Here is a 57230-nt window from a genome sequence, read left to right as displayed (position 1 = left end):
CCCTGGAGCACGGTCGGCAGGACCGCTTCCCGGAAGTCTCCGAGACCCGCGTCTCCGAGGCGCTGACCGCCGCCCGTGCGGTCTCCTATCGCGCCGGTGTCAGGGTGATTGACCCAAGGGGCCTTGAGATTCTCGGCCGCGACAGCGGGCGCACCCTTTACCGCTTCGACGTCCGCCCGCCGGAGGAGTACGCCGCCGGCCACATCGCCGGCTTCCGCAGCGCTCCCGGCGGACAACTGGTGCAGGAGACCGACGTTTTCGCCCCCGTGCGCGGGGCGCGGATCGTTCTGGCCGACGACCGCGGCGTACGGGCTCACATGAGCGCCTCCTGGCTGGCCCAGATGGGATGGGAGGTCTACGTTCTCGAGGGCGGCTTCGAGGCGGGGCTGGTGGGCGGGGCCTGGCGTCCTGCGCTTCCCCCCCTGCCCGACAGCCAGACCATCAGCGCGGCCGAGCTGCAATCTCAGCTCGGCGAGGTGGTCGTCCTCGATCTTGCGCCGAGCCCGGTTCATCGCCGAGGCCACATTCCCAGCGCATGGTTCGTCATCCGCAGTCGGCTCGAACAGGGCCTGCATTCGCTGCCCAGGGGACGGCGGATCGTGCTCACCTCGCCCGACGGCGCCCTCGCGCGCCTGGCGGCCGACGACGTCACAGCGCTGACCGGGATCGCCCCGCTCGTGCTTGAAGGCGGCACGGCGGCCTGGATAGCCGCGCGACTTCCGCTCGACGAAGGGCTCGGCCAGACCGCCAGCGCGCCGGACGACGTTTATCGCCGCCCATACGAGGGCACCGACAACGCCGCTGAAGCCATGCAGGCCTATCTAGACTGGGAGTTTGGCCTGGTCGATCAACTGGCGCGCGACGGCGCGCACGGCTTCTACGTGATCTGAGGACCAACCATGTCGCTCACGCTCTACTTCGCCGGCGGTTCATGCTCCCTGCCCGCGCTCGCCGGGCTGGAGGAAGCCCGAGCCAACTTCGACGCGGTCCGCCTGGTCCTGGCCGAGGGAGACCAGCGCTCGTCGGAATATCTTGCTCTGCACCCGCGCGGTCGCGTCCCGGCCTTGGCCATCGACGGACAGGCGATCGGTGAGAACGCGGCGGTTCTCACCCTCATCGCCCAGAGTTTTCCCGGCGCACACCTGTTGCCGGTGGGCGATCCGATCGCGGTCGGCCGCGCCTATGAGCTGATCGGCTGGTTCTCCAGTTCCGTCCACGTGTCGTTCGCCCAAGCCTTCCGTCCAGAGCGCTTCACGCGTGATGAGACCGCCTGGCCCGCGCTGAAGGCCGGGGCGCGGGAGAATGTCCTGGCCGCCTTCGTCGAACTCGAGGAGCGGCTGAGCCACGCCTCTCCGTGGCTGCTCGGCGAGACCTTCAGCCTCCTCGACCCCTACGCCCTGGTTTTCCATCGCTGGGCGCCACGGCTGGAGATCGCGGTCTCTGAGTTTCCCGCCTTCGACGCCCACGCTCGTCGCACGCTGGCGCGGCCGTCCGTCGCCCGGGCCGTGGCCCGCGAGACCTCTCCCGATCGCTTACTGGTGAGGGCCTGACATCAGCGGCGCTGATAGATCAGATGAGAACTACTCGTTCCCGATCTCGCAATTCCCAGCGTTACACTAGGAATTGAACCTGATCGGAGACCGGCATGCCCGTCGAATTCATCGGCTACATCGGCGCAAATCATTCATCGGAGATCCATCCGCCCAGCGGACCGGTCCTCGACACCGACTATGTGGAGAAGATCGCCAAGGCGCATGACGCCGGCGGGTTCGACCGCGCCCTGGTGGCGTTCGGCTCCACGTCGCCAGAAAGCATCGGCATCGTCCAGCACGCCGCCAGCGTGACCGAGAAACTCGGCTTCATGATCGCCCATCGTCCTGGCTTCACTGCGCCCACGATCGCGGCGCGCCAGCTGGCCACGCTCGACCACTTCAGCAAGGGCCGGATCGCGGTGCACATCATCACCGGCGGCTCCGACGACGAGATGAAGAAGGACGGCGACCACCTGACCAAGGCCGAGCGCTATGCTCGCACCAGCGAGTACCTCGACATCGTCCGCCAGGAATGGACCAGCGAGAAGCCGTTCAACTACAAGGGCCAGTACTACAACGTCCTGCAGGCGTACGGGGCCGTGAAGCCGCTCCAGAAGCCGCACATCCCGATCTATTTCGGCGGCTCGTCCGACGAAGCCATCCCGGTCGCGGGCAAGCACGCCGACATCTTCGCCCTGTGGGGCGAGAGCCAGGCCCAGGTTCGCGAGACCATCGCGCGCGTCCGCGCCGCCGCCGCCAAGCACGGCCGCCAGGTCCGCTTCTCGCTCTCGCTGCGTCCGGTCCTCGGAGCAACCGAGGAGGCCGCTTGGAAGCGAGCCGACGACATCGTCGCCCGTACGATCGAGCTGCGACAGGCCGCCGGCCTGCCGATCGACGGCCATGCGCCGCCGAACGTCGGCGCTCAGCGGCTGCTGCAAGCGGCCGCCCAGGGGCACCGGATCGACAAGCGGCTCTGGACAGGCGTCGCCGCCGTGACAGGGGCCTCGGGCAATTCGACCGGTCTGGTCGGTACGCCGGAACAGGTCGCCGAAGGCCTGCTCGACTACTACGACCTCGGCGTCACCACCTTCCTGATCCGCGGCTTTGACCCTTACGACGACGCGGTGGGCTATGGTCGCGACCTGCTGCCGCTGGTTCGTCAGCTGGTGGCCGAGCGCGACGCCCGCCCTGCCACCGCCGCCGCCAGCTGAGGACCGCGCCATGGCCGACGGAAGCGTTCAGTCTGCGACCGATCCTGGCGAGAGCTGCGATGTGGTCCGTCTTTGGCCGCGGGTCGATGAGGCAGCGTTCCGCGACGGCCTGGCCAAGCTGGCCTCGGGCGTAGCGATCGTCGCCTGCTGGACCCCGGACGGTCCCCGCGGGCTGCTGATCAGCTCGCTGACCGGGCTCTCCAGCGACCCGCCGCGGATTCTGTTCTGCGTTCGCAAGGCGGCCAGCGCGCACCAGGCGCTGCTGCGGGCCGAGGCTGTCAGCCTGGCGGTGCTGGCGAGCGAAGACCGCCAGGAGGCGGAGCGCTTCTCGCGGTCGGAACTGACCGGCGAGCGGTTCGCGCCGGAGCGCTGGGATCTCGCGCCGCAGTCGCCCCCGGCCTATCGCTCGGCGCTGGTGTCCCTCGCGGGTCCGATCTGCTGCCGCATCGATGCGGCCAGCCACACGGTCTTCATTCTCGACGTCAGCGGCGCGCGGACGCTCCAGGGCGACCCGCTGCTCTACTTCGATCGCGATTTTCACAAGTTGGCGTAGCTGGCGCCCCCTCTCCGCCCGGCGGAGAGGGGGTTCGCATTGCAGCTAAGCTACCGGCGCGGCCGTCAGGGCGCGAACGGCGTCCAGCACCGGTTCAGCCTCGGTGCGCACCAGCCAGTCCGGGCTGACCTCAGCGAAGCGCACGATCTTGTCCTGGCCAATGACCACGACCGTCGGCTGCGGCAGCTCCCAGGTTCCCAGGCCCGTGGTGTCGCCGATAAACGAGCCCTTGGCCTTGGCGGCGGCCTTGGCCGCTTCGTCCGGCTCATAGAGGACGCCGAAACGCCGGCCGAGTTCGTTGCCGTCCGAGGCCACCTGGAAGGTCAGCCCGTGGCGACGCTTGATCTCCACGAGCTTTTCCGGGACCTGCGGACTGACCGCGACCAGGCTCGCGTCCAGGGCCGCCAGCTCAGGCGCCAGGCGCTCCTGATAGTACGGCAGGGCGATATTGCACGCCGGGCAACCGGCGAAGCGGAAGAACACCAGCACCAGCGGGCCATTGGCGAGCAGTCCTTCGAGCGTAAGCGTCGCACCATCAACTTCGCGCAGCGTGAACGGTGCGATGAGGTCGCCCGCCTTCACCCATCGGGCCGGATCGGCCGCATCCACCAGCTTTTGTCGCTGGTCGATATTGGCCTGGAGCGCGGCCGGCTCCCAGGTGCGCACGCGCTCCTCGTGAAGGGCCGCTAGGCGGACCCTGAGACTGTCTTGCTGAACCATCGGATGCTCCTTTTTTCAGAGAGGCTTGGGCTTGGCGGCGGGCGGCGGCGGCGCCATGGCGCGGGCGCGGGCGAAGATCTCGCCCATCCGCCAGTGCTCGTTCACATAGACGTCGGCCCACTCGCCCCAGCCGGATTCGCGCCGGTACTGACCGAGCAGGTGCTGCACCGCGCCGGGCTCCACTTCGCGGCGCTGCTCGCAGTCGGGATCGACGTAGAGCGCGTCTGTCGGGCAGTAGAGTTCGCAGAGGAAGCAGGTCTGGCACTGATCGGGCTGTGCGATCACCGGCCGCCCGGCCGGTCCTGGCGCGAAGACGTTGCTGGGGCAGACCGCAACACAGGCGCCGCAGGGTTCGCAGCGCTCCTCAAGTAGCAATGAAATCACAGGACCGCCCCCGGCATCTGGGCTTCGAAGCGGGTCCAGACGCTCTCCAGGCCGCCGGACCTCTGACGCCGCGCGAACTCCGGGCGGCTTGCCGGCGCGTCCGTCCGCTGGTGCATGCCGCGGCTTTCGGCCCGCGCGAGAGCTGAGGCCTTGCTCCAGCGCGCCGCGGCCAGCATCCCGGCCGCTTCCCGTATCGACTGGCGCGCTGCGCCCTGTGCGCTTCCATGGGCGGCGAGCTCGGTGAAGGCGCCGTCAAGCCGTTCCAGCGAACCCGACAAACCGACCTCGTCTCGGAACATGTTCCGGTCGATGGCGCCCATTTCCTGCCGCGCTAAGGCGATCACAGCGCCGACATCGAAGCTACGCGCGCCGTTGGCCGGGCGCAGGCCGGCTCGCCCACCGGCATAGGCCACCCGCTGAGCGCCCTTCCCCCCGGCGAGCGCACGCGCGGCCGCCGCCGCCCCCGCCAGCTGTCCGGAGCTCAGCGCCCAGGCCGAATTCTGATTGCCGCCGCCCGACGTCGCCCCGGCCACCAGCTCGCGCGTCGCCGCGTCGCCGGCGGCGTAGAGCCCCTTCACCTTGGTCTGGCAGTCGCCATCTCGCAGGCGCAGGCCGCCGATCCCGCGAACGGTCCCCTCCGCATGGAGCGTAACCTCAAAGCGGTCGCGATAGGGATCGATGCCCTGGCGCGCGAAAGTCAGGACGAAGTTCGGCTGCACTTGCGGCATCCGCTCCCGGATATCCTGCGGCACGCGGTCGAGCCGGCAGAACACAGGCCCCTTCAGCAGGGCCTGACCGAGCGCTCGGTTCATGTCTGGTCCCGGGCTGACGTCCAGTTCGCGATCGTCGGCGTCGAAGTAGCGGCCGAAGGTGTAGGCCATCGAGCGGGTCATGGTCGTGCCCGCAGGGGCCACCGTGTAATAGTTGGTGAATTCCATGCCGGAGAGGTCGGCGCCGGCCTCCGCCGCCATCAGCAGCCCCTCGCCGGTGTTGTTGCCGGCTCCCAGCAGACGGGAGGCGAAGGCGCAGCCGCCGCTGGCCATCACAACCGCCCCGGCCCGCACGATCCAGTCGCGGCCTTCCTGACGCCGATGGCCGGCAGCTCCGGCGACGGAGCCGTCGTGGTGGGTCAGCAGCTCCAGCGCGGGGCTCTGATCGAGGATCGTGACTCCGAGATGCTCGACCAGGCCGCGCATGGCCCGCATGTATTCCGGGCCGCGAAGCCCGCGGTACTGCACCTCCCCGCGGTCGCTGACCGAGAAGCGGTAGTAGGGCGCCAAGGTCGGCAGGCTGCGCCAGGTGATGTCGAGAATTCTGGCCATCCAGGCGCGATCCGAAAGGCCGAAGCCGCGCTCGTCCCGCTCAGCGATCGCCTGTTCGCGGGCCGACGGGGGATCGGGCGGCACCCACCAGTGCGAAGGTCCCGCCGTCGCGGTGACCCCGCTGGTCCCGCAATAGCCCTTCTCCGCCATCACGACCCGGGCCCCCGCCCGCGCGGCCGCCGCGGCGGCCCAGCAGCCGGCGAGCCCCCCGCCGATGACCAGCACGTCGGCGTCCAGGCGCAGGGGCTCGTTCATTGGGCCAGCGCCTTGTTGAACGAAGGATCGAAGCCCCCGGCGACCGGCGGGTTCGCCTTGATCTCCCCCGCAGTGCGGAACACCTGCAGCACCTGGGCCATTTCATCGATCACCGCCGCGTCGATCGGCACTGGCTGGCCTCGGGTGTTGCGAACCGTATAGGCCGCGATCGCCAGTTCCAGGCCGGTCTCCTTGGCCAAGAGCTTGGCGTATTCGTCCTTGTGATCGCCGACCCAGCGCTTGGCCCGGGCCAGCCGGCCGAGGAAATCGTCCAGTTCCGCCCGCTTGTCGGCGATGGCGCGCTCGCCGGCGACCTCGAAGCCGTAGCCGCTAAGCAGGCCGCGGCCGTCGGCGAGCACACGCGCGTCATCGTGGGTCTGCGCGAGGGCCACATAGGAGCCCCAGGTCACCCAGGCGTCGATCGCGCCCGTCGAGAACGCCGCCTTGGCGTCGCCTGGGGCCAGGAACACCAGGTCGACGTCGCTCCGCTTCAGCCCTTCGCGCTCCAGCACCTTCAGCAGCAGGAAGTGGCCGATCGAGCCCCGCCCAGTGGCGACCTTTCGCCCCTTCAGCTGCGCCGGGGACGTCAGCGGCGAGTCGGCCCGCACCAGCACCGCGGTCGAGCTGCCGCCGCCTGACGAGCGCGAGGCCTGCACCGCCTTGATCGGCGCGCCGCCCGCAAAGGCGAACAGGAAGGGCGCATCGCCCACCGCGCCCAGATCGACGGCGCCCGCACCGAGCGCTTCGAGCAGGTGCTGGGCGGCGGGAAACTCGCTCCATTCAACCCGGTAGGGCGCGCCGTCCAGGACCCCGGACGCCAGGACTAACGCCTTTGCCCCGCTTCTGGCTTCCGACCTTGAGCACCGGGCCCTTGTCCCCGGCTGGCGAGCAGGCCGGGAGCGCCGAGCCCAAGACCAGGCCTGCGCCCAGCCGAAGTAGATTTCTGCGGTCCATGCGGCCCTCCATCAGAAACGCCGCTCGAACCGGGCGTAGTAGTAGCCCCCGGTGATGCCGAACGGAGAGAAGCTCCCGAACAGCCCGGTGCCGGTGTCAGGGTTCAGCAGCCCGATCTTGTCGGGGTGCTCGTCGAACAGGTTGTTGGCCCCGATCCCCAACGTGGTGTCCGCGTCGAGGTCGAAGCTGACGTCGAGGTCTGCGATCCACTTGGCGCTGAACGTCCGGTCGTTGACCGGCTGGGATCCGGCCTCGGTGTATTCGCCGTAGCGCGTCTGGCGCAGGCTCACCTTCCAGCGCTCAAGGCTCCAGATTTCTGAGAGCGAGAACTTGTCTCGCGGGGTGCCGACCGTCAGGTCGGCCTGCTTCTGGCGATCGAACAGGGCGTAACCGAGATTGGCCAGGACGGCCGGCGTCGGCTTGATGCTGACGATCTCTGTCTTGTTCCAGGCATAGGCTGCGGACAGCCGCAGGTCGCCGAGATCCTCCAGGTCGAAGCTGTACTCCGCCACCGCATCGACACCGCGGGTCCGCGTGTTCACCGCGTTGGTGTAGTAGGAGACCGACAGATCCCGTTGCAGGCCGTTGGCGGCCAGGATCGCGCCGACCACGGGCCCGCGGATCACCCCGGTGTCGACGATCCGGTCATCGATGTCGATCTGGTAGGCGTCCACCGTCACCCGCATCCGCGTCAGCGGCTCGGCGGTGATCCCCACGCTGTAGTTGATCGAGGTCTCCGGCTCGAGTGGCTCGGCCCCCAGGGCCAGAGCCGCCGGACTGAAGGTCGGCAGAACCTTGGTGGGCGAGGACACGTAGGGCATGCCGGGCAGGCAGTTGGCGACCACCCCGGCCGGCGGGGGGCATTGGATGCTGGAGAAGGTCGAGGAGGCAAAGATCGTCTGGGCGAGCGAGGGCGCGCGGAAGCCGTTCGAGACCGTCGCCCGCACCGCATAGCCAGGCGCGAACTCCCATCTGGTCGAGAGCTTGCCGCTGACGGTCGAACCGACCCCGCCGGTATAGTACTCGGCTCGCGCCGCAGCCCCGACGTACCAGCCATCGACCACGTCGGCCCCGGCGTCGACATATGCCGCATAGCTGTTGCGGCTGGTCTTGCCCGCATCCTCCGGCGTCGTCCCCGCGTAGGACGACAGGCCGGGGGCCGGCGGACGGCCCGCGAACGGCTGCCCCGTCGGGATCACGTACGGCCCGATGATGTAGGACGCCTCGTCGCCGGGCTGGATCTCGAACTGCTCGAAGCGGTGCTCGGCTCCCAGCGCGAAGGTCAGCGGACCGGCCAGGCCGAACTCGTACTCCCGCGCCACGTCGAAGTTCGTGGTCACCTGGTCGAAGACGTGGGTCGAGAGATGGAAATAGGTCGGGCTGGCGGGCCCGAGCGTCGCATTGATGGTGTTCTGGCCGTCGAGCTGCGCGTTGTCGTGGGCGATGGTGGTCGACAGGTCCCAGCGCCACTCGCCCCGCTCTCCCCTCGCCCCGAACGCCACCTGGGTGTCGAGTTGGAAGATCCGGCGCAAGGCGTTGAAGCCCAGCGGATAGACCTCGGGCAATGACGTAGTGGTGTTCGGCCTGGTGGTGTTGTTGGGCAGGAAGCTGCCGGTGTTCTTCTTCGAACTGCGATGGCTCAGGGTCCCGAACGCATAGAGCGTCGTGTGGTCGGAGACCGGCAGCTCGGCGTTCACCGAGGTGGCGATCACGTCCTCCTCACCCGGGCCGTAGCTCTGTCCCCAGAAGTCCCGGACGACGCTGGCGTCGCGCGGGTCGGCAGCGCCGCCGGGCAACGCTGGATAGATGTACTTGGCCGTCGATGGGGTGGCGCGCGAGGCCGCCTGGCTGTTCTTCCAGTTGAGCCCGAAGTCGATGAAGCCGTCCTGGCCAAGCGGCCGCGCATAGGTCGCCGAGACGCCGATCGTCTCTCCGTCGCCCAGATAGTTGCGGCCGGCGTTCACCCCGAGCAGGCCGCCGGAATCGTCGCTCTTCAGGATGATGTTGATGACGCCGGCGATGGCGTCCGAGCCGTATTGCGCGGCCGCGCCGTCGCGCAGCACTTCGATGCGGGCGATCGAGGCGGAAGGAATGAGGTCGAGGTCCACCGGCACGCCGCCCCGGCCCACCCGGGCCAGGTTGTTGATCAGCGAGGTGTTGTGCCGCCGCTTGCCGTTGACCAGGAACAAGGCCTGGTCGCCGTTCAGTCCCCGCAGCGTCACCGACCGAACGGTCCATGAGGTCCCGCCGCCGTTGATCCCCGGGAGGTTGAAGGACGGCAGCAGGGTGTTGAGGACTTCCTTCAGCCCCTGTTTTCCGGTGTCGGAGAGCTGCTCGGCCGACACCACGTCGATCGGGGCCGGGCTGTCGATGATCGTCCGGGCCTGCCCCCGCAGGCCGGTGACCACCAGTTCGGAAACGGCCCCGTCGTCGGCGACGTCCGCAGCCGCCTGCAAGACATTGGGCGCGGCGACCTGCGCCATGGCGGAAGTGGAGGCGAACGCCGCCGACGCGATCAGCGCCGCGCGAAGAGTACGATTGTGCATGAGGACTCCGGCGGCTCTGACGGCCGCCTGTTTGGTTTTGGGGAGGAAGTGGGCGCCGCCCCCTCGGCCGGCGCCCGGATCAGGCCGCTAGCGCCGGACGCGGTGCGGAATGTCGTCGCTGGCGATCAGCACGCGCTCCATGACCCGCGGGAAGTCTCCATAGTCGCGGACTGCGAAGTGCAGGCCTGCGCGGTTGTCCCAGAAGGCGATCGAGTTCTTCCGCCAGCGGAAGCGCGCGTGATACTCGGGCCGCTTCACCTCTTCGTAGAGTCGGGCCAGCAGGGCGTCGCTCTCGGCTTTGTCCAGGTCGACGATCCGCGGCTTGAGACCGAAGTTGATCCAGAAGATGTCTTCGCCCGTCTCCGGGTGCGTGCGCACGATCGGGTGGGCCACCAAAGGATAGCTGACGCCCGAGCGGCGCAGGGCGTCCTGGTAGTCGTGGATCACATAGAGGTCGTCGATCTTGGCCTTCAGGTCGTCCGGCAGGCCGCGGTAGATCGCCGCCCCGTCCGCCCAGATGGTGTCGCCGCCGACCTCGGGGATGGTGACCGCCCGCAACACCGCACCGAACGACGGATCGATCCGCCAGCTCGTATCGGTGTGCCAATGGCTCTCGTTGCTCGCGGAGTATTTCTTGAAGTTCTCAGCTGCGATCGGTTGGACGACGCGATGGGTCTCCACGCCGCCGGTGGGGTGGGCGTAAAGCTCGCCGAAGTTCAGGGCGAAGGCGACCTGCTGATCGCGAGTGATCTCCTGGTCCCGGAAGAACAGCACCTTGTGCTTCAGGAGCAGGGCGCGCAGCGTTTCGCGCTGCTGCGAGGTCAGGGGCTTGCTCAGATCCACGCCGCCGATCTCGGCGCCGATCGTCGGATTGACGAGATCGACAGTCAGCGGCTGGTCGCGGGTTTCAAGTACGGCTGTGCTCATTGGGGACGCTCCCTCGTGATGGACGCCGAGCACAGGAACAACAGCGCCGCGAAGCTAGCGACCAACAATTTCTGCCGAACCGAAGAGTTTTTTATATATCCATTTCAATAATATGGCCGATGAGGCGAGTTCATATGAGGCAATTGACGCACGATCATATGTCTCATTGAAGCAATGTATAAGACGCCGCCGTCGGCGCAGGACCGAGACACCTCACGATATGTCCGTTATATTTGAAATATGCGCCCAGACGAGCGGCGATATAGACCGCTAATGCGGAACACCGACCACGCAATTCACGGTCGCGATTCAATTACGACAATGCATCGACTGGTCCCGCTAGAGGAAAGTCCGCGTCGCCAACTCAACTCCTACTTCATTTATAGGAATGACATCCCCGCGATCGCTGGCCCGTTCGCTATTGATCTCCCCGACGGGGGAATCCTGGGAATCTCGAAAGCCAGTCCGGGAGCTGGAACCCTCGCCGGGCATCACTCTCTTCGATGACTGGAACAGGCTCGGGCGGCGGCAACGCCCCCAGCATGAACGCCCGCCAGATCTGCGCCGGCAGTCCGCGGCCGCTGACTCCGGTCATCGGCGACTCGTCGTCATTGCCGACCCAGACCCCGACCACCAGGTCGCCGCTGAAGCCGATGAACCAGGCGTCGCGATTGTTCTGCGTCGTCCCGGTCTTGCCGTAGACCGGGTAGGCCAAGCCCTCGCCGAGGCCGGCGCCCCGCTCGGCCGCAGCGTTGAGCAGGCTCAGCATCTGGTTCTGCTCGATCAGCGTCTGATCGCCCCCACTCCCCGCGACCGCCTCAAGCCCCGTGGGCCTGACCGGATATGCGCCGGCGGCGACCGCGGCGTAGGCTGACGTCATCTCGAGCAGCGTGACCTCGTTCGCGCCAAGGGCCAGGCTTGGCAAAGGCTTCAGCTCGCTGGCCACCCCCAGGTCCCGCGCTGCCCGCACCACCTGGTCGCGCCCGACGATCTCGGAGATGCGCACAGCCGCGACGTTGCTCGATTGGGCGAAGGCGTCGCGGAAAGTCATTGCGCCCTGGTATCGGCCGCTGGCGTTCTTCGGTCGCCACTTCCCGACCGCAATCGGTTCGTCGGCGACCAGCGTGTCGGGCATGGCCCCCTGCCTGAGCGCGGCTAGGTAGACGAACAGCTTGAAGGACGAGCCCGGCTGGCGATGCGCCTGCACAGCGCGGTTGAACTGGCTGCGGCCATAGTTGGCGCCGCCCACCATGGCGACGACAGAGCCATCGGGCCGCATCGCCACAAGCGCCGCTTCGCGGGCGTTGCTGCGCCGGCTGCTCGCCTTCAGCACACTGGCGACCGCCCGCTCGGCGTGCGCCTGCAGCTTGAGGTCCAGGGTCGTCGGGACCACGACCTCGCCGTAGGCCGGAACGCCGGGGTCGGCCTGGCCCGCCACCCAGTCGCGGAAGAACTCGGCGACCGGCTCGGACTGACTGGCTTCGGCCAGCTGAGCGGGGGGCGCCGCCGCAGCGGTCGCGGCGTCGATCATCCCGCTCTCCACCATGGCGGCGAGGACCAGGCGGCCCCTCGCCTGCGCCGCCGCGAGGTCTCTGGTCGGCGCAAGAGCGGACGGAGCTTTCAGCAGGCCGGCCAGCATCGCGGCCTCGCTGAGCGTCAGGTCTTGCGGCGACTTGTCGAAATACGTGCGAGCCGCCGCCCCAAGCCCATAGGCGCCGCGGCCGAAGTACACACTGCTGAGATATCTCGAGAGGATCTCGTTCTTGGTCAGGTGCTGCTCAAGCGCCAGCGCCACCGCCATTTCCCGAAGCTTGCGGCCGTAGGTGCGGTCGTCGCCGACATAGCTCTTGGCCAGCTGCTGAGTGATCGTGCTGCCCCCCTGCACAACCCTTCCCTGCGTCGTGTTCGCAAGGGCGGCCCGGATCATGCCGGAGGGGTCCACGCCGCCATGGGTGTAGAAGTCGCGATCTTCGACCGCGATGAACGCGCCAGTCACCAGCGGCGGCAGCGCGGCGGCGTCGACTGGGGCCTCCTTGTAGATTCCCTGCCGCGCAAACGGCGTTCCGTCCGCGGCCAGAAACACCATGGCCGGCCGCATTGGCGGCGCCAGCGGCTGATCGAACGCCAGGGTCCGCGCCACGGCGTTCACATAGGCCGCGGGCGCGATGGCGCAGGCGCCCAGGCCGAGAAGCAAAATGAGCAACAAGCGTCGGCGAGGCGCTATGGCTGGCTCAGCAGAATTGGCGGCGTCCATGCGACCCTCGAGCTTGGTCGCCACTCCCATGCGAACCATTCGTGAGCTGTTGAATAGCCGCACGATGCCGACGGAATTCAGCCTGCAGGACGTCAAAAGCGAGGCCGCGGATTACGCGTCAGCAATCGGCGCGCCCGGCGAGCGGTCGCCTGTCGGGCTCAGATGACGATCGTACCGCTCGCCAATCCATAGACGCCGACGATAGCGCCGAGCGCCAGCAGGGCCGCGAGCACCAGCTCAAGCCGCGTGAACACCGGCTTCTTTTGCTCCCGCATCGCGTAGACGAAAAGCGCGGTGCTGGGCAGGTAGAGCAAGGCTGAGAGCAGCACGAACTTGCTCCCGCCGGCGATGATCATCAGGCAGATGTAGATCGCTGCCAGCACACTGCTGATCAGGTTGCCCCTGCGCGACTTTGCATCATGCTCATAGGTCTGCCCGGTCCAGGCCAGTAGGACTCCATACCCGGCGACCAGCAGGTAGGGGATGAGCACCATCGTGCTGGTCATCTTCAGGGCCATGACAAAGGCCTCTTCGGCGAACCACGAGATGATCAGGAATATCTGGATGACGCCGTTGCTGAACCAGAGCGCGGTGGACGGCGCTCCGGCGGCGTTCGCCTTGCCCAGATAGGCCGGCAGGGTGCCGTCCTTCGCCGCGACGTGCATTACCTCAGCCGACAGCAGGCACCAGGACAGGTAGTTGCCGAGCACCGAGATCAACAGTCCGATACTGACCAGCAGCCCGCCCCAGGGTCCGATCAGATGCGTCATCACGCCGGCCATCGAGGGCGTGGCGAGCTCCGATAGTTCCGGTCGCAGCATGACCCCGAAGGACAACAGCGTGACCAGCACCAGGAGCGAGAGCACGCCCAGGAAGCCGAGTACCGTGGCGATGCCGACGTCTTCGCGGCGCTTGGCGTAGCGCGAATAGACGCTGGCGCCTTCGATGCCGACAAAGACGAAGACCGTCACCAGCAACGTTGCGCGCACCTGGCCGGCCAGCGTCCCCAGGCTTGGGATCTCGCCGCCCCAGAAGTTGAACGCGAATATCTCCGCGCGAAAGCCGGTGATGATCACCAGCAGGAAGAGCCCGATCGGGATCATCTTCGCGTAGGTCGCGATGGTGTTGAGCGTCGCCGCGCTCTTTACGCCGCGCAGCACCAGGAAATGAACCGCCCAGACCAACAGCGAAGCGCTGAAAATCGCGACCACTGTCGTGCCGTCGCCGAAGATCGGGAAATAGACGCCAAGGGTGGACTTGATCAGGATCAGGCACGCCGTGTCGGCAAAGCACGCGCCGATCCAGTAGCCGATCGCCGAAATGAACCCGAGGTACTGGCCGAATCCGGCCTTCGCATAGGCGAAAATGCCTGCGTCCAGATCAGGCCGGCGCTGCGACAGGGCCTGGAACACGAAGGCCAACATCAGCATTCCGCCGCCGGAGATGCACCAGGCGATGATCGCCCCGAAGCCGCCGGTGGAGCGGGCGAACGTGGCTGGAAGGGCGAAGATGCCCGCCCCGATCATCGAACCGATCACTAGGGCGGTAAGCGCCTTGAGCGACAGTTTCTGGTCCGACGTCACATTCTGGTTGGCGGCCATGTCCGGATCAGAAGGCCTTTGCGATCTCGGCGCCCAGGTCCAGGGACGTGAAGCGGGACCGCTCGCGGTTCGACAACCGATTGACGAACGCTGCCTCCCACGAGAGCGCGAATCCGCTTCCCAGGTCTCGTTCGGCGATCAGCACGATCGCCGCCGTTACGTCGTTGCGGTTGGAATTGGCGCCGCCGTTGAAGTCGGAGAAGGCGACGTCGCCCTCGATCGTGATTTCGTGACCGAACTGCGGTTCGGCCAAGGTGTGACCGACCATCGCCGTCAGGCGGGTCCGACGCAGCTCCGGCACGTCGGAGTCTTGGTACTCGGCCGAAACTTCGGTCTCCAACGGACCGGCGCTCATGCTGTAGGTCAAGTCGCCGATCTCGAGGTGAAAGTCCTGCTCGGAGAACTCGTTGTCGTAGGTCCCAAGCACAATGAATTCGGCCGTGAACGTCCCTGGCCCAAGCGGGTGCTCCGCGAAGACGAAGCCTTCGAGGCGTCCCTCCCCAGGTCGTCGTCATAGTTGCTGGAGTAGTAGTCGCCATCGATCAGCGCGCCGCCGCCGATGCTCCATCCCGCTACAGAGACAGGCGTGATGCTCATCCCCAGAGCCGGTGTCAGATAGCCGGTATCGGTCCGGTCCGAGCGCGTCGCGGCGGCATTGGTCGAATAGGCGCCCCCGAGCGAGACGTCGAAGGTGATGGCTCGGCCGCGCGCTTCTTCCACGGTCGGCAACTCGTCGACGTCGTGCGGGTGGCGATGCATCGCGTCGTCGATGTCGTACCGGGCGCTCGGATCAATCTCCTGCGCCCGCGCGTCCCCCGCGTCGGCCACCAGGGCCGCCGCGGTGAGGCCGCCGGCAAGGAGCTTGACCAGCCGCACGATGCTCAGAAGTCCACGGCGTCGCGCTGCAGCGGGCAAGTCATGCAGTGTCCGCCGCCTCTCCCGCGGCCGAGCTCGCCGCCCGAGATGGTGATCACCTCGATGCCGGCCTTGCGCAGCAAGGTGTTGGTGTAGGTGTTGCGGTCATAGGCGTAGACCACGCCCGGCGAGGCGCAGACCAGGTTGGCGCCACTGTCCCATTGGGTGCGCTCACGCATATAGGCCGTGCCGCCGGTCTCGACGACGCGCATCTGCTTGACGCCCAGCGCCTCGCCGATGGTCTCGACCAGCGAGCCGCTGTCGCGGCGCAGGTCCAGCTCGCCCGGCTTGCTTCCTGGCCGGTAGGAGTAGGCGTGGATGTGGCTGACGATGTCCGGATAGAGCAGCACGCAGTCGCGGTCGGCGAAGGTGAACACCGTGTCCAAGTGCATTGCGGCCCGCAGCTTGGGCATCGCTGCGACGATCACCCGCTCGGCGGTGCCTTCCTCGAAGAGCTTGTTGGCGAGTTGGCCGATCGCCTGGCGCGAGCTGCGCTCGCTCATTCCGATCAGCACGTTGCCGTTGCCGATCGGCATGACGTCGCCGCCCTCCAGGGTCGCCAGCCCCCAGTCCTCGGTCGGGTCGCCCCACCAGACCTTCACCTTGCCGGCGAAGTCCGGATGGAACTTGTAGATCGACGTGGTGAGGATCGTCTCCTCGTGACGGGCCGGCCAATAGAGTGGATTGAGCGTCACCCCGCCGTAGATCCAGCAGGTGGTGTCGCGGGTGTAGAGCGTGTTCGGCAGCGGCGGCAGCAGGTACTCCGCCACCCCGGCGGCGTCGCGTATCAGTTGTAGCATTGAGCCGCCGATGTCCTCCGGGAACTCCTCGGTTGAGAGCCCGCCAATCAGCACCTCGGCCAGCTCACGATCCGGCAGGGCATCGAGATAGCTGCGCACCTCGTTCAGCAGCTCGGCCCCCACCTGGTTGGCGACCACCTGGTTGTCCAAGATCCACTTCCGCCCCTCGGGAATGCCGACGACGGTAGCCAGCAGATTGTGCATCTCCAGAACTTCGACGCCGCGATCGCGCATCTTGGTCATGAAGTCGAAGTGGTCGCGCTTGGCGTTCTCGACCCACAGGACGTCGTCGAACAGCAGGTCGTCACAGTTGCTGGGCGTCAGGCGCTGGTGGGCCCGCCCGGGCGCGCAGACCATGACCTTGCGCAGCTGCCCGACTTCGGAATGGACGCCGTACTCGCTTGTCATGAGATCTCTCCAGTCAGATGGTGATCGTTCCCGAAGCGAGGCCGTAGACGCCGTAGATCGCACCAGCGACAGCGATCGCCACGAGCACCCAGTCGAAGCCGCTGAACACTCGGCGGCCCTGCTCGCGGCGGGCCCAGAGGTAGAGAAGCGTGCCAGGTGCGTAGAGAATGGCCGACAGCAGCAGGAATTTCAGGCCGCCCGCCAGGATCATGAACGTCGTGTAGAGGGTCGCGATCCCGGCGAAGAACAGGTCGCGATTGCGCTCTTCCGGCCGGGTCTCGTAGGTCGTGCGTCCCTGGGCGAGCTTCATCCCGAACGCGGCCACGAACAGGTAGGGGATCAGCGACATGGCGCTGGTCAGGTTGAGCATCAGCGCGAAGGCGTCCCTCGACCAGTAGGTGGTGATGACGAACAGCTGGACGACGATGTTGGTCATCCACAGGGCCGCGGCCGGCGCCTGGTTCTTGTTCTCGGTCGCGAACACCTTCGGCATGTCATCGTGCTTGGCGGCGACGAACAGCACCTCGGCGGCGATCAGCGACCAGGCCAGATAGGCCCCGAGCACCGAGATCAGCAGGCCGACGCTGACGAACACCGCGCCCCAGGGTCCGACCACGGTCTCCAGCACCGCCGCCATGGAGGGCTGGCGCATGTCGGCGATCTCGGCGCGGGCGAGCACTGCGTAGGGCAGCAGCGTGACCAGCACCATCAGTGCGGTCACACCGATGAAGCCGATGATCGTCGCCCTGCCGACGTGAGAGCGTTCCTTGGCGTAGCGGGAATAGACGCTGGCGCCCTCGATCCCCAGAAACACGAACACCGTCACCAGCATGGTGGCGCGCACCTGCTCGAACAGGCTGGTCTGCGGCATGTCGATCCCGCCCCAGAAGTTCTGGCTGAACATCCCGGCCCGGATCGAGAAGGCCATGATCAGGATGAAGACCAGGATCGGGACGATCTTGGCCACCGTGACCACGGTGTTGACGAAGGCGGCGTTCTTCACGCCGCGCAGGATCATGAAGTGGAACAGCCAGATCCCGGCCGAGGCGACGACGATCGCCGCCACCGTGTTGCCGTCGCCGAACACCGGGAAGAAGGCGCCCAAGGTGGCCTTGATCAGCACCCAGTATGAGACGTTGCCGATGCAACTGCCAATCCAGTAGCCAAAGGCCGACAGGAAACCTGGATAGTCGCCAAATCCGGCCTTGGCGTAGGCGAACACACCGGCGTCGAGGTCGGGTTTACGCTCGGCCAGCGCCTGAAAGACGCGGGCCAGCATGTACATGCCGCCCCCCGCGATTGCCCAGGCGATCAGCGCGCCTACTGGCCCGGTCGCAGCGCCGAAGGTGCGCGGGAGCGAGAAGATCCCGGCCCCCACCATTGAGCCGACCACCATGGCGGTCAGCGTCGGCAATGACATCTTCTGAACTTGCATGGCCGACCACGCTCCCGGGCGCACCGCGTGCTGGGCCGCCCCTTCCTCGTGGCTGGGATTGTCGAGCGGGACGCTGGCTCTGCAAATCGGGCGAAGGCCTGAGTTCCCGACCCGAGGACGTACTAGCTTGGGTTGGGCGCAGGCGGGCGCATCGTCACCGAGCTCGCTTGAGCCGCCCTATAGGAACCAGGTCTTGGGCAGGTTCCACGCCACCTCACACCAGACCACGCTGATCAGCAGGTGGATCCCGACGAGCCCCCATCCCGCCCGGCGCAGTCTCGTGACCGCCCCGCAAGAGAGGACGATATCGATCACGGCGTAGATGTGATTGGGGCTGACCGGCGCGCGCCAGACCTGCAGCACCACGAAGGTCGCCGCCACCGCCCCGATCACATGACCAGGCGAGCAAGCAGCAGAAGGCGCAAATTGAACCCGACGAGCGAGCGACGCTGCCGATCGGCGCTGGTCATCGCGCTATGACCTCAGGTCCCGCCCGCCAGATCCGATAGCGAACCTCGACGTCGGTGGGCGCGAATATCACCAGCGGCACGCGGCTGTTGTACCTCAGCAGCGGCTCGTCGCCGGCACGGACGAACTGCTTGGTGCGCGCGTTGTTCGGACAGGCCATCATGGTGTTGGCTGGCGGGCCGCTGGCGGTGACGACGTAGTAGTTGAACCCCCACCCTTCCGCCGTGCGTTCCTCGATCCGCGCCGGCAAGATCTGGCGATTGCAGTCGACCAACATCGTGCGGCCGACGACCACTCCCACGCGCAGGGCGTTCTCGTCACGCTCCAGGGGAAGGCGGATGACCCGCCGCACCTGCCCGGCCGGCGCCGGCGGAAACGCCGCCAAATCGCTGACCGGCGGGCGAGGTCTCGACTCTGCCTGCGCCTGGGCTGCGAGCGACATGAGGGCTGCGCAAGCTAAGAGGCAGAGCGACCCGCTAAGCCTCCGTGGACTGAAGCTCGATCGGATCATGGCGTGCTCCCTCTTGGAAAACACAACGACGAAGCTTCCGAAATGTTGCCCGCTGAGGGCTGGCGTGATCGCCCTAGAAACGTTTGGGCATTCTACCCGATAGCGTTGTGCGCCCGCCCGCGGTTCACTCCGAACGCCTGGGAGAGCCATCGCCGCCGCTTGCCAGCCAATAGTGCGCAGCACGTCGTGGAGACATGCCGACAATGACCAACTTCTACTGGTTCAGCCTTCCGATCATCGCGTCCTCTGCCCTGCTCGCCGCCTGTACGCCACAACCCTCGCCGAACAGCTTCAGCCGCACTGAAACCATGCGCCCGCAGACGGTTGAGGGTGGCACGCTTCAGAATATCCGCCCGGTCAACATTCGGCCCGGCGAGACCCGACTTGGCATGGCGACCGGGGCCGTCCTGGGCGGCCTTGCGGGCAGCCAGATCGGCGGTGGGACGGCCGCGAACGTCGCCGGCGGCGTCGCCGGCGCTGTGGCCGGGGGCGCTCTGGGCAGCGCGCTTCAGGGCTCGCAGAGCACCGCGGGCCTCGAACTGACGGTTCGGCTCGACTCTGGCGCCACGATCGCGATCGTGCAGCCAGGCTCCCCAAATGACTTCCGGATCGGCGATCGCGTCCAGGTGATCGGCAACGGCGAGAACACGCGCGTCAGCCGCTAGCTTCCACGCGACCTCACTCGGTAGATGGCCGCCGCCCCACGGCGGCCATCTGTCGTTCTGAAGCGCGGTCGTGCTCAGCGCCGCAGCACCCTTAGGCGCGGCTGGGTTTGAACCCGCACTTCGTTGAACACCGTTATCTCAAATGGTAGTCTGAGGTGCTTCGACGGGGCGTTCGGCGCCGTCTGCGGCGGCCGTTCCGCCGCCTCCCAGTGACCTGGAGGTCACTCATGGACAATCCCACGACCGACCCGGCCTCGCCGCCCGGGCCGGGGCTTCATTGGTCAGCCCGGCGCGGTCGCGCGGCGGGGCTTGGCGGCGTCACGGGACGAATGGAGCTGCGCATCGTCGATCAACCTGTCGGCGTGCTGGATATCGAGGACGGGGTAGTCGTCGTCGCCTCCGACGGAGACGCCGTCGCCACCGCCACCTTCGACAACGAGGCGGTGCTGCAGGCGCTGCTCAGCGGCGAGCTCCACCCGATTGTCGCGCACCTTCAGGGCCGGGTCCGCGTCAGCGGCGACACTGCGCTCGCTCTCCGCATCCTATTGGGCCTGCAAGCTGACTCGCCCTGGAGCAACCCCCTCACCGGAGCTGAACGTCATGCTGTCCGACACCGTAAGCATTCTGGACGGCAACGAATTCATCGTCAGCAACCGGCAGGGCGACATGGAGGCGACGCCCACCGACAATCACGGCCTGTTTCTTGACGACACACGCTTCTTGTCGCGCTGGGTGCTGACCATCAACGGCGTGCGTCCGACCGTGCTCTCGGTCGACGACACCTCCTACTATCGGGCCCATCACTTTCTGGCCCTGGCCACCGGCGCGGTCTACGTCGACTCGCACCTGACCGTGGCGCGGCAACGTTCGGTCGGCGGCGGCGGGATGCATGAGGTCCTGTTCCTGGTCAATCATGACAAGGAACCGATCGACCTGGACATCCGAATCGAGGTGGCGGCCGACTTTGCCGACCTCTTCGAGGTGAAGGAACAGCTCAACAAGAAGGGCGAACTCTACCGCAAGATCGAGGCGGACGGCCAACTGACCCTGGGCTACCGGCGCGGCGACTACTGGCGCGAGACCCAGGTGACGAGCACGGCGACGGCGGAAGTAAGCGAGGGTGGTTTCACCTATCGGGCCCGACTGCAGCCGCGCTCGCACTGGTCGACCGCCTTGGAAGTGGTTGCGGTGCGAAACCCGGAGAGCCCGAACCCTCCGCGCCTCATCCCAAGGTTCGGCCCCGAACTGCGCCCCGACCTGACCGACAACCTTCAGCGATGGGTGGCCGATGCGCCCACGCTCTCATCGTCCTGGCAGCCGCTGGAAGAGATCTACAAACGCAGTCTGGTCGACCTGGCGGCCCTGCGGATCCGCAACTCTGTGCTGCCCGGCGCTCTGCCGGCGGCGGGGCTGCCGTGGTTCATGACCATATTCGGCCGAGACAGCCTGTTGACGAGCTTCCAGGCGATCCCGTTCGCGCCGGGGCTCGCCGCCACCACCCTGCGGATCCTCGGGCTATTACAGTCGCGGGCCCACGACACCTTCCGGGACGCCGAGCCGGGGAAGATCCCGCACGAGCTGCGGTTCGGCGAGATGACCGCCTTCCAGGACACGCCGCACTCGCCCTACTACGGCACCGCCGACGCCACCCCGCTCTACCTGATCCTTCTCGAGGAATACGAGCGTTGGACCGGAGATCAGGAACTCGTCCGTTCGCTGGAATATGAGGCGCGCGCGGCGGTAAACTGGATCGACAAGTACGGCGACCGCGATGGCGACGGCTACATCGAGTACGAGCGCCGCAATCCCAACGGGCTCGAAAACCAGTGCTGGAAGGATTCCGGCGACTCCATCGCGTTCGCCGATGGAACCCTGGCCCCGACGCCTCGGGCGACCTGCGAGCTCCAGGGTTATGCCTACGACGCCAAGCTGCGGACCGCGCGGCTGGCGCGCAGCGTCTGGGGCGACCCGGCCTGGGCCGACGTGCTCGAAGCCCAGGCGGCCGAGTTGAAGCGGCGCTTCAATGAAGACTTCTGGATCCCCGAGCGGCGGTTCTTCGCGCTCGGCCTGGATCGCGACAAGCGCAAGATCGACTCCCTGACCTCCAACATTGGCCACCTGCTTTGGAGCGGCATCGCCGACGAGGACAAGGCCGCTCACTGCGTCGCCCACTTGATGAGTGAGGCCCTGTTCTCGGGCTGGGGCGTGCGGACCATGGCCCAGACCGAGGGCTCATATAATCCGATCGGCTATCATGTCGGCACCGTCTGGCCGCACGACAACTCGTTCATCGCCTGGGGGCTGCGCCGTTACGGCTACCGGGCCGAAGCCGCGCGGATCGCGTTTGCGATGCTGGAGGCCGCCGTGTTGTTCGACTCCCGCCTGCCTGAGGCCTTTGCCGGTTATGGCCGTGGCGTGACGAGGTATCCGGTCGAATATCCGACCGCTTGCAGTCCGCAGGCCTGGGCCACCGGTACGCCGCTGCTGCTGCTCCGCACGCTGTTGGGCCTGGAGTCCGACAGCAAACACCTGATCGTCGATCCCTCCCTGCCCGAAACCCTGGCCCATATCGAGTTGCTCGACATTCCAGGCGTCTGGGGGCGCCGTGACGCCTTCGGTCGGGCGCGGCCGAGCGCCAGCTAGCCGATTTCAGCCATTGTCGGCGGCGAGGCCCCGCGCCGCGTGCAGGACAGGGCCGCGGCCCTGCAGGCGAAGCCAGTGGCGTCATCGACCGCCTCGACGTCGTCCAGCGGCCGATCCATTTGCAGCCACCGCGCCAGCCAGGCGCCTGAGAAGCTGTCCCCAGCGCCGATGGTGTCCACCACCTCCACCCTGGGCGCCAGCGCCGTCCGCGCGCCGAAGGCGCCGAAGGCAATCGCGCCCCTCTCGCCGAGCGTGAGCAGCACCAGCTTTGGCCCCTTGGCCAGCAGCGCCCTAGCCGCCTCCTGTGCTGGAACCCCAGGCGAGAGCACTTGCAGATCTTCTTCAGAGACCTTCACCACATCGGCGCTCCGCACGATGCGCCCCAGCCGCGCCGCATAAGCCGGCATGTCGGCGATCACCGCCGGCCGCACGTTCGGGTCGACCATGACCAGCGCCCTGCCCGCCAGTCGCCCGACCAGAGCCTCCACAGCGTCGGCCATCGGTTCCACAACCAGTCCCAGCCCGCCGACGTGCAAGGCGGCGACCTCGTCCGGCAAGGCGCCCAGCGCCAAGCCAGGATCCAGTTGCTCGGCCGAAGTGCCCGCGAAGTAGAACCGATAGGTGGCGGCGCCGTGAGCGTCGAGCTCCGCCATGGCCAGACTGGTCGGGCGCTCGGTACGAAGCTGCTCGGCCAGGGCGACCCCGTCGGCGGCCAGCGCCTGCGCGATCCGCTCTCCCAGCCGGTCGGAAGAGACGCAGCCGATGAAGGCGGTGCGGGCGCCGAGCCGGGCGACGGCTCGCGCCGTGTTGAAAGGTCCTCCCCCGAGCAAGCTGGCCAAGGCGCCGTCGCCTTGCGGCACGAGGTCGACCAGCGCCTCCCCGGCGACGACCACCAGGCCCATCAGCGGACGCCTGCGCTCGCCAGCGCGCCGGCGATGCTTCCCGCCAGCGGAAGACGCGGAATCAGCACCGCCTGCAGGGCGTGGTAGATGTCCGGCTTGCCAGACCAGGTCCCGGCGACCGGAACCAGATCGGCGCTCAACTCGTGACGCCAGCTGCCGTGGGCGCGATCGCGAAGGTGCTCGTCGGCAAAATCCCAGGCGCGCCGGTACCAGGCTTCGTAGAGGTCCGCGCCCGTCGCCGCGTGCAGGGCCGCCGCGGCGCCGATGGCCTCGGTCACCACCCAGTGCAGTCGCCGATCGACCAGCGGCGCGCCGGCAAAATCGGTCGTGTAGACAAAGCCGCCGGGTGCAGCCCAACCGTCCTGCACCGCCCGGCCGAACAATCCCTGCGCGGCCTCCAGCAACCAGCCTGGCGGATCGGGCAGCGCGGTCTGCAGGCCGAGCAGCAGCCGCGCCCATTCCAGCCCGTGCCCCGGCGTCGCGCCCGGCGGACGGAACGGATGGTCCGGCGTCTCGGCGTTGTAGTCAGGCAAGGCGGTCCAGGCCGCGTCGAAGTGCTCGACCACCCGCCATTGGTGCTCACGGGCGAAGCGGTTGATCACCATATCGGCGATCCGCAGGGCCCGCGCCGCCCAACGCGGGTCGCCGGTGGCGTCCGCCGCGGCCAGGAACGCCTCGACCATGTGCATGTTGGCGTTCGCGCCGCGATAGGCCTCGCAGACCTCCCAGGCCGGATCCCAGGTGTCGCGGCAAGCCCCGACCGCCTCGTCCCAGAAGTATTGCTCGACCATGGCCAGGGCCGGATAGAGGCCCTCGCGCGCGCCCGGCCTTCCGGCCAGCGCTGCGCTCGACAGCGACAGGATGACGAAGGCGAAGGCGTAGGCCTCCTTGTCGGCGCGGCTGGGCTTGCCCTCGCTCAGCTCGGCGTACCAACCGCCATGCTCCTGGTCGGCGAAGTCGTCGAGCAGCGCCCGCACGCCGTGATCGCACAGGACGGCGCACCCAGGTTGCCCCATCAGCGCGCCGAGGGCGAAAACATGGGTGAAGCGCGCGGTGATCCACAGTGGCTGCGGCATGCCGGCCAGCGGCGCGCCGTCGTCACCCAGCCATCCGAAGCCTCGATCGAGCCGGGCTCCGCGAGCGAACTCCAGCAGCCCGCGCGCCTCGGCGTCCAGCCAGGCGCGATGCGAGGCCAGGCTCCGCCATTCCTTGCCGGCCGGCGCCATCAGACCGCGCCCGGCGCGCGCACAATGGCGTCGGCCATCACGGTCTGGGTCCGGGCCTGCACCTCTTCCGGCTGGGCCAGCTTCAAGTCGCGCATCGGATCGTTCCCTCAGGTCAGCCCAACAGCCCAGTCGCGCGCCGCGTCGAGAAATTCGGCCAGCACCTCAGGGTCCTTGCGGCCGGACTTGGCCGGCACGTGGAAGCTGTGGTCGGCCTGGTCGATCAGCTTCAAGCTCGCGCGAGCGCCCAGCCCCGCGACCGTCGCTTCCAGCAGATCAAGTTGGGCGAACTCATCGCGCGAGCCCTGCAGGAACAGCATCGGGACCTCGACCTGCTGCAGATGGTCGGCCCGTTCGACCCCAGGCTTGCCCGGCGGATGCAGTGGAAAGGCGAAGAACACCAGGCCGCGCACGCCGGGCAGCGGCGCCTGCGCCTGGGCCTGCGAGGTCATCCGACCGCCGAACGAGCGGCCCCCGGCCAGCAACGGCAGGCCCGGCGCTAGCTGCGCGGCCTGCGCCACGGCCGCCCGTACCGCCTCATGCGCCAGCGCCGGAGAGTCCGGCCGCTTGGAGCCGCGCTCCATGTAGAGGAAGTTGTAGCGCAGGGTCGCGATGCCGCGCTCGGCTAGGCCGTCGGCGATCGCCGCCATCGACTTGTGCGTCATGCCGGCCCCAGCCCCGTGGGCCAGCGCCAGGGCCGCCTTAGCGTTAGGCGGCCCCTGCCAGAGCCCAGAGATGCTACGGTCCGCATCCGGCGCGATGACGACGGGTTCGGCGTTCATCGCATCAGACTAACCCGCTTACTTGGCCGGCGTCACCGGCGGCGGCGCGGCGAACGGCTTGATGTTCAGGTAGTCGTAAATCTCGGCCGGATAGTAGGCGACGCCGCCGACCATGGTCATGCGCACCTTGCGGACGTTGCTGATGTCCGCGGTCGGGTCGCCGTCCACCAGGATGAAGTCGGCCAGCTTGCCGCGCTCGATCGAGCCCAGCGAGTGGTCGCGGCCGAAGTATTTCTCACTGTCCAGGGTGGCCAGACGCAGGGTCTTGCCCGGCGAGATGCCGGCGTTGACGTAGATCTCAAGCTCGCGGTGGACCGAGAACCCAGTGCCGTCGTCGGTGCCCGGCAGCAGCTGGATCCCGTTGTCGTCGAGCATCTTCAGCACCTCCAGCACCTTGGCGTAGCCGGCCTGATAGTCGGCGTCCTGCTGCGGGTTGTTGATGGTGACGAAGTTGCGCTTGCGGTAGCGCTGGTAGCCGATCGGCACATGCGACAGATAGGGCGCGTCGCCCGCCTGCACCTGGCCCGAGCGCGACAGCATCAGCCGCTCGAGGATCATGGCGGTGGGATCCAGCGCCACGCCCTTTTCCTTCATCGCCGCCACCGTGGCCTGGACCTTCGCCGAGCTCAGGTCGAGGTCCTTGGCGCGCGCCATGCCGGTCAGGCGCAGCGGCGTGCGGGTGTCTTCCTTCGGATCGAGGATCCAGCCGAGCATCAGCTGGTTGACGTGGGCGATGTCGTTGTAGCCGTCCTTGATCACCCGGTCGGCAGAGGAGAAGGCCGGCACGTGGCCGGTCACGCCCATGCCCAGGCGATGGGCCTCGGCGGCGATCGGAGCCACCCAATCAGGGTTCATCGAGTTGTAGATCTTGATCTGCCAGTAGCCGTGGTCGGCGTACCAGCGCACGTCCTTCAGCGCATCTTCCAGGCTGTCGGCGATGAACCCGTGTCGGGCCGAATACGGGCTACGGCCTTCGAGGAAGCCGTTGCGAATGATCCGCGGCCCAGCCAGCTTGCCGGTGTCCAGGCCTTCCAGCCAGCCCAGCAGTTCCTCGTTGTAGTTGCCCTGGTCTCGAGTGGCGGTGACCCCGGCCGCCAGGTTGAACAGGTTGGACGACAGCGTGGTGTGCGAGTGCATGTCGTGCAGGCCGGCCATCAGAGTGCCGCCCTGCCCGTCGATCACCGTTTCGCCGGCCGGAACCGCCGCGCCTGCCTGATAGGGCTCAACCGTAGTGATCCGGTCGCGATAGATGATCACCGTGGACGGCGCGCCCACGGTCATCGACTTCGGGTCGAACACCCGGACATTGGTGATCCGCACCGGCGTTTCGAAGCGGTGGGCCAACTTGGTCTGGGCCTCTCGCGCCTCCTGCAGCGCGATCTCCTGGCTGACCTTCTGCAGGGTCGGCAGGAAGCCCTCAGCGCCCTCGCGGATCAGCCCGCCGCCCAGCGTGCCGAACAGCTCGCCCTTCTTGTCCACCAGCACGTAGCTCGGGTCGAGGTCGATGCCCGACAGCTCGTAGACGGTCACGGGGGTCGCCGTTTTGCCCTCGCCCAGGGTCAGGGTGCGAACTTCCTTCAGGCGCATCTCGCCGGCCGGGGCCAGCGGCAGGGTGTGGTTGGGCGCCTTCAGCAGCGCCTTCACATAGGTCCCCAGCATCCAGGGGCTGCCGTCGTTGGCCGCGTAGAGGATCGGCTTGGCCGACGCGACCTCGCCCTTGTCGGCCTGGCTGGTCCATTCGGCCTTGCCGGCGGCCCAGGCGAAGCGTTCCTGCACGGGGCTGCCGAACAGCGAAGAGCCGTCGATCGACCAGTTCACCGGCACGCCGGCGGCGTCGAATTGGATCTGCTCCTTGGCCTTCGGGCCGCGGCCGTTGTTGCTGACCGCGTAGTCGACCGAGGCCGTACGCCCCTGCACGTCGGCCGTCAGGTGGCCGACCTTCTCGCCATTGGCCATGACCACGAAACGCTGGACCTCGGCGGCCGCCGGGCCGGCCAGGCCAGCCGCCAGGGTCAAGGCGATGAGTGAGACACGAGCTGAAAACATCGGGGGGACTTTTCTAGGAGAGGTCGATCGAGAGGGGTGCGCAGCGCAAGGTGTCATCCCGGTTTCCACTACGGCCGAAGGAACTTGCGCACCGCCGCGCTCAGCGCCGCGTGGTTGCTCGGGTCGGTGAACACCGAGTGGCCGCCGTCGAAGAAGGCCGCGGTCAGCCGCTCGCTCGGCACGCCGGCCTGATCTAGCGCATAGCGCGCGCCATAGGGCGGCGTGGTGACGTCGTAGTAGCCGGCCGCCCAGAACAGCCGCATCTTCGGGCTGGCCTGCATAGCCTTGCCGATGAAGCTGTTGACGTCGGTCATGCCCTCGTGGTCCCAGGCGCTGTTCACGTCCAGGTTCAGGGCGTTGTAGGTCTCGGCCGTGCGGAACTTCAGATCCTGCTTGAAGTAGGATTCCAGCGGCGACAGCCCCTTGGCGACCGGCAGCATCCCGCTCGGGGCCGGGCCCGGCGGACGCGGCTCCGCGAAGCCCATGCCCGGATCGTCGTAGGGCGGGCGCTGGGGCGGGGCGTCCAGCCGCGCCGTCGCCCGGCCGTCCAGCTGGCCGGTGCGCAGCCCCTGGTCCTTCAGCAGGTTGAACATGAAGTCCTCCCGGCTGAGCCGCAGGTCCTTGGCGAGAATGAACTCGGCTGGCAGGCCGATCAGCGCCGACATCTTCTCGGCCACCTGGCGCTTCTCGGCCTTGGGCAGGCTGGCGCCGCGGATCAGGGCGGTGACGTATTGCGTCCGCGCGAACTCCACCGCCTCGTCGTGCACCTGCTGAACGGAGCGTCCGGCTCGGTCGATCTTCTTGTGATACCAGGCCGTCGTCGCAAAGGTCGGCAGCGTCGTCACATAGGGCATTTCCAGCCCCGACGGGTTTCCGACCAGGGCGAACAGCAGCACGCCGTCGAGCTTGAGGTCTCCGCCGATCTTGGTCAGCAGCGCCGCCCGAGTGGTGCCGTAGCTCTGGCCAAGGACGAACCGCGGCGCGGCCTCGCGGCCGTTGGTCTGCAGCCACTGTTGGATGACCGTCTTCACCGACTGCGCATCGCCCGTGCGGCTCCAGAACTGCTTGCCGTCGATGCCGGGGAACGGGCGGCTGTAGCCGGTGCCGATCGGATCGATGAACACCAGGTCGGCGACATCGAGCAGGCTGTCCGGATTGTCGACCATCCGCTGGTTCGGGCCGTCCTCGGTGCGCTTCTTCGGGCCGAACGCGCCGAAGTGCAGCGGCGTCGTCGAGGCGCCAGGCCCGCCGTTAAATAGGAACAGCACCGGCCGCCCCGGGTCCTTGGCGTCGGTGCGGACATAGGCCGTGGTGACCAGAGATCCGGTCGGTGCGCCGGCGGCGTCGCGAAGGAAGGTCTCAGCGACGATGGCCTTGTAGGCGATCTTCTGGCCGTTGAACGTCCCGGTGTGACGGGTCTCGGCGACGACCGGCGCGCGCGCTGCGGCGACGGCCGCGGGCGCCGCCGTCTGGGCCGCGCTGGCGCCGGCGAGGGTGGCCGCCAGACTGGCTCCGAGGAGAAGCGCCTGCAGGCTGGTTCGCATATTTCTTCCCCCGAGGTGACAGGGCCTAAGATAGCCCCCCGGCGCAGAATATCTTTGCGAACTGCGCCGGTCGGACGTCCTGCCGCACATGGCCTAGTCCCGGTTTGGTGAAATTGCCGAATAGCTTATGCCTCTGCGCCGATAGGCGCCGAAAGGCTCGGTCGCGCTTGGATAGCTTCAGGCAGGGATCGCGTCAGCATCGCATGGTCCATGCGCCGCAGCCTTGAGCAGCTGCATAATCCGGCCGCGGCTGCGATGCGGTCGCGTCCAGATCGGCAAGATAATGCGATCGGCCCAGCTTAACCTGACGATAGATCGTCAGTTGGAGACATTCCGCGTGCGCCTGAAGCCCGTCGCCCTCGCCATCGCCCTCCTCTGCTCCGGCGCTCCCCAGGCCTACGCCCAGACGGCTCCGGCAACCGCCGAAACGGCCGCCGCTCAGGCCTTCGTCACCCGTCACAGCGGCGTCTTCAACGGCCAGAAGGTGAAGTATACGGCGACGGTCGGTGAGACCGTGCTGCGCAACGCCGCTGGCGAGCCGACCATCCGCTTCGTGACCACCTCTTACCTCCGCGACGGGGTGAAGGACCCGGCCACGCGACCGGTGCTGTTCATGTTCAACGGCGGCCCCAGCTCGTCCTCGTCCTGGCTGCACATGGGCGCGTTCGGTCCGCGCCGGATCTCGCCGCCGCAGGACGTCAACGCCGAGATTCCCAAGCCCTACAAGGTGGTCGACAACAGCTACTCGCTGCTCGATGCCGCCGACCTGGTGTTCATCGATCCCGCCGAGACCGGCTTCACCCGTGTGCTGCCGGCTGGGAAGCGCGCCGACTTCTACGACGCCCAAGGCGACGCCCGCTCGGTCTCGCAGTTCGTCGAGGCGTGGCTGAAGGCCAACGGCCGGGAGGCCTCTCCCAAATACGTGCTCGGCGAGAGTTACGGCACCATTCGCGCGGCCATCATGGCCGGCCAACTCGCCAAGACCGCGCCGCTCGACGGCGTGATCCTGATGGGCCAGGCGGTGAATATGATCGAGACCAGCCAGCGTCCCGGCAATCCGCTCTCCTACGCAACCAACATCACCGCCCTGGCCGCCGTCGCCGCCTATCACGGCAAGGCCGACACCGGCGGCAAGCCGATCGCCGCCTTCATCGACGAGGCCTACGCCTTCGGGATGGACGAGTACCTACCGGCCCTACTCAAGGGCTCGGAATTTCCGGTGGCAGAACGCACGCGGATAGCTCAACGCCTTGAGGCGTTTACGGGCATTAGCTCAGGCTATTATCTGGCCCACGACCTGATCATCAGCAAGATGACCTTCGTCACTGAACTGCTCAAGGACAGGGGCCAGGTGGTCGGGACCTACGACGCCCGTTACCTCGGCCCTGCCCCGGCCGCCGGCCAGCGCCGCACCGATCCGTTCGACAAGGTCGGCGACATGGTTCGCCCCGCCCTCGAAGACTACATGACCAAGCAGCTTGGCGTGACCCTGCCCATGGCTGACTACCGCTCGTTCGCCCCCGACACTGACGGCTGGGCGTGGTCGCCGACCGGCGGAATCGGCGGTCCTTTCAACGACTTCGACTACCAAGCTAACTTCGGCCGCGCCCTCAAGGCCAATCCCGACTTCCGGCTGATGATTGGGACTGGCCGTTACGACACGACCACGACCATCGGCCCCGCCCGCTACCTCAAGGCGCGCGGCGTGCTGCCGCCCGAACGCGTCACCCTCAAGGACTATGAGGGCGGCCACATGGCCTACACCAACGAAGAGGCCCTGAAGGCCTTCTCCGACGACGTGCGGGCGTTCGTGACGAAGCGCTAGCGGATGCAGGCCGTGTCCGGCACGCCGGGCACGCGCTTCCACTGGTAGACCTGGACCTCTTCGGCTCGCGGCAAGTAGCTGATCGGGAAGGTCTTTCCATCCCGCGTCACCTGCAGCGTCAGTTTCTGAGCGGGGTCGCTTTGCACGCCGTCCAACGCCTGCGCGTAGGTCACCACGTCGCCGTTCCGCAGCCCGGCCTTCGCCGCCTCCGACTCCGGCTGCAGGTCGCGGACGGTCTTGACGTCCCCGACCAGCGACTTCGGCTCGAAGCCGAGCTCGAACCGCCGGACCTTGCCCGTCGTCCGCGTGAAGCACGGGCCATAGCCGCCGGGCTCGGGCAGCATCAGCTCGCCGCGCAGCATGGCTGCGTGGGACGACGGGCCGTCCGCGCCGAGATCCTTGCTCAGCAGCTCCAGCCACGCGTCTTCGCCGGTCGGCTCGCCGCGCCGCTCGCGCTCGACCATCTCGATGACCAGGTTGTCGATCGACCGCTTGCCGCCCGACGCCTTGCGGATCTTGCCGTCCAGCACGGCGAAGTACATCGCGCCCCGATCGTAGGGCAGCACGCGGATGCGGGTGTCCTCCCAGAAGCGCGGTGCGATCTGGTCGTTGGGCGTGTTGTTAAGCGGGTTAGCGTAGTAGCGCCGCGCGGTCTCGTTCAGGTCCTCGAGGAACCCATCCGGCGACAGCAGGCCCGCGCGCATCGGCAGCAGCGCCTGGTAGAAGACGGCGTTGCCCTCGCCGAACCATTGGCCGGGACCATCCACCGCGGTCCAGGTGTGGATCATCTCGTGGGCCAAGGTGCCCTTCAGCGCCTCGCCGGAACCGGTCTTGCCATAGGTGGTGAGGAACGAGTTGGTCAGCGCCGCGCCGCCCCCAGCGTTGATCGGGTTGTAGCGCAGAAAGACGCGATAGGGCGGCTGGCTGGGATCGCGGAAGAAGCCGATCATCCAGGTGTGCAACTGCTGGGTCCAGTCCATCACCGGTGCGGGGTCAAACGGCGGGGTTCCCAGCCAGGCCGCGGAGAAGCCGCCCTTGGCGACCTGAGGATAGCGGCGCATCGGCCCAGCCATGAACACCGTCGACATCAGCCGCCCGGCCGACCCGACGCCCATCGCCACGTCGCCCTCCCCATAGCTGGAGGTCGCGCTCGAACCCGGCAGGTTCTTCAGATCCCAGCGAAGGCTGACGTCGTAGGGCTTCTGGCTCTCGGGGATCAGGATGAAGGTGTTGCCGACGCCCGACAGCCCGCCGCCCTCGGTGCGCAGCTGGTAGGGCGGGCCCGAGCCGCGCTTGGGCGGCGTATTGTCGATCGGCGCGCGGTAGCTGACGGTCAGCTCGCCCTTCACCGGCCGGCCAGGAATCCAGTGCCGGCCATAGGCGATGGCTGCCGGATCGTCCTTGAAGGTCAGCGGAACCTCGCCAGACGCATCGACGGCGCGCAGGTTCTGCAACGTGGTCGCGACCGTGGCAGTGTTGGCGATCACCACGGGCAGCCCCAGCAGCGGAGCCCCGGCCGGCGCATCGACGCCCGCAATCTTGAGCGTCACGTCGACATGGCCGATGCCGTCAGGCTGGTCGGCGGCGCCGGGCGTTAACACCACCTCGAGCCGTTCTTGCGCCTGCGCCATCGAGGCCAGGCTGACCGTGGCGAGCAGGCTCGCAGCGAGGCACAAACGCTTACGCATCAAGTGTTTTCCGTATGTTTGTAGAGCGCCCAGGCGCTGGCGAGGTCCTGCACCACGTGGCCGAGCGACTTGTAGATCGTCACCTGATCGGCGCTCTGTCGGCCCTCGATCTGACCGGCCAGCACCTGGCCGATCTCGCCGACCAGATGGCTGTCGTCGATCAGGCCGGCGGCCTTGGCGTTCAGGAACTCGGCGCCCTGGGCCAGCACGCCCTCGCGACTGTCGGCGATGAAGCGGGCGCGAACCACCAGCTCGTTGTCGATCTCGACCGGGCCGGCATAGCTCGAGCCGACCACGTTGGCGTGCGCGCCCGGCGCGACCCAGGCGCCGTTGAGGATCGGGTCCTTCGCCGCGCTGACGGTGCAAATGATGTCGGCTGCTGCAACGGCGTCCCTGACGTCCCCTGCGGCCTGCACCGGAACGCCCAGTTCGGCGGCTATCGCCTGCGCAAAGGCCTCGGCCCGCTCCAGCGAGCGGCCCCATACGCTGATGGCCTCTAGCGGCCGCACCTTGGCGATGGCGCGGGCGTGGGTCGCCGCCTGCTCGCCATAGCCTAGCAGCGCCAATCGAGTGGCGTCAGGGCGAGCCAGGGCGTCGGTCGCCACCGCGCTGGCGGCCGCCGTGCGAATGGCCGTGACCTCTCCGGCGTGGACCACGCAGACCGGGACGCCGGTCTCCGGGTCGAACAGGACGATCAGGCCCTGATGCGACTGCAGCCCCTTGGCGAAGTTCTCGGGAAAGACGCTGATCACCTTGGCCCCGAACGGGGCGTTCTCACCCAGCGCGCCGGGCATGATCCCGAACATCCGGCCCTCGGCCAGCGGGATGATCGAGCGCAGCAGCTGCCTGGTCTCGCCGGTCGAGAAGGCGATCATCGCTTCGCGCACGATCGGGATGCACAGGTCGTAGGTCAGCCGCCGGGCGACCTCTTCACGATCGATGATCCGCATCAAATCGCCTTCCTCGGGGCGATGGCGTAGTACGCGATCCCGATCGCCGCCCAGACCGCCAGGGCGGCGTAAGGCATCCAGTCGGCCTGGAAGCCCAGCACGGCGACGACCAGAGCGGCCACGCAGCCGGCATAGGCCCAGCCGACCGTCGCGCCCGGTGAGAGCTTGAAGCGCGCTCCCTCATAGATATCCGGATGCTTGCGCACGACCACGGTGGCCGAGATGCAGGTGGCCGCATACTTCAGCAAGGTCGGGATGTTCACCGCCAGGAACAGGCTGGTGAGGTTCATCGGCGCCAGCAGGCCCAGAGTAGCCGCGCCCAGAATGGTCAGCAGGGCGAAGTGCGGGGTGCCGTGCTTCTCATGCACCTTGGCCAGGGCCGAGGGCAGCATGCCCTGGCGGGCCATGGCGAACAGGCTGCGCGAGAAGCCGAGGTAGAGCGAGTTGATCGACTTGGCGATCGCGACCACGGCGGCCAGCACGATCAGCGGCGTCGCGATCGGCCCCATGAACGGCTTGGCCGCGTCCAGCAGCGGCGTCTCGCTCTTGGCCAGCGCCTCGGGACCAATCACGCCGATCGCGACGACGCCCACCATCAGATAGAGCCCGACGGCGGTGAGGATCGACAGGCCAATGCCCAGCGGGATAGTCCGCCGGCTGTCCTTGACCTCGTCGCCGATCTCGGTCGCCGCCTCGATGCCGAAGAACAAGCCGATCAACAGCGGGATCGCCGCCAGCATCCCCGCCGTTCCGTGCGGTAGCAGCGGCGTGAATTCCTCGGCCCGCACGTGCGGCGCGCCCCAGGCGGAGAACACCAGGAACAGCACCACCAGCGCGCCCATCAGGATCACCTGAAGTCGCGCGGCCAGGGCCACGCCGAAGTAGTTGGCCAGGAAGAACAGAGCGAAGGCGGCCAGCATGGTCGGCTTGGTCGGCAGCGGAATGACCATCGACAGGTAGCGGACCATCACCAGGGCGAGGATCAGCATCGCGCCGACGTTGCTGACGATGCGCAGCCAGGCAATCAGGAAGCCGACGAACGGGTGGATGAACCGCCGCGACCACTCGAACGACGCCCCGGAGGTCGGCAAGGCGGAGCCCATGAAGGCGTAGGTCATGGCGATGACGAACATCGGCACGGCGGCGACCACCACGGCCAGCAACATCCCTGGGCCGGCCAGCGCGGTGGCGGGCGCGATGACCGAGAAGATCGCCACGCCGACGGCGGTGCCGAGCCCCAGGGCCACAACGGCCAGCAGGTCGACCCCCTTGTTCAGGTGGGCGGTGGCGTCGGTCATAGAGGCTTTCCCGTGACGTGCTGATAGAGCCAAGCCGCCGCAGCCAGATCCTGTGCGGCATGGCCGAGCGACTTGTAGATCGTGATCTGCGAAGCGGAGGTGCGGCCAGGCAGCGCGCCGGCCAGCACCTCTCCAATTTCCCCGGCGATGTGGTCGTCGCCGACGACGCCGGCCGCCTTTGCGCGCAGGAACTCGCCGCCATGGGCCAGCACATGTTCGCGATGATCGACGATGAAACGGCCTACGGCGACCAGGTCGCTGGCGATCTCGGCCTGGCCTGGTCCGCTCGAGCCGACGACGTTGATGTGCGCTCCCGGCGAGACCTGTGCGGCGCTGACGATGGGATCGGTCGCCGAGGTGACGGTGCAGACGATGTCCGCATCGGCCAAGGCCGTATCGAGCGGCATGGCCCGCGTCTCGACGCCTACCGTCTTGGCCAGCTCGAGGGCGAAAGCCTCAGCCCTTTCGGGCGATCGGCCCCAAATACGGACCTGCCTCAGGTCTCGAACCTTGGCGATGGCGATGGCGTGGGCGGCGGCCTGGCGGCCGGTTCCCAGAATGGCCAGGATCTCTGCATCCGGCCGCGCAAGCGCGTCAGTCGCTACGGCGCTGGCGGCGGCCGTGCGGATCGCCGTCACCTCCCCGGCGTCGGCCAGGCAGACCGGGGCTCCGCTGGCGGGATCGAACAGCAGCACCACGCCCTCATGGGCCTTGGAGCCGTCGGGATGGCGATAGACGCTGACCAGCTTGGCGCCGAAGACGCCGCGCTCGGACATGGCGGCCGGCATCAGGGCGAAGGTCTTGCCCTCGCCAAGGCCGATGAAACTGCGCAGAAGTTGCCGCACGCGGCCGTCGGACAGGGCGATCATCGCCTCACGGACGGCGTCGATGGCGGCCTCGTAGGTGAGGCTTTCGCGGACCTGCGCCGCATCGAAGACGACCAGACCCTTCAGGCCGTCCCCTTCCCTCACCGCACTCATCGGTACTTGCTCCCAGAATGTAAGGGTGACGGCGCCGGCCCTGTGGGTGGGCCAGCGCCGCCGACCGCGCGCGGGGTCGAGAGACGCCCCGCGCGGCGGATTACGCCCCTTAGAACCGCGCGTTCAGGCCGACATAGTACCGGCGGCCGAGGATGTCGCCGTAGTTGCGGGTCGGGAACGACGGCTGTTCGTCGGTCAGGTTGATGACCCCGCCGCGCACCGTGTACTTGCCGAAGTCGTACTGCGCCGAAATGTTGTGCACGTAGTTCGGCTTGATCTCCGGCGTCGGCGTGCTCTCGATGGTGTCGAAGCTGTTGATCTTGGCTTCCGGCAGGTAGTGCAGCGAGTAGTACAGGCGCACCGGGCCACGGCTGTAGGTGGTGTCGAAATCGACCACCCAGTCGGGCTGGCGGGTCGTGCCGTCGTAGCGGTTCACATCGGAGCCCGTGACCGACTGCTCGTAGCGGGTGGTGTGGGTCGCATCGACCGCCAGCTCCAGCTCGCCGTAGTCCGCGTCATTGAAGAAGCGACCGATCGGGAAGCGGTAGTTGACGTTGTAGGTCTCGCCGCGGAACGCCACCGTGCCGGCGTTGAACGTCGTCGACAGCGCCGTGGCGATCGCCCCGGTCGAATCCCGGGTGAAGGTGCCGCAGATGTCCGCCGCCGGGCTGGTAGAATCGTAGCAGGCGGCCATGAAATCCTGCGGCGTGAACGCCGACAGACCGTCCGTCAGGTCGACTTCAATCCGGTCGACCACGAAGGTAAGGCCCGGCGCAAAGGTCGGCTGGAAGATGAAGCCGATGGTTGTCGTGTCGGAGATCTCGTTGCGGAGATCCGGATTACCGCCCGAGGTGACCAGGGTGTTCGAGAAGTTCTCGGACGGGTTCTGGAACGTCGCCAGCGGGCCGAAGCTCGGATTGGCGGCGAACAGGGCCTGGCAGTTGGCCAGGCGGACAGCCGGGTTGGGGCCCGAGTTGATCCGGTCGGCGTCGCACGGATCGTTGCCGGCGTTGGAGAGCGCGGTGCGCGACGGCGAGAACAGCTGATCGAGGTTCGGCGCCCGGAAGTTGCGGCTGCGCGATCCGCGGATCGTCAGGCCATCGACCACTTGCCAGCGCAGACCCGCGCCCCAGATGTTCTCCGAACCCGCCACCGAGTGCTTCACGCGGCGATAGGCGCCGTCGAACTCCAGCGCCTGCACGAACGGCAGAGTGAAGTCGCCGCCGATGATCGGCACGAGCAGCTCGCCCGAAAGCTCGTCGGTCTCATACGAGGCCTTCGTGGCCAGGGTCGGCACCAGAGAACCGACGATGCCGGTCTGGTTGGCGGTGAAGGGCGTGTACTTGGCCTCTTCGCGGCGGTGTTCGAGGGCGGCGCTGAATTTCACGGCGCCGGCCGGCAGTTCGAACAGGTCGCCGCCCAGCGTGGCCAGGTAGTCGTCCTGCGTGTTCAGATAGTCCTGGCCAATCGGGGCGGTGACGTAGAGGCGAGCCTGCTGGCTGACATTGCCGACGCCGAACGGATTGATCGGCGCGCAGGCCGCGTCATCGTTGGTCGTGATCGCATCGGCATTGACGGCGCAGACGATGTTGCCGGCGCTGTTGCGGACGGCATTGATGGCCTTGTTGAAGTTCCCGGTGATCACGCCCCAGCCGGAGCTCTCGCCATCGGTTTCGGCGCGGCTGGCCGACAAGCTCCAGTAGAAGTTGCGGTCGGCGAAGTCGAAATCGCCATCAAGCGAGACCACGGCGCGAACCGTGTCCGTCGTGCTGACGTTCTCACGCGTCGGCAGCAGGTCCGTCCAGAACTTCGACAGGAACAGCGGCGGACCGCCGCCGCCCAGCGCGGCCTGCATAGCCGGCGTCAGGTACGGGTTGGTCCGTGACAGCGCGATGGCGCCCGCGCCCGAGGCCGCATTGTTGAGGACGGTGTTGCTGGCCTGCTGGCCGTAGGGGTCACGCCCCTCGACCTTGGCGTACATGAGCTCGCCCGACAGTTTGATGTGGTCGGTCAGGTCGAAGTGCCCGATGACGTTGCCGACCCAGCGCTCAATGCCGACCTGCAGGGCCGCCAGCTCCTGATAGGGCAAGCCATCGCCGCCGCTGGTGAACGGCGGAATGGTCGGATTGACCAGCGTACCGACGTCGTACGGGATGAAGGCGTCACCCGTCGCGTTGCTCTGGATCGGTCGGCCGGCCACGGCGCCGATCTGGCTGGCGAAGGGCGGACCGGCGCGAGACACCACGCCATTGGCGTTGAAGGTCACGAACCGCGAGTTCAGATTTTCAACCAGCGCCGGGATCCCGTCAGTCGGCGAGGTGTTGGCGGGGTTGGACACGGTCACCCGGCCGAGGTTGCTGCGCGACCGATCGTAATCGAGCAGGGAGTCGGTCTTGGACCATTCCGCGTTCGCAGCGATGTTGCCACGGCCATCGAGGAAGTTCTGGCCCGCGGTCACCCGCAGCGCCTGGGTCGGATAGTCGTCCCTCGAAGAAATGCCGTACTGGGCGTCGAACTCCAGCCCCTCGAAGCTCTCCTTCAGGACATAGTTGACCACGCCGGCGATCGCGTCGGAGCCGTAGACGGCGGCGCCGCCGGCCTGAACCACGTCGATGCGTTCGACTAGGCCGGTGGGAATGATGTTGGTGTCGACGACGCGATCGCCGACGCCGTCGATGCCGCTGATCGCGCGAGACTGGGAGGTGGTCACCATCCGGCGGCCGTTCACGAGGGTCAGGGTGCGGCCCGCGCCCAGGCCAAACAGGTTCGGGAAGGTCTGGCCGCTGCCGGCCTCATTGCCGGTGCCATCAGCGATCGCGAACGACGGGACATTGGAGCTGATCTGATTCAGCATGTCGCCGACCTGGACGACACCGCGGTCGGTAAGTGTCTGCGCACTGATGACAGCGACGGGAGCCGCCGTGTCGGTCTCGGCGCGCCGGATGCGCGAGCCGGTGACCACGATCTCCTCGATCGCCACATCGTCTTGCGCCCAGGCCGGCGCGGCCGTCAGGGCCGCGGCGGCGGCGAGGCCGCCCATCATGGTGCTGGCGAGCATGCGCCCGCGAACCGACTGAACCTTCATTACTTCCCCCTTGTGTTCCGTAGGCTGTCACCAGCCTCGCAGAGCTCCGCCCTTCCCCGTGCGGCGGCGGTCCGCAAAGTCCCAATTGCGCTGTGGCGCTTCCTGCAAAGGCTAGGCGTCACACCGTGGTTTTTCTTTTCGTTCTTCCAACCGACGCGGAAGCGTCTCGGATTGTTTATGCGAGCCTAGGCGAGCCTATGCATGACCCATGCGCCCCCTTGGGGCCCCGCGCACAAGCCCATCAGGAAGTCTGAAATCGCCGCAGCGCCTCCGCGAAGCGTCCGAGGTTGCGGTCGAGCTGCTCCGCATCGCCGCCGAAGCCGATGCGCACGTGGCCTGGCAGGCCGAAGAACTCGCCAGGCGCCACCAGCACCTCGTGTTCACGCCACAGCCAATCGGCCAGCCCCTGCGTATCGTCGATCCCAACGACACGCGGAAAATACATGCAGCCCAGCGCCGGCACGTCGCCGGCCAGCAGGCCCTCGGCCACCATCGCCCCGGCATGCCGCTCAAGGACGGGTCGGGTGCGATCCAGCACCGCGCGCCAGTGTGCGTCGAACGGCTCCATGTTCTCCAGCACCCCAGCGGCGACCGCGTGGGACAGCTTGGAAACGCCGGGATCCCCGTGCTCGTTGGCGGCCAGGATGCGCTCAATCGTGTCTTGGCTGGCGATCGCCCAGCCGCACTTGAGGGCGAACAGGCCCTGGACCTTGGTCAGGCTGCCGACACTGATGATTGCCGGGGAAACCGTCGCTGCCGCGGGACCCGGACCGGCGAAATCCCCATAGACCTCGTCTATGATGATCCGCACGCCGGTCTTCGCGGCAAGCGCGCCCAGGCTGAGCAAGGTCGCCTGGCTGAGGGCCGCGCCGGACGGATTGTGCAGATGAGTCAGCAGGACCAGCCGCGTATTCGGCCGGATTGCGGCCTCGAGCTCGGTGATGTCGATTTCAAAGGTCGGGGGGCGTCGGGCCACGAAGCTCAGCGTCGCGCCCGCGCCGGAAGCCAGGCTCGGAAGCAGGTCGAAGCACGGAGTCTCCACGACTACGTGGTCGCCCGGCGCCACGAAGGCGCGGATCGCCATGGCCATGGCGCTGGTCGCGCCCGTTGTGCAGAGCACATTCTCCACTGTCACGCCGTAGCGCTTGGCGACGGCCGCCGACACGAAGCGATTGCCGTTGGCGAACACGCTTTCATAGCGGTCGGTGACCTGCCCTTCGAAGGACCCGCGCACGACGGCCGCGAGCAGTTCGGTCGGCTCCTTGATGGTGGAGTCGAACAGGACCGCGGCGTCCTTGGCGGCCGCGATGTTACGCATCGCCGCCCGCACCCAGTTGGAATAGTCGTCTGCGGACGGGACGTGCACGCCACCGCTTTCGAGCGACTTACTCGACATATTCACTTCGTCGCCCCCAAGGCGCTGTCCGCGCGACGGACACCTGTTGATCGTGAAGTGAGCCTATTCCCCTGGTCGGGATTATCTTGCCTTAGTCCGCCTTGACAGGCGCGATCTCTGCATCCGCTATGCGCAGCGTTGAAAGGGGAGACATAAGCTATGCCCGCCGAGCTGGACGCGATCGATATGAAGATCCTCGAGCTGATGCAGCGCGACGCATCGCTCTCGACCGCTGAACTCGCCGAGCGCGTGGGCCTGTCACAATCGCCGTGTTGGCGGCGTATTCAGCGCCTGCGCGAGGACGGCTACATCAAGGCCCAGGTCGTGATCGTGGATCGCGAAAAACTGGGTTTCACGATGCAGATATTCGCCCAGGTGAAGATGACCACCTTGAGCGAGGAGGACCGCGCCAAGTTCCACAAGGCGATCAACGACATCCCCGAGATACTTGAGTGCTACACGGTGTTCGGGGAAATGGACGCCATGCTGAAGATCCTCGCGCCCGACGTGATCTGGTACCAGGACTTCATCTTCTCGACGATCCTGAAGCTGCCCGGCGTTGTGGACGTCCGCTCGATCGTGACCCTGACTGAATCCAAGAGCACGACCGCTATCCCGATGCGCGCTCGGAAGTTCCGCTAAGGCGCTGTGTTGCGCATAAGGAATGCAGGCACAGCGAACAGCTCGGATAATCCAACCGAGCCCCGCGACCGTCACAATGTAGAACGGCAAGATAATTCGGCGGCGGCGGTCTAGCCTCTCAGCATGGGGAGCGTGCGAAGGCCGCGCCCTCGCATCGGGAACGGGACCAGCCATCATGTTGACGCGTCGAGCCCTCGTCGCAGCCGCCACCGCGGGCGGCGCTCTGGCCCAGGGTTCCAGCGCGATGGCGCAGGCTGCGCCGGCCGCCCTGCCCGCCAAGGCGGCCTTCGCCAAAATGCCCTTTACCTATCTGGACTCGGGCTCGACCCACCCGATGCCGCTGGGCGCGCGGAACGCGCTCGAGGAGTACCTGCGCTACAAGACCCAGGATGGGACCGTCACCGGCTACAGCGTCGGTGACAAGGAAGAGGCGATGATCGCCAAGTTCGGCGCGCTGGTCGGCGCGGCGCCCGACGAGCTGTCGCTCATCCAGTCGACCACCATGGGCGAGAACCTGGTCGTCCAGGCCCTCGACCTGCCGCGGGCCGGCGGGCGCATCGTCACCGACGCCCTCCATTTCTTCGGTTCCTTCTACACCTATGGCGAACTGGCCAAGGCGGGGATGGACGTCGTCACCCTGCCGATGACCAAGGAAGGCCGCATCGACATGGGCGAGATGGCCGCGGCGGTGAACGACCGCACGCGGCTGGTCTCGATCAGCGCCGTCTCGACCACCAACGGCTTCCAGCACGACCTGAAGAAGGTCTGCGACCTCGCCCACGCCCACGGCGCCTTCGTCTATGTTGACATGGTTCACGCCGCCGGCGTCGTCCCGATCGACCTGCGCGCCGCCGGTGTCGATTTCGCCGCCGCCTCTTCCTACAAGTGGCTGATGGGCGATTTCGGCCTGGGCTTCCTCTACGTGCGCAAGGAGATCCAGGACAAGGTGAAGCGCCCCTGGTGGGGCTATCACCAAGTCAACGCATTCAAGAGCCACGTCTTTCCGTATGACGAACCGGGCCAAGGCGCGGCCACTTACGGCATGTCGCCCGACGCCGCCGGCAAGTTCGCCATGGGCACGACCTCGTGGACCGGGGTGGTCCAGCTCGACTACTCGTTGGGCTTCATCCACGATCTCGGGGTGCCGGCCATCGAGACCGCGCGCCGGCCGCTGATCAAGGCAGTCCAGACCGAGCTCCGCAGCCGCGGCTATCAGCCGATGACCCCGCTGGACTCCAAGACCCCGCTCGTCGCCTTCGCCCTCAAGGACGCCCGCGCCAAGCTTGGCGACCCGATGAAGGCCGCGAACATCCGCATGACCGTCTCGCAGAACCGCTTCCGGGTCTCGCTGGCGGTCTTCAACGACATGAACGACGTCGACCGCCTGCTGGCGGCGCTGCCCAAGGCTCCTCCCGTCTGATGAAACCCACCACCCTGCTAGCCGCCTCCGCGGCTTCCCTGGCGCTGGCTACCGGCGCGGCCGCGCAAGGCGCGCCTCCACCCCTCGACGTCACCCTGGCGCCGCACGTCAGCGCGGGCGAGGTGGACAAGGTGACAGTCACCCTCAAGCTGCAGGCGCCCAACGCCAAGCCAGGCGAGAGCTTCCTGCGACTGCCGATGGTCTTCGCATCCGTGAGGACCCAGCGCTACGAGGCAACGGACATTCAGGTGACCGACGCCAAGGGCGTGGTGCCACTCGTGCAGAAGGACGATCCGACCGACGAGGCCAACTTCCTTTACTTCCGCCACTGGCAGGTCGCGCGCCCGACCGAGGGCGACGTGACTGTCCGCTATACGGCCAAAGCGGAGGTGTTCCGGCCCAAGCTCGGCTCAGGTCCGCCCTTCGATCTGCGCCCGGAGGCCGGCGGCTTCAACGGCGCTGGCGTCACGTTCATGGCGGTTCCCGACAACAGCAATCCCTACAGCCTGCACTTGGCCTGGGACCTTTCGGGCATGCCGGCTGGCTCCCGCGGCGCGCAGAGCCTGGGCGAAGGCGAGCTGAAAATGGTCGGGCCGGTCGAGCTGCTGGCCAACACCTTCTACATGGCCGGGCCGATGAAGAGCTATCCGGCCCAGGCCGGCGGTCCGTTCGGGATCTACTGGCTGGGCACGCCGCCGTTCGACGTCGACGCGGTCGCCAGTTGGACCGAGAAGGCGCGCACGGCGATCGCCACCTTCTTCGGCGAACCGAACAAGCCGTACCGGGTGTTCTTCCGCAAGAACCCCTACCCCGGCACCGGCGGGGCCGGCCTGATCAACTCGTTCATGTCCGGCTTCGGCGAGAGCCCTGCTCCGACCGTCGAGAAGATGCGCCATCACCTGGCGCATGAGATCGTCCACAATTGGCCGGGCAGCCTCGACGGCCCGAACGGGATCGTGTCCTGGTACGGCGAAGGCATGGCCGAGTTCTATTCGGCGACGATCCCGTGGCGCTCGGATCTGATCTCCACGCAGGACTTCCTCGATCAGGTCAACGCACGGGCCCAGAGCTACTATGGCAACCCAGTCAACACCGCCCCGGCCAGCGAGATCGCCGCCAAGTTCTGGAGCGACACCCGCGTCCGCACCCTGCCCTACGACCGTGGCGCCTTCTATCTGGCCACCGTCGACGCGCAGGTCCGAGCGAAGTCCGGCGGCAGGCGCCGACTGGACGATCTGGCCAAGGCGATGATCGCCCGGCGCGAGGCCGGCAAGCCCTACGACACCGACGCATGGCTCGAATTGGTCACCGCCGAGCTTGGGCCGCAGGCGAAGACCGAGTTCGAGGCGATGATGGCCGGCAAGCTGCTGGTTCCGCCGTCCGACGCCTATGGTCCCTGCTTCAAGCGGGAGGCCGCGCTGTTCCCGCGCTTCGAGCTCGGCTTCGACAGCAGCTCGCTGACCGCCAGCCCGCGGATCGTCAAAAGTCTGGTCCCTGGCTCCAACGCGGCCAAGGCCGGGCTGCAGAACGGGGACGAGATCACCGAGGCCGTGGTGCTGGATGCGGTCCAGTCCAAGCCTGATGCGACCATCACCCTGAATATCCGAAACATGGTGGAGGTCAGGCAGGTCACCTACCTGCCCCGAGGCGCTTCCGGCGAGGGCTACCGCTGGACCCGCACCTCCGTCCCCGACAGCCAATGCGGCATTTAATATATTGATATCGCACAACAAAATGGCCCGGAGCAGATGCTCCGGGCCATTCCGTTTCAGGCGATGGTCAGGCCGCGATTAAGCGAACTGGTTCATCGTGTTGTGCGTGCCGCCGGCCTTCAGGGCCGCTTCGCCGGCGAAGTATTCCTTGTGATCGTCACCGATGTCCGAGCCGGACATGTTCTGGTGCTTCACGCAGGCGATGCCTTGGCGGATTTCCTGACGCTGGACGCCCTTCACGTAGCCCAGCATGCCTTGCGACCCGAAGTATTCCTTGGCCAGGTTGTCGGTCGACAGGGCCGCGGTGTGGTAGGTCGGCAGGGTGATCAGGTGGTGGAAGATGCCGGCCCGCTTGGCGCCGTCCGCCTGGAAGGTGCGGATGCGTTCGTCGGCTTCGGCCGCCAGTTCGGTGGCGTCGTAATCCACGCTCATCAGGCCAGCGCGGTCGTAGGACGAGACGTCCTTACCGGCGGTCTTCCAGGCGTCATAGACCTGCTGACGGAAGTTCAGGGTCCAGTTGAACGACGGGCTGTTGTTGTAGACCAGCTTGGCGTTCGGGATCACTTCGCGGACGCGATCCATCATGCCGGCGATCTGCTCGACGTGCGGCTTTTCGGTTTCGATCCACAGCAGGTCGGCGCCGTTTTGCAGCGAGGTGATCGAGTCTAGGACGCAGCGGTCTTCGCCGGTGCCTTCGCGGAACTGGAACAGGTTCGAGGGCAGACGCTTCGGACGCAGCAGCTTGCCTTCGCGGTTGATGATCACGTCGCCGTTCTTCAGGTCCGACGGAGCGATCTCTTCGCAGTCCAGGAAGCTGTTGTACTGATCGCCCAGGTCGCCCGGGGTGTGGCTGACGGCGATCTGCTTGGTCAGGCCGGCGCCGAGGCTGTCGGTGCGGGTGACGATGATGCCGTTCTCGACGCCCAGCTCGAGGAAGGCGTAGCGGCAGGCGCGGACCTTGGCGAGGAAGTCGTCATGCGGAACGGTGACCTTGCCGTCCTGGTGGCCGCACTGCTTTTCGTCGGACACCTGGTTTTCGATCTGCAGGGCGCAGGCGCCCGCTTCGATCATCTTCTTGGCCAGCAGGTAGGTCGCTTCGGCGTTGCCGAAACCGGCGTCGATGTCGGCGATGACCGGAACGACGTGGGTCTGATAGTTGTCGACCGCGTCCAGCAGGGCCTTTTCCTTGGCCTTGTCGCCGGCTTCACGAGCGGCGTCGATGTCGCGGAACAGGCCGCCCAGCTCGCGGGCGTCAGCTTGGCGCAGGAAGGTGTAGAGCTCTTCGATCAGGGCCGGCACCGAGGTCTTCTCGTGCATCGACTGGTCCGGCAGCGGGCCGAATTCCGAACGCAGGGCGGCGACCATCCAGCCCGACAGGTACAGGTAGCGGCGGTCGGTGTTGCCGAAGTGCTTCTTGATCGAGATCAGCTTTTGCTGGCCGATGAAGCCGTGCCAGCAGCCCAGCGACTGGGTGTACTTGGACGCGTCCGCATCGTAGGCGGCCATGTCCTTACGCATGATGTCGGCGGTGTAGCGGGCGATTTCCAGGCCGGTCTTGAAGCGGTTCTGGATACGCATGCGAGCCACGGATTCGGCGTTGACGCCGCTCCAGGGGCCCTTCTTGCTCTCAATGAGCTGGCTCATCTGAATGATGTGGTCTTGATAGGACATGATGCCTCTTCCGCGATCCGCCGGGGGAACTGGGCCCGGTGCTTGGCCGGTCACCTACAGCGGGGTTCAGCCGGTGTGGAGTCGGCGCGAGGTGCAGATGTAAAACTTTACGGCCGACTTCTGTAATGGTGTAATGTCTCGACAAACACCGGAGTCAAGAAATGGCCGCGGAACGCCGCCTCTACGTCGGGCCGAGCCTGCGCAGGCTGCGCCGCGATCATGGCCTCACCCAGGCCGACATGGCCGCCGATCTCGAGGTCTCGCCGTCCTACATCGCACTGCTGGAGCGCAATCACCGGCCGCTGAGCGCCGAGATGCTGCTGCGGCTGTCGCAGACCTACAAGATGGACATGACCGCCCTGGCGGGGGACGGCGGCTCCGACGACGCGGCGCGGCTGCAGGCGGTGCTCAAGGACCCGATGTTCGGCGACATCGACCTCCCCTCGCTTGAAACAGCCGACGTCACGACCAACTTCCCCGGCATCACCGAGGCATTGCTGCGGCTCTACACCGCCTACCAGGAGGAGCAGCTCGCCCTGGCGGACCGCGGCGCGGAGGGGCGGCCATCAGCGACCGATCAGGGTCCCGATGCCGCCGACCCCGTCGCGGAGTCCCGGCGCTTCCTGGCCGCGCGGCGCAACAGCTTCCCGAGCCTGGACGATGCGGCGGAACGCCTGGCCCAGGCCGTCTCGGCGCACGACAACATCGCCGGCTACCTGAAGGCGCGACACAATCTTCGGGTCCGGCGGCTGCCGTCCAATTTCATGGTCGGCTCCGTCCGGCGGCTCGACTGGCACCGCAAGGAGTTGCTGCTCGACGACTCGCTCGACACCGCCAGCCAGGTGTTTCAGGTGGCCCTGCAACTGGCCTATCTGGAGATGCGCGAAGAGGTTGACGCGGTGGCCAGCGAAGGCAGCTTCGCCAGCGAGAGCGGCGAGCGCCTGACCCGTCGAGCCTTGGCCAGCTACGCCGCCGCGGCGCTGCTGATGCCCTACACCGCCTTCGCCAAGGCGGTGGAGGCGCGGCGCTATGACGTCGAGGCGCTGGGCCGCCAGTTCGGCGCCAGCTTCGAGCAGACCGCCCACCGGCTGACGACCCTGCAGAAGCCCGGGCACGAACGGGTGCCGTTCTTCTTCATCCGCGTCGATCCGGCTGGAAACGTTTCCAAGCGATTGGACGGAGCCGGCTTCCCGTTCGCCCGCCACGGCGGCGGTTGCCCGCTGTGGTCCGTGCACCAGGCGTTCCGCACCCCGCGGGAGATCGTCACCCAGTGGCTGGAGCTGCCGGATGGCCAGAAATTCTTCTCGATCGCCCGCACCGTGACCGCCGGCGGCGGGGCCTACGGGACGCCGCGGGTCGAGCGCGCCATCGCCCTTGGCTGCGCTGCGGAACACGCCGGAAAGCTGATCTACACCCAGGATCGGCCCGGCCTCGGAGTCGAGACCGCAACCCCGATCGGCGTCACCTGCCGGCTGTGCCACCGCACCGAATGCACGGCCCGCTCGGCCCCGCCGATCGGCCGCCAAATCCTCGCCGACGACATCCGGCGGACCGGCGCTCCGTTCGGGTTTTCGGACAGCTGACCTGCCGCGCCGCGAGGCGCCGCCGAAATTTTTGGGGCTTCAAAGCTGCGCGCTTCCGTGCAGTAAAGCGCCCGGCATTTCGTTGGCTCGCCGTCGCTTCGGCCTGCCAAACAATCCTATTTCAAGGACGCGGTACGCGAATGGACATCAGCAGCTCCCTCTACGTCGATGACATCCTGCACAGCTTCGTGGAGGGCGAACTGCTGCCGCAGACGGGCGTAGAACCTGCCGCCTTCTGGAAAGCGCTCGAACAGATCCTCAGCGAATTTGGCGCGCGCAACGATGAACTCCTGGCGCGCCGCGACCAGCTGCAAGAACAGATTGATGCGTATTGGCGCGAGCGTCGCGGCAAGCCGGTCGACGTCGCCGAACAAACCGCCTTCCTGCGCGAGATCGGTTATCTGCTGCCCGAACCCGCGCCGTTCCAGATCGCCACCGAGAACGTCGATCCCGAGATCGCCAAGGTCGCCGGGCCGCAGCTCGTGGTTCCGGTTTCTAATGGCCGGTACGCATTGAACGCGGCGAACGCCCGTTGGGGCAGCCTGTACGACGCGCTCTATGGGACCGATGCGATCGCTCCGCCCACCGGTCAGAAGGGCTACGACCCGGCCCGCGGCGCCCTGGTGATCGCCTTCGCTCGCGATTTCCTCGACCGCACTGCGCCGTTGGCAAGCGGCTCGCACAAGGACGCCACGAGCTATGTCGTCGCCAGCGGCAAGCTGGTCGTGCGGCTCGCCGGCGGGCAAGAAACCGGCCTGGCGGACGCAGGCCAGTTCACTGGCTGGCGCGGCCCTGTTGAGGCCCCCGTCGGTCTGCTGCTGGCGCATAATGGGCTGCATCTGGAGATCCAGATCGACCGCAGCCACAACATCGGCAAGGACGATCCGGCCGGGGTCGCCGACGTGCTGGTCGAAGCGGCGCTGACCGCCATCCAGGACTGCGAGGACTCGGTCGCCGCCGTCGATGCTGAAGACAAGGCCAACGTCTACCGCAACTGGCTGGGCCTGATGCGGGCCGACCTCTCGGCCAGCTTCTCCAAGGGCGGTAAGACCGAGACCCGCCGCCTTGACGAGGACCGCACCTATGCCGCTCCGGGCGGCGGCGAGGTCGTCCTGCGTGGCCGCAGCCTGATGCTGGTGCGCAATGTCGGCCACCACATGGTGACCGATATGGTCCGCCTGAACGGAAAGCCGGTTTACGAGACCGCGGTCGACGCGCTGATCACCGTTGCGGCGGCGATGCACGACTTGAACGGCGGGCGTCGCAACAGCCCGGCCGGCTCGGTCTATGTCGTGAAGCCCAAGATGCACGGTCCCGACGAGGTCGCCCTCGCCGTCCGGCTGTTCGATATGGTCGAAGACGCCCTGGGCCTGGCGCGCAACACGGTCAAGCTCGGCATCATGGACGAGGAACGCCGCACCAGCGCCAACCTGGCGGCGTGCATCCACGTGGCGCGCGAGCGCATCGTGTTCATCAACACCGGCTTCCTTGATCGGACCGGCGATGAAATCCACACCGCCATGGAAGCCGGCCCCATCGTTCGCAAGGACGCCATCAAGGCGGAGCCCTGGCTCGCCGCCTATGAGAAGCGCAACGTCGAGATCAGCCTCGCCGCCGGGTTCCCCGGCCGCGCCCAGATCGGCAAGGGCATGTGGGCCGCTCCCGACCAGATGCAGGCCATGCTGGCGGCCAAGATCGGCCACCCGAAGGCCGGCGCCAACACCGCCTGGGTGCCCTCGCCGACCGCTGCGGTGCTGCACGCCCTGCACTATCACGAGGTCGACGTGGCCGCGCTGCAGGCGTCGATGGGGACCAAGGCCGTCACGGGAACCGACGAACTGCTGACCCCGCCGCTGGCCAAGTCCAACTGGAACGCCGCGGACGTGCAGCAGGAGCTGGACAACAACGCCCAGGGCATTCTGGGCTACGTGGTCCGCTGGATCGACCAGGGCGTGGGCTGCTCGAAGGTGCCGGACATCCACGACGTCGGGCTGATGGAAGACCGTGCGACCCTGCGCATTTCCAGCCAGCACATCGCCAACTGGCTGCACCACGGCGTCTGCGAAGAGGCCCAGGTGCGCGAGACCTTCGCGCGCATGGCCAAGGTCGTTGACGGCCAGAACGCCGACGACGCGGCCTATGTGGCGATGAGCGCCGACACGGAGGCCAGCATCGCCTACCAGGCCGCACTGGAACTGGTGTTCGAAGGCCGCGCGCAACCGAACGGCTATACCGAACACGTGCTGACCCGCCGCCGACAGCAGCGTAAGGCGCAGTTGGCGAAGGCCTAAGATAGGCGCCTTGGAGGCGGCAGGCAGCGCCTGCCGCCTTAGGCTACGCTCCCTCGTGGAGCCGCCGCGCGGCCAGATAGATGTCGGGCCGATACACGCAAGCGGCCAACCCGCTCTCTTCCATATCCGACGGCGCCTGTCCCCAGCGCGCCATCTGTCCAAGCAGCCACGCCCCGTGCGCCGGCTTGGGGGCGTTCGCCTCGTCCCTATGGAAGATGATGTCGTCCAACCCTTGCGCGATGACGGCCGGGTCGGTCCCAACATACCCCGGCCGGGCAAGAATAGTCGCGAGTTCCAAGCGATTGCCTGGCTGATCGCACCAGGCGGCCGCTTCCAGCAGCGCGGCGACCAGGGCAAGGGTCGTAGCCGTATGGTCTTGCGTCCAGGCTTTACGAAGCCCCAGGACCTTGTCGGGTGTTCGCCCCCAGTGCTCCGAGGCGCGAACTGCGATCCGGCCGTATCCAGCAGCCACGGCGGTGCTCGCCCAGGGTTCTCCAGCGCAGAAGCCGTCGATGACGCCCTGCCCTAGCATCTCGACCATCCGCGGCGGCGACGCGACTAGGATCTGCGCCTCCGCCGCCAGGCCGAAGGCCGCCAGCCAATCGCGCAAAAGATAGTTGTGGGACGAGTAGGGATAGACCACGGCGAAGGTCGTTGGCCTCTCGCGGCCACTGGCCGGTCGGCCGGGATCGAAACGTTGCGCCAAGGCGACCGCGGCGCCGTCGAGGTTCAACGCCATCGGAGCGATGATCGGCGCAGTTACGCCACCGAGCCCAAAAGTCGCCGCCAGCGCCAGCGGCGCCAGCATGTGTGCGCCGTCGAGAGCCCCGACCGCCACCCGTTCCCGAACCGTGGCCCAGGAAACTTCCCTGCTGAGCTCCACCCGCAGACCATGCTCGCGAAAGAACCCTTTCTCCTGCGCGACGACCAGCGGCGCGCAATCGCTGGAGGGTATGAAACCCAACCGGATCGAGGCTCTCATGCCGCGGCGGCGGGCTCGGCCCGCTCCAATTCGAGCCGCAGCCGGCTCATGAGCTCGAAACGCAACGTCGCCGAACGCAACAGGACCTGCAGTCCGCTGATCGCGTGACCGTCCGTGACGTAGACCGCGACGCCGGCCCAGATCGCGTCGCGCGCCAGTTCCGGATCGGCGGCGAACACCGACACCGAAGTCCGCCCCTCCAGAGCGTCGCGGTCGGGGCAGTCGGCCGCGATCACCACGACGTCAGGTCCGAAAGATCGGAGCTCCGCCTCCCCACACCCGGACGCGCGGCGTATCTCCGACACACCGCTGACCGCTAGGCCCTCCTCGACGAGAGCCGCCCGGGCTGAATCTTGATCGACGACAAGCACGCGCATGCCGACGAGTAGGCAGGCTGACCCATGGCGAGCGGAATGATCAGTCGCGCCTCAGTTGAAGCCTAGGGCTCAACGCCGCCGGATTGCACATCCGGCGCCGCCTAGCTGGGCAATCTCGTTAACAAACTCGATGCCGTACACCCGGCTCGGATGTATCGATCGATGCGGCGCCCGCTATCCTGGCGGCCCCTGCCTCGCGCCACACTCCCTTAACGTCCTTCGCGCCTATGATTCCGCGAGAGCGGTCGCGCCCCAGCAGAATGGCCGTCGCCCTCAAGCTTAACCGTCGCTTTGTATTTCCGACCCATTGAATAGCCGCAGGACAGTTTGTCCGCTTCCTGGCGGTCAACGCCGTCTCGTTCGTCGTCGTCTGGGTGATCGCAATGCTGCTCGGCGAGTATCTGCTGCCACGTTTGATGCGTCGGGTTCGGGCCGAGGCGATCGGTCATGGACTCTCACCCGCGGTGCTCCGTTGCGTCCGGAGCCGCCGCTTCACCTTCCGCACCGACGAGCGCGAATAGCGATGGCGACCGCCGCGACGATAGCGAACCTCTCCGGCCCGGTCCTGGTCGTCGACCTCGACGACACGCTGGTCCGAACCGACACCCTGTTCGAGCAGTTCGCCGCCCTGATGTTCCGCCGGCCGCTCGCCGCGCTGATGCTGTTGCCGTTCCTGCTGACGGGTCGCGCGGCCTTCAAGACGAAGCTGGCCGCCCTGCAGCCGCTGGATCCGAGCAGCCTCCCTTATAACGAGCCGCTGCTGACGTTCCTGCGCCAGCAAAAGGCCGCGGGCCGCCTGATCCACCTGGTGACCGCCGCCCACCACTCCACCGCCGAGGCGGTCGCCGCCCATTGCAGCGTGTTCGACAGCGCCGAGGGCACCAACGGCGACCGGAACCTGAAAGGGGCCCACAAGGCCCAACGGCTTGCCGAGCGCTTCCCGGAAGGCTTCGCCTATGCGGGGGACTCGGCCGCCGACCTGAAGGTCTGGGCGCGGGCCGAGAGCGTGGTCCTGGTCGGCGCCAGCCCCCAGGTGGCCCGCGAGGCGCGCACGCTGGGCAAGCCGATGGAAGCGGAGTTCCAACACCCGCGCGCGGGGTTGAAAACCTGGCGACGTGCGCTGCGCCTCCATCAGTGGACCAAGAACGTCCTTGTGTTCCTGCCGCTGCTGCTGACGCACCGCTTCACGGACCTCCCGGCGGTCGGCCTGAGCCTGATCGCCTTTCTGGCGCTCGGCCTGACCGCCTCAGCGACCTATCTGATCAACGACCTGTCGGACCTCGCCGCGGACCGTCGGCACGCCGTCAAGAAGGCGCGCCCGCTGGCGTCCGGCGACCTCCGGATCGAGCAAGTGCTGGTGGCGATCCCACTGCTGCTGGCCTTGGCCGGGGGGCTGGCGCTGGCGGCGTCACCGCCGCTGCTGGCCGGGCTGGCGCTCTATGCCGTAATCACCCTCACCTACACCTTCCGCCTCAAGCGCCGGGCGATCCTCGACGTGACGACCTTGGCGGGGCTCTACGCCATCCGCATCTTCATTGGCGCGGTGGTGATCGGCGTGCCGCAATCGGCCTGGCTGCTGACGTTCTCGCTGTTCTTCTTCTTCTCGATGTCGATCGCCAAGCGCTATGCGGAGATCCACAATCTGGCCGCATCGAGCGGTTCGGCGCAGCTTCCGGGCCGCGGCTACCGGACCGAGGACGGGCCGGCAGTGCTGGCCCTGGGCGCCGCATCGAGCGTCGCTTCGGTGCTGATCGTGGTGGTCTACCTGATGGAGGAGGCCTTCCCCTCTAACCTCTACGTCCGCCCCGAGTGGCTGTGGGCCGCGCCGTTCCTGCTGATGATCTGGGTGGCTCGCCTGTGGCTGATCGCGGGCCGCGGCGAACTTGACGAGGACCCGATCGCCTTCGCCATCCAGGATCGCTTCAGCTGGAAGCTGGCCGCGCCGTTGGTCCTGGCCTTCATCCTGGCCGCGGCGGCATGGCCCTGAGCTACCATGATCAGGTCCTCACGCCCTGGGGGCGGGTCCACACCGGCGCTGTCCGGATCGCTCGGCCGCGAAGCCAGAGCGAACTGCCGGATCTCATCGGCCAGGCGCAGACAGGCGGCAGCCTTCTAGGCGTCGGGCTGCACCGCTCCTATGGCGACAGCGGGCTGAACCTGGGCGGCGCGGCGATCTCAAGTCGCGGCCTGGACCGCTTTATCGCCTTCGACCCCGACCACGGCGTCCTGCGGGCCGAAGCCGGGGTGAGCCTGGACGAGATCCTGCGGCTGGTCGTTCCGCGCGGCTGGTTCCTGCCGACCACGCCCGGGACCCGTTTCGTCACCCTCGGCGGCGCCATCGCCAACGACGTGCATGGCAAGAACCACCATAGGTCCGGCTCGTTCGGACGGCACGTCCGTCGGATCGGGCTGGTCCGCTCCGACCGTGGGACCATCGAGGTCTCGCCGGAGCGGGATCCAGACCTTTTCCGCGCTACGCTTGGGGGCCTAGGCCTGACCGGCTTCATCGCCTGGGCCGAGTTCGCCCTGGCGCCGATCGCCACCAGCGAGGTGATCGAGGAAACGATCCCGTTCGCCAACCTCGCCGAGTTCTTCCGCCTGACCGAGGAGAGCGAGGGCCAGTTCGAGCACGTGTCATCCTGGGTCGACTGCACTGCGGGCGGGCGGTCGTTGGGCCGGGGCGTGATGTTCCGCGGCAACTGGGCGGGCTCGGGGCCGCTGCACGCGCACGCGCCCGGGGTGAAGCTCTCTGTGCCGTTCACCCCGCCGCTAAGCCTGATGAACCCGTTGACGGTCCAGATCCTGAACGCCAGCTATGGCGTGCTGCTGAGCCTTCGTCGCGGTACCGTGCGGACCCACTATTCCAATGCCTTCTACCCGCTTGACGCCATCGGCGGCTGGAACCGGCTCTACGGACCCAAGGGCTTCTATCAGTACCAGTTCATGGCGCCTCCACAGACCCAGGAGGGGGCGATGGCGCAGGTGCTGACCGAGATCGCGGCGTCCGGCCAAGGCTCGTTCCTGTCGGTGCTGAAGTCGCTGGGTCCGCTGAGGTCCGGCGGCCTGATCTCGTTCGAGGGACCGGGCGTCTCGCTGGCGCTGGACTTCCCAAACCGCGGGGCGGCCACGCTGCAGCTCCTCGACCGGCTGGATCGCATCGTCATGCAGGCCGGGGGGAAGATCTATCCGGCCAAGGACGGCCGCATGTCCGCCACCGCCTTCCAATCGGGATATCCGCAGTGGCGCCAGCTCGAGGCGCAGCGCGATCCCCTATTCTCATCCAGCTTCTGGCGACGAGTGACACATGAGCGATAATTCCTGGCGCGGCCGAGGCGTGCTGATCCTGGGCGCGGCTTCGGCGATCGCCGAGGCGACTGCGCGCGAACTGGCCACCCGCGGGGCGAGCCTGGCGCTGATCGCGCGGGACGCCGGGCGGTTGGATGCGATCGCCGCGGACCTGAAGGTTCGAGGTGCGCCGAAGGTCGCCGTGCGCGGCCTCGACCTGCTGGAGGCCGAGCCGACCGACGCCCTGCTGCAGGAGATCGCCGATGAGGTCGGGGGCTTCGACACGGTCCTGATCGCACACGGACTCCTGGGCGACCAGGAACAGGCGGAGCAGGACGGCGCCCACGCCGCAGCTCTGATCGACGTGAACTTCACCAGCGCAGCGCTCTGGGCCCTGGCCCTCGCCCGCTTCCTGGAACGGACGCATGGTCCGAACGGCGTGGTCGCGGCGATCGGCAGCGTCGCCGGTGATCGGGGGCGGGCCTCGAACTTCGTCTATGGCGCGGCCAAGGGCGGTCTGGCGGTGCTGATGCAAGGCCTGGCGCACCGCAGCGCGCTGAAGGGCGGCCCGAAGGCGGTCGTCTACAAGCTGGGATTTGTCGATACGCCGATGACCGCGGACATCCCCAAGGGCGGGCCGCTGTGGGCCACCCCGGAGACCGTCGCCAAGGTCATCGTCAAGGGCCTGAACGGCAAGAGCGCGATCGTCTATGGCCCCTGGTTCTGGCGCTACGTGATGCTGATCATCCGGCTGCTGCCGCAGCCGGTGATCGCCAAGGTCAACTTCTAGGCCTTGGAGCGGCGCTCCCGCAGTCGCTCGATCGGATTCAGCAGGTAGGAGAAATCACCGCTCCGGAAGCTGCGGAACAGCAGGATCACGCCGCTGAGCACCAGCCACAGCACGCCGGTGGCGACGGTGATGATCAGCGGGTGATTGAAGCTCTCACGCTGGGTGTAGTCCATGATGTGGATCATCCAGAAGACGTCCCACAGCCGCCAGGCATCGTTCCGCAGCTCAAGCAACTCCCCGGTAGCGGCAGACATGAACATGGTCGTGCTGTCGGCGTCGGCGAACTCCACCCGCCACGCCGGCAGCTCGATCTCCCGCGATTCGAAGTCGGGAGTTTCGACCAGGCGGATCGAGGCGACGCCGGCTTCACCGGCGAAGGCAGCAACAGCCAGATGGCCCGCCCGTCTGGCGTCGACCGTGAGCGGCGCGCCGGTGGCGGCGTCAATCAGCTTGACGCCCGAGGCGGTCGTCGCCTCGTAGACATGGCCCCGCCCCAGCGGCTTGAGGCGCAGCTTGAGCACGGGCTCGCCGAGTGACGCGGCGACGGTGGCCAACGATAGCGTCTGGGCAGGGAGCAAGGCTGGAACCGCAGGGCGGATCGCGCCCTCTCCGGCCACCTTGTGATGATCGAGCAGCGCCATCATCGCGCCGCTGACGGACCAGAGCAGCATCTGCAGGCCGAGGATCAGGCCGAACCATTTGTGAAGGGTGCGGATCAGGAACATCACGCGATCCCTTCGGCCGGCGCGGCTCTGCGGGCGCGGCGGAAGCTATAGAACAGGAGCCAGGCGCCGGTGGCCGAGGTGGCCACGGCCATCCAGGTGGCGACCCTAAGCAGCAGGTTGTTCACATTCTCCCGCTCCTCGTAGTCCATGATGTGGAACATCCAGACGAAGTCGAAGATGCGCCAGAGATCGTGCCGCTTGGCGACCAGCTCTCCGGTCTGTGGCGAGATGTAGAGGGTCGGCTTCCAGGCGCCGACGAACTCCACCCGCCAGATCGGAACCTGGCGGCCCCTGATCTCGCTCGGAGCCTCGTCCAGCAGCTCGACCTTCGTGACACCGCCCTCGCCGGCGAAGTGCGAGATGGCCCGCTCTCGAGCGGCGGCCTCGTTCAGCGGCGACAGCAGGCGCCCACTGCGCGCGTCGAACAGCATCCAGCCCGGGATCGCATCGACGATGTAGACCGGCCGGCCCAGCTGGGTCTCCAGTCGCACCGAGCGCGTTCCACCCGGCAGCAAGGAGGCCGGTTCGACCAGACCCGACAGCGAGATGGGCTGTGGGCTGGGCGTACGGACCAGATGGTCGCCATGGATGATGTCGATGTGAACCGCAGTCATGTAGAGGCCGCTCAGGGTCCAGAACAACGCCTGGACCCCGACGATCAGGGCGAGCCACTTGTGGGTTTTGCGGGCCAGGGCCGGCAGACGCATCGTTGAGGTCTCTCTACGCAACCCGGCTCGAGGTCCTGCACCGCGCGCCCTTTGCAGGCGCGGTCAGAACGGACGCACGGCGGTGATCGTCTGGCCGCTGAGCGTGAAGCGGACCTTGGCGCCGACCTTCAGTTCATCCAGCACCGCCTTGTCGGCGACCTTGAACGGCATGGTCATGGCCGGCCAGTTCATCGCCTTGATCGGCTCGTGGTTCAGCGTGACCGACATCGCCTTGGCGTCGATCTTCCTGACCACGCCGACGCCCTCGACGGGGGCGGCCGCCGGCGCAGCGGCGTTCGCCGCGTGATCGCCGTGCTGGGCGTGGGCAAGCGCGGGCGCGGCCATCAGGGCCGCAGCGGTCAGCGACAGGAAAGCAGTCTTCATCTCAATATCTCCGGGTTGCGGACACTTTAGAACCAGGCGCGGACGCCGACCACCAGGCTGGTGGCCTCGACGTCCGCGCCGGCGGCGCGGGCGAAATCGGCCGTGCGGCCGAACTTTCGTTCGTGGAAGACCCCGACATAGGGGCCGAATTCGCGGCGGAACTCGTAGCGCAGCCGCAGGCCGAGCTCGGCGAAGGTCAGGCCCGAACCGACGCCCAGTTCGCGGACGTCCTGAGCGGCGAGCTCAAGCTCGGCTCGCGATTCGAGGATGAGCTTCTGGGTCAGCCGCAGATCATAGGCGCCCTCGAGCCGAGCCGAGAGATCACCCTTCTCCGACAGAAAGGCGGCTCCCTCGACCTCGAACCAATAGGGCGCGACGCCCTCGAAGCCCACGACGGCGTAGCTCCGCGACGGGCCGGGCTCGACGTCGTGGCGAAGACCGGCCTGCAAGTCGAAATAGGGGCCGATGGCGCGCGAGTAGAGGACCTGAGCTTCGGCGCCGTGCAGGTCGCCGCCAATCTCGCCCTCACCCTGGCTCTTCACGACCAGGCGGTTGATGTCGCCGCCGTACCAGAACTCGCCCTCCCAGGCATAGGCGTCGTCGCCGTCCTGCGGGCGCAGTTCGGCGGTGCTGAGCATCACCTTCCAGGCGCGACCGCCGCCATGTTCGAGCGCCAGCTGGGCGCGGGCCGCCTCCATCGCGTCGCGGCCATAGAAGCGCTCGGCGGCGCGATCGCTCTGCGGCGGGGGCGCCGTTTCAGTCCCGATTGGCGCAGCCTCGGCGGGGCGCCCAGCGTGCGGATCTGGAGGCGCGGCGTGGCCGGCGTGCGGGTCCGCCG

The 57230-nt window shown here is 67.3% G+C and carries 48 protein-coding genes (1 of these 48 running past the window's edge); 16 read left to right on the top strand and 32 right to left on the bottom strand.

All coding sequences use genetic code 11. From position 1 onward, the window contains the following. From AC1DQJ_RS04130 to AC1DQJ_RS04115, 4 genes are all read left to right on the top strand, one after another. On the top strand, positions 1–890 hold the 3' portion of the coding sequence (locus AC1DQJ_RS04130) for a rhodanese-like domain-containing protein (protein ID WP_477600551.1). Its footprint begins 679 nt before the window's first position; 890 of the gene's 1569 nt are visible here — the last part of the coding sequence; its start codon lies off the left edge, out of view; the stop codon is at positions 888–890. 9 nt (positions 891–899) lie between these two features. Then, positions 900–1550 carry a glutathione S-transferase family protein gene (locus AC1DQJ_RS04125; protein WP_477600549.1) on the top strand — a complete coding sequence of 217 codons (651 nt, stop codon included), beginning with the start codon at positions 900–902 and terminating at the stop codon, positions 1548–1550. 95 nt (positions 1551–1645) lie between these two features. Continuing rightward, a complete protein-coding gene (locus tag AC1DQJ_RS04120) occupies positions 1646–2743 on the top strand; it encodes an LLM class flavin-dependent oxidoreductase (RefSeq protein WP_477600547.1) in 1098 nt (365 codons plus the stop codon). A 10-nt stretch (positions 2744–2753) separates the two neighbouring features. Then, positions 2754–3296 (top strand): flavin reductase family protein, encoded by a 543-nt coding sequence (locus AC1DQJ_RS04115; RefSeq protein WP_477600545.1) that lies wholly within the window; start codon positions 2754–2756, stop codon positions 3294–3296. A gap of 45 nt (positions 3297–3341) precedes the next feature. On the opposite strand, the gene AC1DQJ_RS04110 is transcribed toward AC1DQJ_RS04115, so the two are convergent. From AC1DQJ_RS04110 to eco, 14 genes are all read right to left on the bottom strand, one after another. Further along, positions 3342–4016, bottom strand: coding sequence for a peroxiredoxin-like family protein (locus AC1DQJ_RS04110; RefSeq protein ID WP_477600543.1), 675 nt, complete (start codon positions 4014–4016; stop codon positions 3342–3344). Between the two features lie 15 nt (positions 4017–4031). Continuing rightward, a complete protein-coding gene (locus AC1DQJ_RS04105; protein ID WP_477600542.1) occupies positions 4032–4400 on the bottom strand; it encodes a 4Fe-4S dicluster domain-containing protein in 369 nt (122 codons plus the stop codon). Beyond that, on the bottom strand, positions 4397–5977 hold the full coding sequence (locus tag AC1DQJ_RS04100) for an FAD-dependent oxidoreductase (protein ID WP_477600540.1): 1581 nt from the start codon (positions 5975–5977) through the stop codon (positions 4397–4399). The genes AC1DQJ_RS04105 and AC1DQJ_RS04100 overlap by 4 nt, the downstream gene beginning before the upstream one ends. Beyond that, the gene (locus tag AC1DQJ_RS04095; RefSeq protein ID WP_477601098.1) at positions 5974–6729 is read right to left on the bottom strand and encodes an aliphatic sulfonate ABC transporter substrate-binding protein; all 756 of its coding nucleotides are present in this window, start codon (positions 6727–6729) and stop codon (positions 5974–5976) included. Before AC1DQJ_RS04095 ends, AC1DQJ_RS04100 begins: the two co-directional genes overlap by 4 nt. Before the next feature lie 213 nt (positions 6730–6942). Next, on the bottom strand, positions 6943–9477 hold the full coding sequence (locus AC1DQJ_RS04090) for a TonB-dependent receptor plug domain-containing protein (protein ID WP_477600538.1): 2535 nt from the start codon (positions 9475–9477) through the stop codon (positions 6943–6945). 87 nt (positions 9478–9564) lie between these two features. Next, entirely contained in the window at positions 9565–10404 is an 840-nt protein-coding gene (locus AC1DQJ_RS04085; RefSeq protein ID WP_477600537.1) for a TauD/TfdA dioxygenase family protein, read from the bottom strand. A gap of 418 nt (positions 10405–10822) precedes the next feature. Beyond that, positions 10823–12607, bottom strand: coding sequence for a transglycosylase domain-containing protein (locus tag AC1DQJ_RS04080; RefSeq protein WP_477600535.1), 1785 nt, complete (start codon positions 12605–12607; stop codon positions 10823–10825). A gap of 209 nt (positions 12608–12816) precedes the next feature. After that, complete coding sequence (locus tag AC1DQJ_RS04075) at positions 12817–14259, bottom strand: basic amino acid/polyamine antiporter (RefSeq protein WP_477600533.1); 1443 nt, start codon at positions 14257–14259, stop codon at positions 12817–12819. A gap of 7 nt (positions 14260–14266) precedes the next feature. Next, entirely contained in the window at positions 14267–14626 is a 360-nt protein-coding gene (locus tag AC1DQJ_RS04070; protein ID WP_477600532.1) for a hypothetical protein, read from the bottom strand. Next, complete coding sequence (locus tag AC1DQJ_RS04065; protein ID WP_477600530.1) at positions 14623–15135, bottom strand: hypothetical protein; 513 nt, start codon at positions 15133–15135, stop codon at positions 14623–14625. Before AC1DQJ_RS04065 ends, AC1DQJ_RS04070 begins: the two co-directional genes overlap by 4 nt. 5 nt (positions 15136–15140) lie before the next feature. After that, positions 15141–16382, bottom strand: coding sequence for an arginine deiminase (locus tag AC1DQJ_RS04060; RefSeq protein ID WP_477600529.1), 1242 nt, complete (start codon positions 16380–16382; stop codon positions 15141–15143). A gap of 13 nt (positions 16383–16395) precedes the next feature. Beyond that, on the bottom strand, positions 16396–17817 hold the full coding sequence (locus AC1DQJ_RS04055) for a basic amino acid/polyamine antiporter (RefSeq protein WP_477600527.1): 1422 nt from the start codon (positions 17815–17817) through the stop codon (positions 16396–16398). 177 nt (positions 17818–17994) lie between these two features. Continuing rightward, positions 17995–18198, bottom strand: a complete 204-nt coding sequence (locus AC1DQJ_RS04050) for a hypothetical protein (protein ID WP_477600525.1) — start codon at positions 18196–18198, stop codon at positions 17995–17997. Positions 18199–18283: 85 nt separating this feature from the next. Next, positions 18284–18796, bottom strand: coding sequence for a serine protease inhibitor ecotin (eco, locus tag AC1DQJ_RS04045; protein WP_477600523.1), 513 nt, complete (start codon positions 18794–18796; stop codon positions 18284–18286). A gap of 203 nt (positions 18797–18999) precedes the next feature. On the opposite strand from eco, the gene AC1DQJ_RS04040 reads away from it, so the two are divergent. From AC1DQJ_RS04040 to AC1DQJ_RS04030, 3 genes are all read left to right on the top strand, one after another. Then, positions 19000–19461, top strand: coding sequence for an outer membrane lipoprotein (locus AC1DQJ_RS04040; RefSeq protein WP_477600521.1), 462 nt, complete (start codon positions 19000–19002; stop codon positions 19459–19461). 227 nt (positions 19462–19688) lie between these two features. Further along, positions 19689–20168, top strand: a complete 480-nt coding sequence (locus AC1DQJ_RS04035; protein ID WP_477600519.1) for an SCP2 sterol-binding domain-containing protein — start codon at positions 19689–19691, stop codon at positions 20166–20168. Continuing rightward, a complete protein-coding gene (locus tag AC1DQJ_RS04030; RefSeq protein WP_477600517.1) occupies positions 20062–22104 on the top strand; it encodes an amylo-alpha-1,6-glucosidase in 2043 nt (680 codons plus the stop codon). The genes AC1DQJ_RS04035 and AC1DQJ_RS04030 overlap by 107 nt, the downstream gene beginning before the upstream one ends. Here the strand turns inward: AC1DQJ_RS04030 and AC1DQJ_RS04025 are convergent. The 5 genes from AC1DQJ_RS04025 to AC1DQJ_RS04005 all read right to left on the bottom strand — a co-directional run bounded on the left by AC1DQJ_RS04025 (position 22101) and on the right by AC1DQJ_RS04005 (position 28601). Further along, positions 22101–23006: a carbohydrate kinase family protein gene (locus AC1DQJ_RS04025; RefSeq protein ID WP_477600515.1), complete on the bottom strand. Its 906-nt coding sequence runs from the start codon at positions 23004–23006 to the stop codon at positions 22101–22103. The two genes, AC1DQJ_RS04030 and AC1DQJ_RS04025, sit on opposite strands and share 4 nt — an antisense overlap. Next, complete coding sequence (locus AC1DQJ_RS04020; RefSeq protein WP_477600513.1) at positions 23006–24232, bottom strand: AGE family epimerase/isomerase; 1227 nt, start codon at positions 24230–24232, stop codon at positions 23006–23008. The genes AC1DQJ_RS04025 and AC1DQJ_RS04020 overlap by 1 nt, the downstream gene beginning before the upstream one ends. Positions 24233–24339: 107 nt before the next feature. After that, positions 24340–25011 carry an alpha/beta hydrolase family protein gene (locus tag AC1DQJ_RS04015; protein WP_477600511.1) on the bottom strand — a complete coding sequence of 224 codons (672 nt, stop codon included), beginning with the start codon at positions 25009–25011 and terminating at the stop codon, positions 24340–24342. 18 nt (positions 25012–25029) lie between these two features. After that, positions 25030–27057 (bottom strand): amidohydrolase family protein, encoded by a 2028-nt coding sequence (locus AC1DQJ_RS04010; RefSeq protein ID WP_477600509.1) that lies wholly within the window; start codon positions 27055–27057, stop codon positions 25030–25032. A 68-nt stretch (positions 27058–27125) separates the two neighbouring features. After that, positions 27126–28601, bottom strand: a complete 1476-nt coding sequence (locus AC1DQJ_RS04005; RefSeq protein ID WP_477600507.1) for a S10 family peptidase — start codon at positions 28599–28601, stop codon at positions 27126–27128. Between the two features lie 337 nt (positions 28602–28938). On the opposite strand from AC1DQJ_RS04005, the gene AC1DQJ_RS04000 reads away from it, so the two are divergent. Continuing rightward, positions 28939–30426 carry a S10 family peptidase gene (locus AC1DQJ_RS04000; protein ID WP_477600505.1) on the top strand — a complete coding sequence of 496 codons (1488 nt, stop codon included), beginning with the start codon at positions 28939–28941 and terminating at the stop codon, positions 30424–30426. Here AC1DQJ_RS04000 and AC1DQJ_RS03995 read toward each other — a convergent pair. From AC1DQJ_RS03995 to AC1DQJ_RS03970, 6 genes are all read right to left on the bottom strand, one after another. Then, positions 30423–32114: a M61 metallopeptidase family protein gene (locus AC1DQJ_RS03995; RefSeq protein WP_477600503.1), complete on the bottom strand. Its 1692-nt coding sequence runs from the start codon at positions 32112–32114 to the stop codon at positions 30423–30425. The two genes, AC1DQJ_RS04000 and AC1DQJ_RS03995, sit on opposite strands and share 4 nt — an antisense overlap. Continuing rightward, complete coding sequence (locus AC1DQJ_RS03990) at positions 32114–33064, bottom strand: ornithine cyclodeaminase family protein (protein ID WP_477600501.1); 951 nt, start codon at positions 33062–33064, stop codon at positions 32114–32116. Before AC1DQJ_RS03990 ends, AC1DQJ_RS03995 begins: the two co-directional genes overlap by 1 nt. After that, positions 33064–34362, bottom strand: a complete 1299-nt coding sequence (locus AC1DQJ_RS03985; protein ID WP_477600499.1) for an APC family permease — start codon at positions 34360–34362, stop codon at positions 33064–33066. Before AC1DQJ_RS03985 ends, AC1DQJ_RS03990 begins: the two co-directional genes overlap by 1 nt. After that, complete coding sequence (locus tag AC1DQJ_RS03980) at positions 34359–35342, bottom strand: ornithine cyclodeaminase family protein (RefSeq protein WP_477600497.1); 984 nt, start codon at positions 35340–35342, stop codon at positions 34359–34361. Before AC1DQJ_RS03980 ends, AC1DQJ_RS03985 begins: the two co-directional genes overlap by 4 nt. Before the next feature lie 109 nt (positions 35343–35451). Then, complete coding sequence (locus tag AC1DQJ_RS03975; protein WP_477600495.1) at positions 35452–38427, bottom strand: TonB-dependent receptor domain-containing protein; 2976 nt, start codon at positions 38425–38427, stop codon at positions 35452–35454. A 241-nt stretch (positions 38428–38668) separates the two neighbouring features. Continuing rightward, the gene (locus AC1DQJ_RS03970; RefSeq protein ID WP_477600493.1) at positions 38669–39823 is read right to left on the bottom strand and encodes a pyridoxal phosphate-dependent aminotransferase; all 1155 of its coding nucleotides are present in this window, start codon (positions 39821–39823) and stop codon (positions 38669–38671) included. 159 nt (positions 39824–39982) lie between these two features. Between AC1DQJ_RS03970 and AC1DQJ_RS03965 the strand changes: the two genes are divergently transcribed. The 3 genes from AC1DQJ_RS03965 (at position 39983) to AC1DQJ_RS03955 (ending at position 43597) form a co-directional block, all read left to right on the top strand. Next, a complete protein-coding gene (locus AC1DQJ_RS03965) occupies positions 39983–40465 on the top strand; it encodes an Lrp/AsnC family transcriptional regulator (RefSeq protein ID WP_477600491.1) in 483 nt (160 codons plus the stop codon). Positions 40466–40640: 175 nt separating this feature from the next. Next, on the top strand, positions 40641–41885 hold the full coding sequence (locus AC1DQJ_RS03960; protein WP_477600489.1) for an aminotransferase class V-fold PLP-dependent enzyme: 1245 nt from the start codon (positions 40641–40643) through the stop codon (positions 41883–41885). Then, on the top strand, positions 41885–43597 hold the full coding sequence (locus AC1DQJ_RS03955; RefSeq protein WP_477600487.1) for a M61 metallopeptidase family protein: 1713 nt from the start codon (positions 41885–41887) through the stop codon (positions 43595–43597). Before AC1DQJ_RS03960 ends, AC1DQJ_RS03955 begins: the two co-directional genes overlap by 1 nt. Before the next feature lie 78 nt (positions 43598–43675). On the opposite strand, the gene AC1DQJ_RS03950 is transcribed toward AC1DQJ_RS03955, so the two are convergent. After that, complete coding sequence (locus tag AC1DQJ_RS03950; protein ID WP_477600485.1) at positions 43676–45268, bottom strand: isocitrate lyase; 1593 nt, start codon at positions 45266–45268, stop codon at positions 43676–43678. Between the two features lie 161 nt (positions 45269–45429). Between AC1DQJ_RS03950 and AC1DQJ_RS03945 the strand changes: the two genes are divergently transcribed. Beyond that, entirely contained in the window at positions 45430–46851 is a 1422-nt protein-coding gene (locus AC1DQJ_RS03945) for a helix-turn-helix domain-containing protein (RefSeq protein WP_477600483.1), read from the top strand. 140 nt (positions 46852–46991) lie between these two features. Next, positions 46992–49142, top strand: coding sequence for a malate synthase G (locus AC1DQJ_RS03940; protein WP_477600481.1), 2151 nt, complete (start codon positions 46992–46994; stop codon positions 49140–49142). A 43-nt stretch (positions 49143–49185) separates the two neighbouring features. Here AC1DQJ_RS03940 and AC1DQJ_RS03935 read toward each other — a convergent pair whose 3' ends face one another. After that, positions 49186–50106 carry an ABC transporter substrate-binding protein gene (locus AC1DQJ_RS03935; RefSeq protein WP_477600479.1) on the bottom strand — a complete coding sequence of 307 codons (921 nt, stop codon included), beginning with the start codon at positions 50104–50106 and terminating at the stop codon, positions 49186–49188. Positions 50107–50120: 14 nt separating this feature from the next. Continuing rightward, on the bottom strand, positions 50121–50363 hold the full coding sequence (locus AC1DQJ_RS03930) for an ANTAR domain-containing protein (RefSeq protein ID WP_477600477.1): 243 nt from the start codon (positions 50361–50363) through the stop codon (positions 50121–50123). A 661-nt stretch (positions 50364–51024) separates the two neighbouring features. Between AC1DQJ_RS03930 and AC1DQJ_RS03925 the strand changes: the two genes are divergently transcribed. From AC1DQJ_RS03925 to AC1DQJ_RS03915, 3 genes are read left to right on the top strand one after another with little or no spacing between them, the layout of a single operon-like run. Continuing rightward, positions 51025–52488: a UbiA family prenyltransferase gene (locus tag AC1DQJ_RS03925; RefSeq protein WP_477600475.1), complete on the top strand. Its 1464-nt coding sequence runs from the start codon at positions 51025–51027 to the stop codon at positions 52486–52488. Next, positions 52479–53816, top strand: coding sequence for an FAD-binding oxidoreductase (locus AC1DQJ_RS03920; RefSeq protein WP_477600473.1), 1338 nt, complete (start codon positions 52479–52481; stop codon positions 53814–53816). The genes AC1DQJ_RS03925 and AC1DQJ_RS03920 overlap by 10 nt, the downstream gene beginning before the upstream one ends. Beyond that, complete coding sequence (locus AC1DQJ_RS03915; RefSeq protein WP_477600471.1) at positions 53806–54576, top strand: SDR family NAD(P)-dependent oxidoreductase; 771 nt, start codon at positions 53806–53808, stop codon at positions 54574–54576. Before AC1DQJ_RS03920 ends, AC1DQJ_RS03915 begins: the two co-directional genes overlap by 11 nt. Here the strand turns inward: AC1DQJ_RS03915 and AC1DQJ_RS03910 are convergent. From AC1DQJ_RS03910 to AC1DQJ_RS03895, 4 genes are all read right to left on the bottom strand, one after another. Then, on the bottom strand, positions 54573–55301 hold the full coding sequence (locus AC1DQJ_RS03910; RefSeq protein WP_477600469.1) for a PepSY domain-containing protein: 729 nt from the start codon (positions 55299–55301) through the stop codon (positions 54573–54575). The genes AC1DQJ_RS03915 and AC1DQJ_RS03910 overlap by 4 nt on opposite strands. Then, the gene (locus AC1DQJ_RS03905) at positions 55301–56008 is read right to left on the bottom strand and encodes a hypothetical protein (RefSeq protein ID WP_477600467.1); all 708 of its coding nucleotides are present in this window, start codon (positions 56006–56008) and stop codon (positions 55301–55303) included. The genes AC1DQJ_RS03910 and AC1DQJ_RS03905 overlap by 1 nt, the downstream gene beginning before the upstream one ends. 63 nt (positions 56009–56071) lie before the next feature. Next, the gene (locus AC1DQJ_RS03900; protein ID WP_477600465.1) at positions 56072–56392 is read right to left on the bottom strand and encodes a copper-binding protein; all 321 of its coding nucleotides are present in this window, start codon (positions 56390–56392) and stop codon (positions 56072–56074) included. A 26-nt stretch (positions 56393–56418) separates the two neighbouring features. Beyond that, the coding region (locus tag AC1DQJ_RS03895; protein WP_477600463.1) for a copper resistance protein B at positions 56419–57230 on the bottom strand (812 nt) is incomplete at its 5' end.

This window comes from Phenylobacterium sp. P4_E10, from assembly GCF_056401675.1.
The sequence above is the reverse complement of the archived record's forward strand: the minus strand, read 5'-3'. Positions and strand labels throughout refer to the sequence as shown.

Coding starts and splice junctions, on each gene's coding strand:
- AC1DQJ_RS04125 (WP_477600549.1), top strand. CDS start 900: ATGTCGCTCACGCTCTACTTCGCCGGCGGTTCATGCTCCCTGCCCGCG.
- AC1DQJ_RS04120 (WP_477600547.1), top strand. CDS start 1,646: ATGCCCGTCGAATTCATCGGCTACATCGGCGCAAATCATTCATCGGAG.
- AC1DQJ_RS04115 (WP_477600545.1), top strand. CDS start 2,754: ATGGCCGACGGAAGCGTTCAGTCTGCGACCGATCCTGGCGAGAGCTGC.
- AC1DQJ_RS04110 (WP_477600543.1), bottom strand. CDS start 4,016: ATGGTTCAGCAAGACAGTCTCAGGGTCCGCCTAGCGGCCCTTCACGAG.
- AC1DQJ_RS04100 (WP_477600540.1), bottom strand. CDS start 5,977: ATGAACGAGCCCCTGCGCCTGGACGCCGACGTGCTGGTCATCGGCGGG.
- AC1DQJ_RS04090 (WP_477600538.1), bottom strand. CDS start 9,477: ATGCACAATCGTACTCTTCGCGCGGCGCTGATCGCGTCGGCGGCGTTC.
- AC1DQJ_RS04085 (WP_477600537.1), bottom strand. CDS start 10,404: ATGAGCACAGCCGTACTTGAAACCCGCGACCAGCCGCTGACTGTCGAT.
- AC1DQJ_RS04075 (WP_477600533.1), bottom strand. CDS start 14,259: ATGGCCGCCAACCAGAATGTGACGTCGGACCAGAAACTGTCGCTCAAG.
- AC1DQJ_RS04060 (WP_477600529.1), bottom strand. CDS start 16,382: ATGACAAGCGAGTACGGCGTCCATTCCGAAGTCGGGCAGCTGCGCAAG.
- AC1DQJ_RS04055 (WP_477600527.1), bottom strand. CDS start 17,817: ATGCAAGTTCAGAAGATGTCATTGCCGACGCTGACCGCCATGGTGGTC.
- eco (WP_477600523.1), bottom strand. CDS start 18,796: ATGATCCGATCGAGCTTCAGTCCACGGAGGCTTAGCGGGTCGCTCTGC.
- AC1DQJ_RS04040 (WP_477600521.1), top strand. CDS start 19,000: ATGACCAACTTCTACTGGTTCAGCCTTCCGATCATCGCGTCCTCTGCC.
- AC1DQJ_RS04035 (WP_477600519.1), top strand. CDS start 19,689: ATGGACAATCCCACGACCGACCCGGCCTCGCCGCCCGGGCCGGGGCTT.
- AC1DQJ_RS04030 (WP_477600517.1), top strand. CDS start 20,062: ATGCTGTCCGACACCGTAAGCATTCTGGACGGCAACGAATTCATCGTC.
- AC1DQJ_RS04025 (WP_477600515.1), bottom strand. CDS start 23,006: ATGGGCCTGGTGGTCGTCGCCGGGGAGGCGCTGGTCGACCTCGTGCCG.
- AC1DQJ_RS04020 (WP_477600513.1), bottom strand. CDS start 24,232: ATGGCGCCGGCCGGCAAGGAATGGCGGAGCCTGGCCTCGCATCGCGCC.
- AC1DQJ_RS04015 (WP_477600511.1), bottom strand. CDS start 25,011: ATGAACGCCGAACCCGTCGTCATCGCGCCGGATGCGGACCGTAGCATC.
- AC1DQJ_RS04010 (WP_477600509.1), bottom strand. CDS start 27,057: ATGTTTTCAGCTCGTGTCTCACTCATCGCCTTGACCCTGGCGGCTGGC.
- AC1DQJ_RS04005 (WP_477600507.1), bottom strand. CDS start 28,601: ATGCGAACCAGCCTGCAGGCGCTTCTCCTCGGAGCCAGTCTGGCGGCC.
- AC1DQJ_RS03995 (WP_477600503.1), bottom strand. CDS start 32,114: ATGCGTAAGCGTTTGTGCCTCGCTGCGAGCCTGCTCGCCACGGTCAGC.
- AC1DQJ_RS03990 (WP_477600501.1), bottom strand. CDS start 33,064: ATGCGGATCATCGATCGTGAAGAGGTCGCCCGGCGGCTGACCTACGAC.
- AC1DQJ_RS03985 (WP_477600499.1), bottom strand. CDS start 34,362: ATGACCGACGCCACCGCCCACCTGAACAAGGGGGTCGACCTGCTGGCC.
- AC1DQJ_RS03980 (WP_477600497.1), bottom strand. CDS start 35,342: ATGAGTGCGGTGAGGGAAGGGGACGGCCTGAAGGGTCTGGTCGTCTTC.
- AC1DQJ_RS03975 (WP_477600495.1), bottom strand. CDS start 38,427: ATGAAGGTTCAGTCGGTTCGCGGGCGCATGCTCGCCAGCACCATGATG.
- AC1DQJ_RS03970 (WP_477600493.1), bottom strand. CDS start 39,823: ATGTCGAGTAAGTCGCTCGAAAGCGGTGGCGTGCACGTCCCGTCCGCA.
- AC1DQJ_RS03965 (WP_477600491.1), top strand. CDS start 39,983: ATGCCCGCCGAGCTGGACGCGATCGATATGAAGATCCTCGAGCTGATG.
- AC1DQJ_RS03960 (WP_477600489.1), top strand. CDS start 40,641: ATGTTGACGCGTCGAGCCCTCGTCGCAGCCGCCACCGCGGGCGGCGCT.
- AC1DQJ_RS03955 (WP_477600487.1), top strand. CDS start 41,885: ATGAAACCCACCACCCTGCTAGCCGCCTCCGCGGCTTCCCTGGCGCTG.
- AC1DQJ_RS03950 (WP_477600485.1), bottom strand. CDS start 45,268: ATGTCCTATCAAGACCACATCATTCAGATGAGCCAGCTCATTGAGAGC.
- AC1DQJ_RS03945 (WP_477600483.1), top strand. CDS start 45,430: ATGGCCGCGGAACGCCGCCTCTACGTCGGGCCGAGCCTGCGCAGGCTG.
- AC1DQJ_RS03940 (WP_477600481.1), top strand. CDS start 46,992: ATGGACATCAGCAGCTCCCTCTACGTCGATGACATCCTGCACAGCTTC.
- AC1DQJ_RS03925 (WP_477600475.1), top strand. CDS start 51,025: ATGGCGACCGCCGCGACGATAGCGAACCTCTCCGGCCCGGTCCTGGTC.
- AC1DQJ_RS03920 (WP_477600473.1), top strand. CDS start 52,479: ATGGCCCTGAGCTACCATGATCAGGTCCTCACGCCCTGGGGGCGGGTC.
- AC1DQJ_RS03915 (WP_477600471.1), top strand. CDS start 53,806: ATGAGCGATAATTCCTGGCGCGGCCGAGGCGTGCTGATCCTGGGCGCG.
- AC1DQJ_RS03910 (WP_477600469.1), bottom strand. CDS start 55,301: ATGTTCCTGATCCGCACCCTTCACAAATGGTTCGGCCTGATCCTCGGC.
- AC1DQJ_RS03905 (WP_477600467.1), bottom strand. CDS start 56,008: ATGCGTCTGCCGGCCCTGGCCCGCAAAACCCACAAGTGGCTCGCCCTG.
- AC1DQJ_RS03900 (WP_477600465.1), bottom strand. CDS start 56,392: ATGAAGACTGCTTTCCTGTCGCTGACCGCTGCGGCCCTGATGGCCGCG.